This window comes from Paeniglutamicibacter sp. MACA_103, assembly GCF_045798555.1.
Classification (GTDB): domain Bacteria; phylum Actinomycetota; class Actinomycetes; order Actinomycetales; family Micrococcaceae; genus Paeniglutamicibacter.
On record NZ_JBIXLN010000042.1, the window covers coordinates 1 to 45,805 of the forward strand.

The 45,805-nt window shown below is 68.2% G+C and carries 35 protein-coding genes, 1 tRNA gene and 1 pseudogene; 14 read left to right on the plus strand and 23 right to left on the minus strand.

What is annotated here, in order from left to right:
• Positions 1–1,186: hypothetical protein (locus ACIPVK_RS17300; RefSeq protein WP_407613224.1), on the plus strand; the 1,186-nt coding region annotated here is incomplete at its 5' end.
• A 23-nt stretch (positions 1,187–1,209) separates the two neighbouring features.
• On the opposite strand, the gene ACIPVK_RS17305 is transcribed toward ACIPVK_RS17300, so the two are convergent.
• Entirely contained in the window at positions 1,210–1,653 is a 444-nt protein-coding gene (locus tag ACIPVK_RS17305; RefSeq protein ID WP_407613225.1) for a hypothetical protein, read from the minus strand.
• A 327-nt stretch (positions 1,654–1,980) separates the two neighbouring features.
• Here ACIPVK_RS17305 and ACIPVK_RS17310 point away from each other — a divergent pair, with 327 nt between their 5' ends.
• Together ACIPVK_RS17310 and ACIPVK_RS17315 are read left to right on the plus strand one after the other, a co-directional pair.
• Positions 1,981–2,229, plus strand: a complete 249-nt coding sequence (locus ACIPVK_RS17310) for a WhiB family transcriptional regulator (RefSeq protein WP_007271814.1) — start codon at positions 1,981–1,983, stop codon at positions 2,227–2,229.
• 124 nt (positions 2,230–2,353) lie between these two features.
• Positions 2,354–4,531 carry a protein kinase domain-containing protein gene (locus ACIPVK_RS17315; protein WP_407613226.1) on the plus strand — a complete coding sequence of 726 codons (2,178 nt, stop codon included), beginning with the start codon at positions 2,354–2,356 and terminating at the stop codon, positions 4,529–4,531.
• A 130-nt stretch (positions 4,532–4,661) separates the two neighbouring features.
• On the opposite strand, the gene ACIPVK_RS17320 is transcribed toward ACIPVK_RS17315, so the two are convergent.
• Complete coding sequence (locus tag ACIPVK_RS17320) at positions 4,662–6,032, minus strand: class II 3-deoxy-7-phosphoheptulonate synthase (protein WP_407613227.1); 1,371 nt, start codon at positions 6,030–6,032, stop codon at positions 4,662–4,664.
• A gap of 124 nt (positions 6,033–6,156) precedes the next feature.
• Positions 6,157–6,864: a lysophospholipid acyltransferase family protein gene (locus ACIPVK_RS17325; RefSeq protein WP_407613228.1), complete on the minus strand. Its 708-nt coding sequence runs from the start codon at positions 6,862–6,864 to the stop codon at positions 6,157–6,159.
• A 222-nt stretch (positions 6,865–7,086) separates the two neighbouring features.
• Here ACIPVK_RS17325 and ACIPVK_RS17330 point away from each other — a divergent pair, with 222 nt between their 5' ends.
• From ACIPVK_RS17330 to ACIPVK_RS17340, 3 genes are all read left to right on the plus strand, one after another.
• Positions 7,087–7,854, plus strand: coding sequence for an alpha/beta hydrolase (locus ACIPVK_RS17330; protein ID WP_407613229.1), 768 nt, complete (start codon positions 7,087–7,089; stop codon positions 7,852–7,854).
• Entirely contained in the window at positions 7,851–8,318 is a 468-nt protein-coding gene (locus ACIPVK_RS17335) for a hypothetical protein (RefSeq protein WP_407613230.1), read from the plus strand. The genes ACIPVK_RS17330 and ACIPVK_RS17335 overlap by 4 nt, the downstream gene beginning before the upstream one ends.
• Positions 8,319–8,469: 151 nt before the next feature.
• Positions 8,470–10,284 (plus strand): AMP-dependent synthetase/ligase, encoded by a 1,815-nt coding sequence (locus tag ACIPVK_RS17340; protein ID WP_407613231.1) that lies wholly within the window; start codon positions 8,470–8,472, stop codon positions 10,282–10,284.
• A gap of 63 nt (positions 10,285–10,347) precedes the next feature.
• Here the strand turns inward: ACIPVK_RS17340 and ACIPVK_RS17345 are convergent.
• From ACIPVK_RS17345 to ACIPVK_RS17355, 3 genes and pseudogenes are all read right to left on the minus strand, one after another.
• Positions 10,348–11,706, minus strand: a pseudogene (locus ACIPVK_RS17345) (mycothione reductase); the annotation flags it as partial.
• 7 nt (positions 11,707–11,713) lie between these two features.
• Positions 11,714–12,712 carry a hypothetical protein gene (locus ACIPVK_RS17350; protein ID WP_407613232.1) on the minus strand — a complete coding sequence of 333 codons (999 nt, stop codon included), beginning with the start codon at positions 12,710–12,712 and terminating at the stop codon, positions 11,714–11,716.
• Positions 12,713–12,922: 210 nt separating this feature from the next.
• Positions 12,923–16,372: a pyruvate carboxylase gene (locus tag ACIPVK_RS17355; RefSeq protein WP_407613233.1), complete on the minus strand. Its 3,450-nt coding sequence runs from the start codon at positions 16,370–16,372 to the stop codon at positions 12,923–12,925.
• A gap of 280 nt (positions 16,373–16,652) precedes the next feature.
• On the opposite strand from ACIPVK_RS17355, the gene ACIPVK_RS17360 reads away from it, so the two are divergent.
• Positions 16,653–17,471, plus strand: coding sequence for a ParA family protein (locus tag ACIPVK_RS17360; protein ID WP_407613256.1), 819 nt, complete (start codon positions 16,653–16,655; stop codon positions 17,469–17,471).
• A gap of 222 nt (positions 17,472–17,693) precedes the next feature.
• Here ACIPVK_RS17360 and ACIPVK_RS17365 read toward each other — a convergent pair whose 3' ends face one another.
• The 4 genes from ACIPVK_RS17365 to ACIPVK_RS17380 all read right to left on the minus strand — a co-directional run bounded on the left by ACIPVK_RS17365 (position 17,694) and on the right by ACIPVK_RS17380 (position 20,226).
• The gene (locus ACIPVK_RS17365) at positions 17,694–18,275 is read right to left on the minus strand and encodes a MerR family transcriptional regulator (protein WP_407613234.1); all 582 of its coding nucleotides are present in this window, start codon (positions 18,273–18,275) and stop codon (positions 17,694–17,696) included.
• 188 nt (positions 18,276–18,463) lie between these two features.
• Positions 18,464–18,946 carry a bifunctional nuclease family protein gene (locus tag ACIPVK_RS17370; protein ID WP_407613235.1) on the minus strand — a complete coding sequence of 161 codons (483 nt, stop codon included), beginning with the start codon at positions 18,944–18,946 and terminating at the stop codon, positions 18,464–18,466.
• A 52-nt stretch (positions 18,947–18,998) separates the two neighbouring features.
• A complete protein-coding gene (locus tag ACIPVK_RS17375; protein WP_407613257.1) occupies positions 18,999–19,721 on the minus strand; it encodes a MerR family transcriptional regulator in 723 nt (240 codons plus the stop codon).
• A 40-nt stretch (positions 19,722–19,761) separates the two neighbouring features.
• Positions 19,762–20,226, minus strand: a complete 465-nt coding sequence (locus tag ACIPVK_RS17380; RefSeq protein WP_407613236.1) for an FHA domain-containing protein — start codon at positions 20,224–20,226, stop codon at positions 19,762–19,764.
• A 168-nt stretch (positions 20,227–20,394) separates the two neighbouring features.
• On the opposite strand from ACIPVK_RS17380, the gene ACIPVK_RS17385 reads away from it, so the two are divergent.
• Positions 20,395–21,039: a hypothetical protein gene (locus ACIPVK_RS17385; protein WP_407613237.1), complete on the plus strand. Its 645-nt coding sequence runs from the start codon at positions 20,395–20,397 to the stop codon at positions 21,037–21,039.
• Positions 21,040–21,578: 539 nt separating this feature from the next.
• Here ACIPVK_RS17385 and ACIPVK_RS17390 read toward each other — a convergent pair.
• From ACIPVK_RS17390 to ACIPVK_RS17440, 11 genes are all read right to left on the minus strand, one after another.
• Positions 21,579–21,652: transfer RNA gene (locus ACIPVK_RS17390), tRNA-Pro, on the minus strand.
• Positions 21,653–21,736: 84 nt separating this feature from the next.
• On the minus strand, positions 21,737–23,275 hold the full coding sequence (der, locus tag ACIPVK_RS17395; RefSeq protein WP_407613238.1) for a ribosome biogenesis GTPase Der: 1,539 nt from the start codon (positions 23,273–23,275) through the stop codon (positions 21,737–21,739).
• 142 nt (positions 23,276–23,417) lie between these two features.
• Positions 23,418–24,080: a (d)CMP kinase gene (cmk, locus tag ACIPVK_RS17400; RefSeq protein ID WP_407613239.1), complete on the minus strand. Its 663-nt coding sequence runs from the start codon at positions 24,078–24,080 to the stop codon at positions 23,418–23,420.
• Positions 24,080–25,183 carry a prephenate dehydrogenase gene (locus tag ACIPVK_RS17405; protein WP_407613240.1) on the minus strand — a complete coding sequence of 368 codons (1,104 nt, stop codon included), beginning with the start codon at positions 25,181–25,183 and terminating at the stop codon, positions 24,080–24,082. Before ACIPVK_RS17405 ends, cmk begins: the two co-directional genes overlap by 1 nt.
• A 4-nt stretch (positions 25,184–25,187) precedes the next feature.
• Positions 25,188–26,261 (minus strand): pseudouridine synthase, encoded by a 1,074-nt coding sequence (locus tag ACIPVK_RS17410; RefSeq protein ID WP_407613241.1) that lies wholly within the window; start codon positions 26,259–26,261, stop codon positions 25,188–25,190.
• A gap of 30 nt (positions 26,262–26,291) precedes the next feature.
• Entirely contained in the window at positions 26,292–26,921 is a 630-nt protein-coding gene (gene scpB, locus ACIPVK_RS17415) for an SMC-Scp complex subunit ScpB (protein ID WP_407613242.1), read from the minus strand.
• On the minus strand, positions 26,918–27,832 hold the full coding sequence (locus ACIPVK_RS17420) for a segregation and condensation protein A (protein WP_407613243.1): 915 nt from the start codon (positions 27,830–27,832) through the stop codon (positions 26,918–26,920). Before ACIPVK_RS17420 ends, scpB begins: the two co-directional genes overlap by 4 nt.
• The gene (locus tag ACIPVK_RS17425; protein WP_407613244.1) at positions 27,832–28,728 is read right to left on the minus strand and encodes a ParA family protein; all 897 of its coding nucleotides are present in this window, start codon (positions 28,726–28,728) and stop codon (positions 27,832–27,834) included. Before ACIPVK_RS17425 ends, ACIPVK_RS17420 begins: the two co-directional genes overlap by 1 nt.
• A gap of 252 nt (positions 28,729–28,980) precedes the next feature.
• Positions 28,981–31,698, minus strand: a complete 2,718-nt coding sequence (locus tag ACIPVK_RS17430; protein ID WP_407613245.1) for a glycosyltransferase — start codon at positions 31,696–31,698, stop codon at positions 28,981–28,983.
• Positions 31,695–34,265: a CDP-glycerol glycerophosphotransferase family protein gene (locus ACIPVK_RS17435; protein WP_407613246.1), complete on the minus strand. Its 2,571-nt coding sequence runs from the start codon at positions 34,263–34,265 to the stop codon at positions 31,695–31,697. The genes ACIPVK_RS17430 and ACIPVK_RS17435 overlap by 4 nt, the downstream gene beginning before the upstream one ends.
• 554 nt (positions 34,266–34,819) lie before the next feature.
• Positions 34,820–36,136: a cation:dicarboxylate symporter family transporter gene (locus ACIPVK_RS17440; RefSeq protein ID WP_407613247.1), complete on the minus strand. Its 1,317-nt coding sequence runs from the start codon at positions 36,134–36,136 to the stop codon at positions 34,820–34,822.
• Between the two features lie 200 nt (positions 36,137–36,336).
• On the opposite strand from ACIPVK_RS17440, the gene ACIPVK_RS17445 reads away from it, so the two are divergent.
• Positions 36,337–38,028: an ATP-binding protein gene (locus ACIPVK_RS17445; protein ID WP_407613248.1), complete on the plus strand. Its 1,692-nt coding sequence runs from the start codon at positions 36,337–36,339 to the stop codon at positions 38,026–38,028.
• Between the two features lie 62 nt (positions 38,029–38,090).
• A complete protein-coding gene (locus tag ACIPVK_RS17450; protein WP_407613249.1) occupies positions 38,091–38,801 on the plus strand; it encodes a response regulator in 711 nt (236 codons plus the stop codon).
• 42 nt (positions 38,802–38,843) lie between these two features.
• Here the strand turns inward: ACIPVK_RS17450 and ACIPVK_RS17455 are convergent, their stop codons facing one another.
• The gene (locus ACIPVK_RS17455) at positions 38,844–40,745 is read right to left on the minus strand and encodes an AMP-binding protein (RefSeq protein WP_407613250.1); all 1,902 of its coding nucleotides are present in this window, start codon (positions 40,743–40,745) and stop codon (positions 38,844–38,846) included.
• Between the two features lie 162 nt (positions 40,746–40,907).
• On the opposite strand from ACIPVK_RS17455, the gene ACIPVK_RS17460 reads away from it, so the two are divergent.
• The 4 genes from ACIPVK_RS17460 to ACIPVK_RS17475 are packed head-to-tail and all read left to right on the plus strand — an operon-like array spanning position 40,908 to position 45,157.
• Entirely contained in the window at positions 40,908–41,552 is a 645-nt protein-coding gene (locus ACIPVK_RS17460) for a GntR family transcriptional regulator (protein ID WP_407613251.1), read from the plus strand.
• Entirely contained in the window at positions 41,553–43,070 is a 1,518-nt protein-coding gene (locus tag ACIPVK_RS17465; protein WP_407613252.1) for an MmgE/PrpD family protein, read from the plus strand.
• A 3-nt stretch (positions 43,071–43,073) separates the two neighbouring features.
• Positions 43,074–44,003, plus strand: coding sequence for a methylisocitrate lyase (gene prpB / locus ACIPVK_RS17470; RefSeq protein ID WP_407613253.1), 930 nt, complete (start codon positions 43,074–43,076; stop codon positions 44,001–44,003).
• Positions 44,004–44,020: 17 nt separating this feature from the next.
• Positions 44,021–45,157: a bifunctional 2-methylcitrate synthase/citrate synthase gene (locus ACIPVK_RS17475; RefSeq protein ID WP_407613254.1), complete on the plus strand. Its 1,137-nt coding sequence runs from the start codon at positions 44,021–44,023 to the stop codon at positions 45,155–45,157.
• 282 nt (positions 45,158–45,439) lie between these two features.
• On the opposite strand, the gene ACIPVK_RS17480 is transcribed toward ACIPVK_RS17475, so the two are convergent.
• Positions 45,440–45,568 (minus strand): hypothetical protein, encoded by a 129-nt coding sequence (locus ACIPVK_RS17480; RefSeq protein WP_407613255.1) that lies wholly within the window; start codon positions 45,566–45,568, stop codon positions 45,440–45,442.
• Positions 45,569–45,805: the final 237 nt, after the last annotated feature.

The following is a 45,805-nucleotide window of genomic DNA, read 5'->3' on the forward strand; positions in this document are numbered from 1 at the left end:
CTGCGGGCTGCCGGGTTCCGGCATCGAACAGGTGCCCGAGCTGCTGGTCCACGCCGTGAACCGCGGGGCCTTCCGGATGCCGGCCATGTTGCTGGACGGCAACGGCACCTTGGGTGCCCTGCGCGGCAATCCGGCGGTGTCCGGATACTTCGGGCCCGGCGACTCGTGGCGCGTCACCGAGCTGGTGCTGCAGCTCGGGGATCCCGGGTGCGTCCAGCCGCTTCTTCTGGTGGCGTGCGGGCTCGGCGGCTGGGCCCAGGTCCTCGAGGGGAATGCGTTCCTGGGCCTTGAGGCGCTGCTGGCCGGATTTGCGCGCACCGCACCCGCGCTGGGACGCGCCCTGGTGGTGTGCGGTGACCGGGACCTGACAAGTTCGCGGGCGGCATCGTTGTGCGAGACCCGATGGTATTTTCCACGCGGCGCCGGCCCTGAGGTGCTCATGGGGTGGCCACAGCTGCGCAAGGTCGCCTCCCACGTGGGCCGAGGCGTGCTCCTGGCGCCCGACGGGCCCCCGCGCGGCTCGGAGTTCCAGCTGCTCGACGGGCCCGCGGCCATGCCGCTGCCTCCGGGGCCGACGCCGGTGGGCTGGCTGCGTTCACTGCCTCTGCCCGAGGACCTGTCGTCGGCGGGCGTGCCAACGGACGCCGGGACGCCGCCGGCGCTGGCCGTCGGGCTCTGCGGTCCGGACAACCGTCCCTTCCTGTGGTCCCCCGGCCCCTGCGGGTTGGTCATTGGGCACGAAGGTTCCGGCAAAACGACGCTTCTGGAGCACCTCGCCGCGCTGGGCGGATCGGGGGCGGGACACACCGTGCACCTGGGTCTGGACGACGAGTTGCCGACGCAGGCCGAGGAGTTTCTCCGGCTCCACCCGCAGGCGGCGCGTGTGTTGGTGGATCGTGCCGATCTGCGTGCGGCACAGGCGTCCCGGGCCGCCGAGGCGTTGCTGGGCGCCCGCATCCAGGTGATCCTCAGCGCCGAGCCGTCCGCTCGCCTGCTCTTTGAACTGGGGCTCTCGGCGGTGGTGCGGGACCAGCGCTCGTTCCTGGTGCTCGACCCCCAATTCGGTGCGGATGCCGATCCCAGCGGGTTCAGGCTGCCTGCCGCCACCACGAGCGTCCGCGGACGTGCCGTGGCCATTGATCGCGGAACGATCCGCCAGATCCAGTGCGTGAACCGCAGGGCGTGACCGGGGCTGGCTCCCGCCTCGGGTCAGCTACCCGGTTTGGCGTCAGGCGACGGGCGGTCACCCAGGAAGGCGGTGGTTCTCGGGTCGAAGAGCAGCACCACGATGAGCGCCGCGGGAACTAGCCACAGCCACGCCATCAGCGCATCACCGCTTTGGAAATAGGGGATGGCCAAAATGATCTGGAAGACCTGCCACATCAGGGCCGCCGCACGTGTCCATGCCCTGGCCCTGAAGAAGTGGTGGGCGACCAGCAGTTGCCAGGCACCCGCGGCGGTGATCAACAGGAGCATGAAGATGCGCGCCCCCATGCCCAGGTCTCCATCCTTGCCGAGGGCCATGGCGTAGGTCAGCGCGTAGAACAGGACCGCCAGGCCTTCGAGAACCAGAAGCGCGGAAATGAGCAGCACCGAGACCGGGCGGCGTTGGATCGCGGGGCGGACGGGCTTTGGCGCTGGCTGGTTCATCACGCCTCAAATCTAGTACGAGCACCATCCCCGAAGCGAAAGGCGGGGCCTGGAGGGTGTGACAAAAGACCACACAATGAGCCAAAAAATACCCTTGTCACGGCGGGGGAAACCTGTTAGCCGGACGCCCAAAATAGGCGCTTGTGACCAAGCACTCAAGGATGCGGACGTATTTGCAACACAGGACCCTTGTTTACGTGAACGTAACATGAAAACCTTGTTAGGCAGTCGTTCGGGTATGGCAATTTTCCCGCCGGACTGCTTTTGCCCCGGCTTTTCACGCTGGGCAATCCCCCTCACTTTTCCTAGATTCAAGGAGCATCATCAAGCATGGATTGGCGTAGCCGCGCGGCCTGTCTGGACAAGGACCCGGAACTCTTCTTCCCGGTAGGAAACACCGGACCGGCCCTGCTCCAGATTGAAGAAGCCAAGAGTGTCTGCCGACGGTGCCCCGTAGTGGACACCTGCCTGGCCTGGGCCATCGAATCCGGCCAAGATGCTGGCGTTTGGGGCGGCATGAGCGAAGACGAGCGTCGCGCGCTCAAGCGCCGAGCAGCACGGGCCCGTCGGGCCTCCTAGTTCGATCGGTGTTCAACAGCACCTGCATTCGGCTCCATGCCGAGCAACACTCGCGGCGCAGCAACCTTGCGGTCCCCGTGTTGCGAACCCTACCCATTTCCCTACCACTGGTTACGATCGATAAGTGACAGAGCCACACACCGACCCCCGCATAGGCACGACGCTCGATGAACGCTATCGGCTCGATGCCCGCATCGCCGACGGCGGCATGTCCACCGTCTACCGCGCCATGGACGTGAGGCTTCACCGCACCGTCGCCGTGAAGATCCTGCACGCGCACCTGGCCTCCGATCCCGATGTCCTGGAGCGATTCGCCTCCGAGGCGATCATTGCCGCAGGACTCACCCACGACAACATCGTGGGGATCCGCGACCACCACGTCTCGGGCACCACCGCCTACCTGGTGATGGAATTCGTGCGCGGGCTGAACCTGCGCGAGTCCCTCGCGGACCGCGGCCGCTACACCCCGCGCCAGGCCCTCGTGGTGCTGCAGGCCATCTGCACCGGGCTGTCGGTCGCGCACGAGGAAGGCATCGTGCACCGAGACATGAAGCCCGCCAACGTGCTGATTTCCGACGAGGGTCGCATCAAGGTCGCCGACTTCGGGCTGGCCCGCGCCGCCTCGGCCCACACCAACGCCACCAACTTCTTCGGCACCGCCGCGTACATCTCCCCCGAGCTGGCCAAGGGCGAACCGTCCGATGAGCGCAGCGACATCTATGCCGTGGGGATCATCGCCTACGAACTGCTCACCGGGCGCCAGCCCTTCACCGCCGAAAGCGCCTACGGGCTGGCCTTCAAGCACATCAACGACGATGTCCCGCCGCCGTCCGCACTCGTGCCGGGGCTTTCCCCGGAGCTGGACGAGCTGGTGGCCTATTGCACCAACAAGGACCCGGAGGACCGGCCGCAGAACGCGACCTTCCTGCTCAGCGACCTGAAGCAAATCCACGATTCGCTGGCCAGGGAGCAACTCGACCTGGGCTCCGAAACCCTGGGAGGGCTCAAGGACCTGATTCCGCCGGCGACTTCCGCCCACACCACCGTGCACGACCGCTTGGCCCTGGCACAGGAGTACCGCGATTCGGCGGCTGCCGGACGAGCCTCGGGCGACAGCACCGTGGCCCTGCCTGCACGGTCCGGAGACGAGGGTCCCGCCCCGACCGAGGACCCCACCCGTGCCCTTGGCCCCGATGCGCAAAACACGACTGTCCTGGCGGCCGGTCCGCAAAACACCCAGGTGCTCTCGGGTTCGGTCGACGCCTCCGCGCAGGAGGACCAGGGCCACACCCGGGCGCTGCAGGTGCAGCCCCAGCGGCCGGTCTCCGCTCGGCAGGCCAAGAAGAACGCCAAGGCGGCCGAGCTTGCCTGGCGCAGGGATGCACAAATACCGACCCGCCAACTGGCCCCCAAGTCCCCGGCCCGGCGCAAGTGGCTGATCGGGACCCTGTTGACCCTGCTGGCAGCACTCGTTGCGGCCGTCAGCTTCTTCTTCGGCATGGGCCCCGGAGCGCCCTTCACGATCCCCACGCTGACCGGGCTCGCCGGCACCGAGGCCGTGCAGCGGCTGGCTGACACCGGCGTGCAGGCCGGTACCCGTGAGGTATTCGACGACAAGCTTGAGCGCGGCCTCGTGGTTGGAAGTGAACCCGCCGCAGGGGAATCGATCCGCCGATTTCAAGGACTCCAGCTCCTGGTCTCCAAGGGTCCCGAACTCTTCTCCGTCCCGAACCTGACCGGCCGCACGCAGTCCGCGGCCGAGAAGGACCTGAAGGCCGCGAACCTTGCCGCGGGCAAGGTCACGAAGAAGTACTCCGAGGAAGTCGACAAGGGCGTGGTCCTCGGCCATGACCCGGAACCCGGGAAAAAACTCCGTCGCGGCAGCAAGATCGCACTTGTCATCTCCCGTGGACCCGCCCCCGTGGACGTTCCATCCCTTGCCGGGATGACCCCCAAGCAGGCCGATGACGAATTGAAGCAGGCCGGGCTGAAGGGCAAGTCGTCCGGCAAGGAATACAACACCGAGGTGCGGGCCGGAGACATCATTTCGCAGAAGCCGGCCGGCGGGCAGGTCGAGCGCGGCACGACGGTGGAATACGTGGTTTCGCGCGGTCCGCGGATGATCGAGGTGCCCAACATGCAGGGCAAACAGATCGGCGAGGCACGCCGGGAGCTGGAATCCCTGGGCTTCGAGGTCCAGGTCGAGGAGTTGCTGGGCGGCTTCTTCGGAACCGTGCGTTCACAGGACCCCTCCGGCGGCAAGGCTCCGCAGGGTTCGACGGTTCGCCTGGTCGTGGTCTAGCGCCTGGCGCCTCCGACGCCAACGCGCCGGCCATCAACGCGATTCACTGCCCCGCAAACGGCAATGGCCGGGTTCCTTCCCTGTGTAACAGGTGAAGGAACCCGGCCATCGTCGTTCCGGCGGGATGTGGCTAGCCGCGGACCCCGCGCTTGGCCAGGGCCCCGGAGACCAGGAAGGCCATTTCCAGGGACTGCTTGTGGTTCAGGCGCGGGTCGCAGACCGACTCGTACAGGTCGTCGAACTGTTCCTGGCGGATCGGGTCGGCGCCTCCGAGGCACTCGGCCACGTCGTCGCCGGTCATTTCCACGTGCAGGCCGCCCGGGTAGGTGCCCAGCGAGTCGTGAACCTCGAAGAAGCCGCGGACCTCGTCCATGACGTCGTCGAACTTGCGGGTCTTGTAGCCGTTTTCACTGGTGACGGTGTTCCCGTGCATCGGGTCGGTGACCCAGAGGACCTGGGCGCCGGAGGCGGTGACCTTCTCGACCAGGTTCGGCAGCTTCTCGCGGATGTTCTTCGCGCCCATGCGCGTGATGAAGGTCAGGCGGCCCGGCTCGCGGTTCGGGTCCAGCTTCTCGATGAGCGCCAGGGCGTCCTCGGGAGTGGTGGTCGGGCCGAGCTTGACACCGATCGGGTTGCGCACGCGGGAGAGGAAGTCGACGTGCGCGCCGTCGAGCTGGCGGGTGCGCTCACCGATCCACAGGAAGTGGCCGGAGGTGTCGTAGGGCAGCTCGGTGCGCGAGTCGGTGCGGGTCAGCGCGCGCTCGTAGTCGAGCAGCAGGGCCTCGTGGGAGGCGAAGAACTCGGTGCGCTTGAGCGCCTCGAAGTCGGCGCCGCAGGCGTCCATGAAGCGCACGGCGCGGTCGATCTCGCCGGCCAGCTGCTCGTAGGCGGTGTGCGCCGGGTTCGCCATGAAGCCGGCGTTCCACGAGTGCACGGAGCGCAGGTCCGCGAAGCCGCCCTGGGTGAAGGCGCGGATCAGGTTCAGCGTGGCCGAGGAGGTGTTGTAGGCCTGGACCATGCGGCGCGGGTCGTGGGCGCGGGATTCGGGGGTGAACTCGTAGCCGTTGACGATGTCGCCGCGGAATGCCGGCAGGGTGACCCCCTCGCGGGTCTCGTCGTTGGAGGAACGCGGCTTGGCGAACTGCCCGGCCATGCGCCCCATCTTGATGACCGGCATCGAGGCGCCGTAGGTCAGCACGACGGCCATCTGCAGGATGGTCTTCACGCGTGCGGAGATCTTGTCGGCGGTGGCGCCGTCAAAGGTCTCGGCGCAGTCGCCGCCCTGCAGCAGGAAGGCCCGTCCCTGTGCGGCCTCGGCCAGGCGCTCGCGCAGCACGTCGACCTCGCCGGCAAAGACCAGCGGCGGGCGGGAGCCGAGCTCGGACACGGACTCGGCATAGTGCGGGTGCTCGCTCCACGTCGGCTGCTGGGCGATGGGCAGGGTGCGCCAGATGTCCAGTGCGGGGTCGGCAGCGGGACCGGCCGGTGAACGTCCGGGCATTGAGGAAGTCGAAGATAGCTGAGTCACTCTCCAAGGGTAAACCGCTGCGGGGCCCGCCGGGGCATTCATGGCGTAACCGATGGACGCATCGGGTTCACAGTCCCGGCCGCGGAGGCCGATCCGGCTACTTCTTCTTGCCTGCCTCGCGGCGTTCGGCATCCAGCTGCGCCTTGACGGTGGCGGCATAGGTGTCGGCGTATTCCTGGCCGGAGAGGCGCATGATCGCGTACATGATCTCGTCGACCACCGAGCGCTGCACGAAGCGGTCCTCGCTCATCCCCGCATAGCGGGAGAAGTCCAGGGGCTCGCCGATGATCATGCCCACGCGGCGGATGTTCGGGACGCGCTTGCCGATGGGCTGGACCTTGTCGGTGCCGATCATGGCGATCGGGATGACCGGGACCCCCGCCTCCAGGGCCAGCTTGGCGACCCCGAGCTTGCCGCGGTACAGCCGCCCGTCGGGACTGCGCGTGCCCTCGGGGTAGATGCCCAGCAGGGATCCGTCGAGCAGCGCCTGGGCTCCGGCGCCCAGCGAGTGCGCGCTGGCCGCCCCGCCGGAGCGGTCCATCGGTATCTGGTTGATCATCCGGAAGAACCAGGCGGTGATCCGGCCCTTGGGGCCCTTGCCGGTGAAGTAGTCCATCTTCGCCAGGAAGATCACCGGGCGGCTCACGGCCACGGGCAGGAAGATCGAGTCGGAGACGGAGAGGTGGTTGCTGGCCAGGATCGCGCCACCGGACTCCGGAATGTTCTCCAGCCCCTTGACCCAGGGGCGGAAGAACACGTTCACGAGCGGCCCGACGATGAACCGCTTCATAAATTGGTAGAACATGTTGGACGTGCCTTCCGGGCCGAGGGTGCTACGGGCTTCCACCGGGGCGGGTGCGTGCGGTGCCCGGGTGTGTGCCCGGAGACCTGGTGTTGATCACGCCGTTCTCGGTTAGGCTCTAACTGTAGGCAAAACTACGCCATCGGTCACACTCGGCGCGACGCGGTGCCGGTGGGACCCGGTGCCCGTTCCCCCTTACGATCCATGCAGGAGCACGCACCCGCCATGCCTCAGACACCAACGGCCGCCGGCCCCAACGCACCCTTCCACCATGCCGGGACCAACGGCGCCGCGGTCATGGTGCTCCACGGCTTCACCGCCGGCCCGGCGGGGCTGCTGCCCTGGGCCCGGGCCTTTGCCGAGGCCGGATACACCGTGAGCCTGCCGCTATTGCCCGGGCACGGCACCCGCTGGCAGGACCTGGCGGCCACGAAGTACACCGCAATCCTCGACGCCGTGCGCCGGGAACATGCGGCCCTGGCGGCCACCCACGCACGCGTCTACGTCGCCGGGCTGTCCATGGGCGGCGCCCTGGCGCTGAACCTGGCCTCGACCCATGCCGTGGCGGGGCTCGCGCTGGTCAACCCGGGACTGACCCTGTCCTCCCCGCTGGCGCCCTTCACCGGGGTGCTGCGCCACCTGTCCCCGACCGTCGCGGCGATCGCCAACGACATCGCCAAGCCCGGCGGCGACGAGCACGCCTATGACCGCACCCCGGTGGGCGGGGTGCACGAGTTGCGCAAGCTCTTCAGGGACACCATCAAGCGGCTGCCGCAGGTGGAAGCCCCTGTGGTGGTGTTCCGCTCGGACACCGACCACGTGGTGCCCGAGTCCAGCCTCGAGGTGCTGCGCGCGGGGCTCGGTGCGGGTGTCCACCTTGAGGTGAACCGGTTGACGCGCAGCCTCCACGTGGCCACGCTTGACTATGAGGCGGAAGAGATTTTCGCCCGTTCCATCGAGTTCTTCCAGGAAGTTGACGGCAGCAGGCCATGACCAACCCCATGCACGAGCCGGCAGGATCCGGCGACTCCGACGATTCGGTGTGGGAGGACCTGGTCCGCCGGCTGGAGGCGACGCCCGGCGACACCGCAGCACACGCTTCCGGCGACTCCCCCGCGGCGCCCGGCGACAACGCCCCGAGGGGCGTGGACCCGGAGCTCTTCCGGATGCACCCGGCGTTGGGCGGACCGCGTGACCACGAGCTGGCGGAGCAGGACGAGGGCGCGTTCATCCCCGAGGATCCCCCGGCCCTGGGTTCGGGAAACCCGCTGCTGACCCTGGCCTGGTCGTGTGCCGCCGGTGCCCCGATCGCCCTGCTGCTGTTGGCCATCTTCTGGCGCCGGGCGCCGATTCCGCTGTGGATCGGCCTGGTCGTGGTGGCGGTCGCCGCCGCGGTGTTCCTCTTCGCCCGGCTGCCGCGCCACCGCCAGGAAGGCGACGACGGGGCGCGCGTGTAGCCGCGCCCCGGGGATTGTTGCGTATCGGGGAAAATGCCCGTAAGTTACTTGTCAGTAAGCAATGTGTGACCCGAACCACTAGGATGGGTGACATGGGGGAAAAGGGTTGGCGGGCACGCGCAACACCGCCCCGGAACCGAAGGAGCTCCAAATGCAGGAATTAACAGTCCCCCCGCTGGTGGAGAACCCGCCGCAGACCAACATCACCGACCTGCTCCTGCGCCATGCCCGGTCCGCCGCCGACCCGGCGCTGCTCTCCAAGCCGGGCCCGAACGGGACCTGGATCGACATGCCGGCCTCGGAATTCGCGGCGGAGGCCTCCGCCCTGGCCAAGGGGTTCATCGCCTCCGGCATCGCACCGGGGGCACGGATCGGCCTGATGGCCCGCACCCGCTACGAGTGGACGCTCGTCGACTTCGCCATCTGGTTCGCCGGCTGCGTCACGGTTCCGGTCTACGAGACTTCCTCCCCCAGCCAGGTCGCCTGGATCCTGGGCGACTCCCACGCGGTTGCCGCCGTCGTGGAGGCCCCGCGCCATGAAACCGTCGTGCGCCAGGCCGCCCACCAGGAGGGCCTGGAGAAGCTGGAACACGTGTGGCAGATGGACGGCAACGGGCTCGACGCGCTGCGCGAGGCGGGCAAGGACGTCGAGGACGCGGTCTTGGAGGAGCGTCGCTCGGCAGCCGGCCTGGACTCGCTGGCCACCATCATCTACACCTCCGGCACCACCGGGCGGCCCAAGGGCTGCGAGCTGACCCACTCGAACTTCGTCGAGCTCAGCGACAACGCCGCCGCCGAGCTTCCCGAGGTCGTCTACCCGGGCGCGGCAACCATCATGTTCCTGCCGCTGGCCCACGTCTTTGCCCGCTACATCTCGGTGCTCGCGGTGGCCGGCGGGGTCAAGGTGGCCCACACCGCCGACGTGAAGAACCTGCTGCCGGACCTGCAGTCCTTCCAGCCGAACTTCATCCTCGCGGTGCCCCGGGTCTTCGAGAAGGTGTACAACTCCTCGATGCTCAAGGCCGAGGACGCCGGCAAGGGCAAGATCTTCCACGCCGGCGCCGACACCGCCATCGCGTTCTCCCGCGCCGAACAGGACGGCAAGGTCCCGCTGGGCCTCAAGCTCAAGCACAAGCTCTTCGACGTGCTGCTCTACGGCAAGATCCGTGCCGCGATGGGCGGGAAGGTCGTGCACGCGGTCTCCGGCGGCGCGCCGCTGGGCGAGCGGCTGGGGCACTTCTTCCACGGCATCGGCCTGACGGTGCTGGAGGGCTACGGCCTGACCGAGACCACCGCCCCGATCACGGTGAACACTCCCAAGAACCTGAAGATCGGCACCGTGGGGCGCCCGCTGCCGGGCAACGCCGTGCGGATCGCGGAGGACGGCGAGATCCTGGCCAAGGGCTTCTGCGTGATGCGCGGCTACTACAACCGCCCGGACCTCGAGGCGGAGACCTTCGCCGACGGCTGGTTCCGCACCGGGGACATCGGCGAGCTGGATGCCGAGGGCTTCCTGCGCATCACCGGGCGCAAGAAGGAAATCATCGTCACCGCCAGCGGCAAGAACGTGATCCCGGCACTGCTGGAGGACCAGATCCGCGCCGACGCCCTGGTCTCCCAGTGCGTCGTGGTCGGCGATGCCCGCCCGTTCATCGCCGCGCTGGTCACCCTGGACGCGGAGGCGCTTCCGGGCTGGCTGCAGCGCCACCAGCTGCCCGCCGGTACCACCGTCGCCCAGGCCGCGGAACTTCCGCAGGTCCGCGACGCGATCGCCGCGTTGGTGGAAAAGGCCAACGCCGCGGTCTCGCGGGCCGAGGCCATCAAGGAGTTCCGCATCGTGCCCGAGGATTTCACCGAGGGCTCCGGACACCTGACCCCGTCGCTGAAGATCAAGCGCGCCCAGGTGCTCAAGGACTACGAGTCGGTGCTCGAGGAGATCTACTCGGGGTCCAAGCCGCGCGCCTAGCGCCGGATCCGCACCACCGCACGCGCGGGCCGGCACACCCAGGCCCAGCAGCGCGTTTTCCACGACCTCGCTCAGCGCCGGGTGGATCCAGAACTGCCCGCGGGCCATGGTGGCCACGTCCAGGCCGGTCGCCATCGCCTGGATGAGCGGCTGGATCAGCAGCGAGGCCTCGTGTCCCATGACGTGGGCGCCCAGCAGCAGGCCGGTGTCCCGGTGCGCCAGCAGCTTCACGATGCCTTCCTCGTCCTCCATGGCCCAGCCATAGGCGGTGGACCCGTAGGGCTGGAGCACGGAGAGCACGGCGTCGTCCCCGTGCTCGGCGCGCGCCTGCTCCTCCGTGGCGCCGACGTAGGCGATCTGCGGGTTGCTGAACACCGCCGCCGGCACGAAGCGGCGGTCCATGGGCCGCATCGCGTCGGGGTTCTCCAGGTTGTGGATGACCACGCGGGCCTCGCGGTTTGCCACGTGCTTGAGCTGATCGGTGTTTGCCGCATCTCCCAGCCCGAAGAGCCCGGGCACAGGGATTCCCGCGGCCAGGACACGCTGGTACTCGTCAACCACCAACGAGCCGTCCTGGCGCAGGTCGAACCCGACCTCCGCGGCCCCGAGCCTGTCGGTGTTGGGCGTCCGCCCGGTGGCCACCAGCACCACGTCGGCCTCAAGCTCCAGGGGCTGCCCGTCGCGCTCCAGGCGGACCTTCAGCATGTCCCCCTGCTTGTCGATGCCCTGCAGCGCCGCGTTGAGTTCGAGCCCCCAGCGCTTGGAGGCGGCCCGGGTGAAGGCCGCGGAAATGTCGGCGTCCTGCCGGCGCATCAGGGCGCCGGAGCGGTTGACCTGAACGACCTCGCTGCCCAGGGCGGAGAAGACGGCGGCGAATTCGCTGGCGATGTAGCCGCCGCCGAGGATCACCAGGCGCTTGGGCAGCTCGGCCAGGCGCATGATGGTGTCCGAGGTGTGCACCCCGGGCAGTTCGATGCCCGGCACCTGCGGCAGCACGGCGCTCGAGCCGGTGGCGATGACGAAGTTGTCTGCGGTGATGCTCTCCCCGCTTTCCGTGCGCAGTTCGTTGCGCGAGACGAACCTGACGTGCTCGGTGTAGAGCGTGACGTTCTCAAGTTCCTTGGCGCGGTAGTTCTTGCCGGCCTCGGAAATGGCGTCGATGCGCCCGAAGATGCGGTCCCGCATGGATGCCCAGTCGGCCCCGTCGAAGCTCATCGAAACGCCCAGGCGCTTGGCCTCGGCGACGGATGCGGCCAGCTGCGCCGGGTAGACGAACATCTTGGTGGGGATGCAGCCGACGTTCAGGCAGGTGCCGCCGAAGGTGCCGGCATCGATGATTGCCACCTTCCGCCCGTTCCAGTGCTCGGTGATCAGCGAGTTCCCGGATCCGGATCCGATGATTGCCAGGTCGTAATGTGCCATGGGGTGCTTAGTTCTCCTCAAGGATGGTGGAAAGTTCGTCGACAAGTTGGTCAAGGGCGCGCCGGGTGGCTCTCCGAGGGGCCCGCGCAGGGGTCGCGGGGATGCCGAGTGATGGGTCGTGGGGCAGCAGGACCAGTGGCCGGTCCAGGTCCGCCGGGAGCTGCAATGCCGCCCCGTCCGCGGCACCGAGGTTAACAACAACCAGTGTGCGTGCCGGCATTCCCTTCCTGTTGTTGGCCTCCAGCCAGCGCAGCTTTTCGCCCAGGACCGTGGTCACCTCGGGGTCCGCCGGGGAAACGAGCACCAGGGCGTCGGTGTCGCCCAGCATTCCGGCGAATGCGGCGCGGGCGAGGCCGGGACCGGCCGTCCGGAACCGCCAGCCCTTGCCTTCGGTCCGGCGCCCGAGGGCGGCGGCCAGGGTCTTGGCGCCCGCATGTTCCGCCAGGGAAACCAGCGTGATGACCTTGTGGTCCCGCGGCGTGGGTGCGGGACCGGCTGAAGGCGCCGGGGCGTCCGCGGACGAGGGAGCGGAGTCCTCCGGCAAGATATCTGCTGCTTCCGCGCCTGCGTCGGCATCGGCATCCGGCTCGGGCTCGGACTCGGGACGGGATTCGGGATCGGCGTGGCCTGCGGCCGCATCCCCCGGGGCATCAGCTTCCGGTTCGGTAGGCCCGGCGGATTCGGCTTCCACTGCATCGGCTACGGCGGTTTCGGATAGCGTGGCCTCGGCTTCGGCTGCCGTGGCTTCGGCTGCCGTGGCTTCGGCTGCCGTGGCTTCGGCTGCCGGGGCTTCGTGTTCCGGGATATCCCCCGCGGCGGCGGGCCGGGCAGCTGCGGGCGTTGGTTCATCGGCCGGTGCCGGCGGCGGATTCTCGGTGGCGGTCCGGGGCTCGGCGTGCGGCGCCTCGGCCACGGCCGCCTCGTCGGCACCTGCGGCTTCCGGTGGCGCCGGGCGTGCCCGCCGCGCGAACCACCGTGCAATGAAACCTGCCCGATTGACGGCCATGGGACCCCACTCCTTCCAACGGCGGTCCGCTCTCGGTCCGCCGCCTGCTCTTTGCCCCTGGTGCATCCACTGGCAATTGGCACCCTAACACGCAAGCGAGGATGGACCGCGCCCCGGTCCCCGGATCCGGGGCGGGCGCGGTCCATCCTCGCGCACATTGCATTGGTTGTTGCGGTGCCGGCCCTCCAGGGGACGGCCGGCACCGTGTGGCTATGCCGGGTCGATGACCACCAGCAGGTCCCCGCCCTGCACCTGGGCGGTGCCGGCGATCGCCAGGCGGGCCACGGTGCCGGCGACCGTGGAGGTGATCCCGGCCTCCATCTTCATGGCCTCGATGGTGGCGACGGTGCCGCCGACCTCGATGCGGTCGCCCACGGCCACCTGGGCGGTGACGGCGCCGGCGAACGGGGCCGCAACGTGCCCGGGGTTCGCCGAGTCGGCCTTCTCCGCGGCAACCACCGTGGATTCCACCGACGCGTCGCGCACCAGGAGCTGGCGGGACTGGCCGTTGAGCGTCACCGTCACGGTGCGCATGCCCTTCTCGTCGGCATCGGAGATCGACTGCAGGATCACCAGCAGGCGCACTCCCTTGCCCAGGGACACCACATGCTCGCGGCCCTTGACCAGGCCGTAGAGGTAGTCGCGGGTGTGCAGGACCGACAGGTCCCCGTAGTTCTCCACGCTGGCCGCGAAGTCACGCGTCGGGCCGGCAAAGAGCAGGCGGTTCAGCGTGGCGCGGCGGGTGTCCGAGTCGGCAGCCAATGCGGCGGAGTCCTCGGCCGAGAGTTCCTCGACGTGCGGGCGCACGACGCGCCCCTCCAGGGCCTTGGAGCGGAACGGCTCGGGCCAGCCTCCCGGAGGATCGCCGAGTTCCCCGGAGAGGAACTGGATGACCGAGTCCGGGATGTCGAAGGACTTCGGGTCCTTCTCGAATTCGGCCGGGTCCACGCCCATGCCCACCAGCTGCAGGGCGAGGTCGCCGACGACCTTGGAGGACGGGGTGACCTTGACCAGGCGGCCCAGGATGGCGTTGGCCGCGGTGTACATGTCTTCGATGGCCTCGAAGCGCTCCCCCAGGCCCAGCGCGATGGCCTGCTGGCGCAGGTTGGAGAGCTGGCCCCCGGGGATCTCGTGGCGGTAGACGCGGCCGGTCGGGGCGGCGAGCCCGGACTCGAACGGCGAGTACATGGTGCGCACCGATTCCCAGTAGGGTTCCAGCGACGCGGCGGCCTCCAGGGAGATGCCGGTGTCGCGCTCGGTGTTCTCCAGCGCCGCGATCAGCGCGGAGGCCGATGGCTGGGAGGTGGTCCCGGACATCGATGCGGCCGCGACGTCCACGGCGTCGACCCCGGCGTCGATGGCTGCCATCAACGTGGCGGACTGGCCGCCGGCGGTGTCGTGGGTGTGCAGGTGCACCGGCAGGTCGAAGCGCTCGCGCAGGGCGGTGACCAGCTTCGCGGCCGCGGCCGGACGCAGCAGCCCGGCCATGTCCTTGATCGCCAGGATGTGCGCCCCGGCGTCGACGATCTGCTGCGCCAGGTTCAGGTAGTAGTCCAGCGTGTACAGGTCCTCGGCCGGGTCCAGTAGGTTGCCGGTGTAGCACAGCGCCACCTCGGCGACCGCGGTGCCGGTCTCCCGGACCGCCTTGATGGCCGGGGCCATCTGCGAGACGTCGTTGAGCGCGTCGAAGATGCGGAAGATGTCGATGCCGGTGGCGGCGGCTTCCTTCACGAACGCGTCGGTGACCTCGGTCGGGTACGGGGTGTACCCCACGGTGTTGCGTCCGCGCAGCAGCATCTGCAGCGGGATGTTCGGCAGCTCGGCACGCAGCAGCGCCAGGCGCGCCCACGGGTCCTCGCCCAGGAAGCGCAGCGAGACGTCGTACGTCGCCCCGCCCCAGACCTCCATGGAGAACAGCTGCGGCATCACGTGCGCGTACGCCGGGGCCGCGGCCAGCAGGTCGCGGGTGCGCACGCGGGTGGCCAGCAGCGACTGGTGGGCGTCGCGGAAGGTGGTGTCGGTGACCGCCACGGCCTTCTCGGCGCGCAGCGCCCTGGCGAAGCCCTCCGGGCCCAGTTCCAGCAGGCGCTGGCGCCACCCGGCGGGCGGGGTCTGGTCCGAGGGGCCGTCAAACGGGCTGCGCTCCGGCTCGGAGGCCTTGTCCCCGGGGAATGCCGGGAGCTTCTTGCGCGGGTCGATGCCCTCGATGCGCTCACCGTTGGGCTGGTTCACCGTGACGTCGGCCAGGAACGCGAGCGCCTTGGTGCCGCGGTCCTGGGACTTCTTCCCGGCCAGCAGCTCCGGGTGCTTGTCGATGAAGTCGGTGGCGGCCTCGCCGGCCAGGAAGGCCGGGTCGTCGAGCACGTTCATGAGGAACGGGATGTTGGTGGTCACGCCGCGGACGCGGAACTCGGCCAGCGCCCGGCGGGCGCGGGCCACCGCGGTGGCGAAGTCGCGGCCGCGGCAGGTGAGCTTGACCAGCATCGAGTCGAAGTGCGGGGAGACCTCGGCGCCGGTGTAGATGGTGCCGCCGTCCAGGCGCACGCCGGAGCCGCCGGCGGAGCGGTAGACCGTAATGGTCCCCACGTCCGGGCGGAAGCCGTTGGCCGGGTCCTCGGTGGTGATGCGCGACTGCAGGGCGACGCCGCGGATCTGCAGGTCCTCCTGGCGGATGCCCAGGTCTTCCAGGGTCTCGCCGGCTGCAATGCGCATCTGCGCCTGTACCAGGTCGACGTCGGTGATTTCCTCGGTGACGGTGTGCTCGACCTGGATGCGCGGGTTCATCTCGATGAACACGTGCTGTCCGGCGCGCTCGCCCACGGTGTCGACCAGGAACTCCACGGTTCCGGCGTTCTGGTAGTTCAGCGCCTTGGCGAACTTCACGGCGTCGGCGTAGAGCGCCTGGCGGATGTTCTCGTCCAGGTTCGGGGCCGGGGCGATCTCGATGACCTTCTGGTGGCGGCGCTGCAGCGAGCAGTCGCGCTCGAAGAGGTGCACGACGTTGCCGTGCTCGTCGGCCAGGATCTGGACCTCGATGTGGCGCGGACGCAGGACTGCCTGCTCCAGGAACACCGTCGGGTCGCCGAAGGCGCTTCCGGCCTCGCGCATGGCCGCAGAGAGCGACTCGGCAAGCTGGTCGCGGGTGTCGACACGGCGCATGCCGCGGCCGCCGCCGCCGGCAACTGCCTTGACGAAGATCGGGAAACCGATCTTGTCGGCCTCGGCGGTGAGGTACTCAAGGTCGTCGCTGGGGTCCGAGGACTGCAGCACCGGAATGCCGGCCGCCCGTGCGGCACGCAGCGCGGCAACCTTGTTGCCGGCCAGTTCCAGCACCTCCGCGGCGGGGCCAATGAACTTGATGCCCGCTTCCGCCGCGGCACGCGACAGGTCCGGGTTCTCGGACAGGAATCCGTAGCCCGGGTAGATGGCATCCGCGCCGGCTTCCTTGGCGACGCGGATCACCTCGTCCACGTCCAGGTAGGCGCGGACCGGGTGGCCCTCCTCGCCGATCCGGTAGGCCTCGTCGGACTTCTGGCGGTGGATCGAGTTGCGATCCTCGTAGGGGTAAACGGCGACAGTCTTCGCGCCCAGCTCATAGCCGGCACGGAAGGCGCGAATTGCGATCTCGCCGCGATTGGCTACCAAGATCTTCTTAAACATGGCGCTCCTGCGAAATGACATAGTGATGAATGACGCGCACGAATTTCAGGGTTTGAACTCGTGTTTTCGGTGCCGGTCGTGTGTGGTCCGGCATCCAACGACACACACTACCGTGACGGGGCACACCCATGGCAAAAGATTGCGGCGGTCACGAAACACTGGTGTCAGCCGGTCGTTGGGACAGGTGGCGGCAAAGGATCCAGAAGCCGATTATGATGTTGAGGGAACCAACTCGTTAAGTCGCGAGCAACTAACAGTAGAAAAGGGCGTGGTCCGTTCCGTGCAGGTAGTGAGCATTAGCAGCCTTAAAGGTGGCGTAGGGAAGACCTCCGTTACATTGGGGCTCGCTTCGGCCGCCCTCGCCGCTGGTATCCCCACACTCGTGATCGACCTGGACCCGCACGCCGATGCCAGCACCGGCCTGGGCGTGCGCGCCGACGGCAAGATGACCATCGGGCGGATGCTCAAGGCCTCGCGCAAGGCGAGCCTTTCCGACAACATCGTCTCCAGCTCCTGGCAGGCCAAGGCCGTTTCCAAGCGTTCGCTGACCCGGGTCCCGGTGCTCGATGTGGCCGTGGGCGATGCCTACACCGGCGTCTACGACCGCCCCGACCTGCGTGCCCGCGACTTGCGCCGGCTGACCCAGCTGCTCTCCAAGACCTCCGGTTACGCGCTGGTGCTCATCGACTGCCCGCCATCGCTCAACGGACTGACCCGGATGGCATGGAGCGCCAGCGACCGCATCCTGCTGGTTGCCGAGCCGTCGCTGTTCTCCGTGGCCGGCACCGAACGCACGCAGCGTGCCCTGGAAATGTTCCGCAAGGAATACGCTCCGGATCTCGGGCGCATCGATGTGGTCGCCAACCGGGTGCGCAAGGATTCGGACGAGCACCGCTTCCGCCTGACCGAAATGCGTTCCATGTTCGGCACCTCGGTGCTGAGCCCCGAGCTTCCCGAGTTCGCGGACTGGCAGCAGATCCAGGGCGCGGCATACTCCGTGCACCAGTGGCCGGGCAGGCCCGCGCAAAAGACTGCCGGGCTGTTCGACGAGTTGCTGCGCAACATCACGGACACGGCCGGGAAGCCTTCTAGCAGCTAGCCGGCGCCCCGCCGCGCCACGGTCCCGAAACGCAAAACCGCCCCAACACTCGCCCGCGCAATGCCCGGGCAACGAAGGGGCGGTTTTTTGCTGGTTGAACTCCACCTTGCGGGCACCGGCATCGTCGCGGGCATGAAAAAGGACGAGGCCGGAAGCCACCTGCGCGTTGGCGCATCGGCGGCATCCGGCCCCGTCCACAAGAATTCGTGTGCGGGCCAGAACCTAGCTGGCGGACCGCTTTGCTGCGCGACGCAGGGCCAACTCATCCCCCGGGAAGTCGGTGGCACGTTCGCTGGGAAGCTGCGACAGAGATCCCTCAACCTCACGCCACACTCGCCCAACGGCGATGCCGAAGACGCCCTGGCCGCCCTGGACCAGGTCGATGACCTCGTCCGCGGAGGTGCACTCGTACACCGAGGCACCGTCACTCATCAACGTGATCTGGGCAAGGTCTTCCACCCCGCGCTCGCGAAGGTGTCCGACCGCGGTCCGGATCTGCTGCAGGGACACCCCGGTGTCCAGCAGCCGCTTGACGACCTTGAGCACCAGGATGTCGCGGAAACCGTAGAGGCGCTGCGATCCCGAGCCCTTGGCACCGCGGACGGCAGGTTCGACCAAGCCGGTACGTGCCCAGTAGTCGAGCTGGCGGTAGGTGATGCCAGCCGCCTTGCAGACGATCGGGCCCCGGTATCCGGCGTCTTCATCGAGAACCGGCAGGTCCTCGGTGAAGAGGAGTCCTTGGGTATTGCGAAGGGACGCGGCATGCGTAGGTAAGGCCGCGTGTTGGTCGTCCGTGGGATTCATTGGAATCTCCTTGCTCAAGCATCCCCGTGAGGGAAAGAGGGCTGCCGGGCGTGGAACGACTCCGTTGCGAGTGAAACCGAAATCCGCGGATGGCAATCCTTGGGAAACTTATGCTTCGACGGTACGACTACATTGGGGCCGCGTCAAAGACCTTCAAGCTTAACTTGAGGCGTGTCGCGGACGGTCGTCTATTTATCGAAGTCTTCGGGCTCGACCTCGTTGAGGAATTCCCGGAACTCGCGCACCTGGTCTTCCTCCCCCTCGGCGACCTCGGCGTCCTCCGAGACCATCACCGAGGCTTCGTCGAGCACCTGGTCGTCACACAGGATCGGGCATTGCGCCCGGAGCGCCAGGGCGATGGCGTCGGAGGACCGGGCATCGACCCGAACGTCGTCGGCAAAGACCAGTTCCGCGGTGAAGACCGCGTTGAGAACCGAGACGATCTCCACACGCACCAAAGTCGCGTGCAAGGCCTGGAGGGTCGAAATCATCAGGTCGTGGGTCAACGGGCGCGGCGGGACAATGCCCTGCTGGAACATGGCGATGGCCGAAGCCTCGGGGGCGCCGATCCAAATCGGCAGGTGGCGTTGGGTGTTGGCTTCCTTGAGCAGGACAAGCGGCTGGTTGGAGGGAAGTTCGATGCGAACTCCGACAACTTCAAGTTCTTGCATGGTTCGCTCCTTAACTCGGGTCGCTGCAACTTGCAGCCACCGTGTGTCCGGCCTAGTGATCCAACTTGGCGATGGCGCCGTTGACCAACGCACCATGCAATGCCATGCAGGCATCGCTGATTTCGCGGGCGGTCTCCGCTGCCCTGGCACGCGAGGCGACATCCCCGCGGCTCATGTGGGGGGCCACGACGCGTTCAACCAGTCCCACTTCGCGGTCGGCCGCCGCGCGGAAGGCCCGCAAGTGCCGCGGCTCGATGCCGTGCGCGGCAAGCGCTGCGGAGGCCGCGGCAATCTTTTGTGCGTGCTCGTCGAAGCGATCGTTTTCCGGCGCGATCATGCCGAAGGCCAGCAGGTCGTTGACCAGCTCCGGGCTGGCGCCGCACAGTCCCTGTAACTCGGCCTTGGTCACCGGGCGGGTGCGGGCAACCAGGTCCTGGGTCATCTGTTCGCTGATGCTCCGCGGGGCCAAGGTATGGCCGCCGGGCAGTTGCTCGGGCCGGTCACCGGCGTCGACGGCGTCAAGGTAGTCCTTGATGACCTTCAGCGGCAGGTACTGGTCCCGTTGCAGGCCCAGGATGAAGCGCAACCGGCCGACGTCGTCGGGCAGGTACTTGCGGTAACCGGCTGACGTGCGTTGCGGGGTCAGCAGCCCCTTTTCCTCGAGGAAGCGAATCTTGGAGGCCGTGACCTGCGGGAATTCATCATGAAGCTCCGAAAGGACCTCGCCGATATTGAGCGCAACGGCGCGCTGGGTATCGCCGGCAACTACTGCCAGTCGCGGGTTTCGGGCTGCCTGATTCACTACGTTGTCCTGCTTAGTCGCGGGTGTTGGCCGGGTTGTTGGGCAGCGCGTTGTAGAAGGTCAGCCGGAATTTTCCGATCTGAACTTCCGAGCCGTTGGCCAGTCGCACAGAGTCCACGCGGTCGTTGTTGACGTACGTTCCGTTCAGTGAACCGCTGTCCAAGACGCTGAAACCTTCGGCATCACGAATGAACTTGGCGTGCTTGCGCGAGACCGTGACGTCGTCGAGGAAGACCGCCGCATCCGGGTGGCGTCCCGCCTGGGTCACGTCCTGGTCCAGGAGGAAGCGTGCGCCCTGGTTCGGTCCGGAGTGGGCAATCAACAACGCGGAACCTTGCGGCAGGGCGGAGACTGCTGCGCGTTCTTCAACGCTCAGGCCATAGAAGACAACAGGTTCACGCGTCACCGGTGGCAATGCAATTCCCGTTGTTTCGGTAGACGACTCGTGCTGCTGGTTAGGCACCTGAGCTTCAGCCATTTCCGGTCCTCCAAAAATCTTTCTCATAATTCCCTTTGGACGTTGTCCAACCCCAAATTGAGGCAATCGTCCTATCACCAGATTAGCCTACTAGCCACCAGTTGGTTTTCGTGAATAACGGAGCAGTTAATCTCCCCGGTTGGCCTCTCGGCATGGCAGGATGCAAATATGCCTGATTTCGAAAACACAGACCAGTCATCCACGGACGAGTCCCGCAGGTCCGATTCGAAGCCCCGCTGGGGCCTGCGCATTGGGCTGGGTGCCGCCGCGCTCATCCTACTGGCAATCCTCTACCTTGTCGTACGCCTATTCCTGCCCGTTTGGTGGGCAACTAATATCGGAAACCAAACGCAGGGTTCGGTCACCAGCGGAATCATCCTTGGCCTCATATATGGCTTTGTATTCACCTTCGTTCCGCTGCTCGTGGCCTGGCAGGCCCGGTTCAAGAAGGTGTCATGGCCATGGAAGGCCGTCATTGTCATGGTTGCCGTCTTGTTGGCGACCCCGAACCTGCTGACCCTCAGCATCTACGCAAACTCGTCCGGTGCCGCCGCCAAGGCCAGGTCCATGATGGACGTCAGCGCCACGTGGTTCCCGTCCTGGTCCGTCGGTGGCGCGGCCGCCGCCTTGGTGCTCTTCTTGGGCATGGCCGCGTTCTGGCACCTGTGGCGTGCGCGGGGCAAGAAGATGAAGGCCTTGAAAACAGAAATGAAGGGCCAATCCGAGCTGAAGGAAGCGGCTGGGCAGATGCGGGACGATCGATCGACCCCGAACACGGAATCAGGCCGGCACAACCCCCAGACCCCGGCCTGAGCACCTCGGGAAAACCCTGGGGACCCATGTCCTCCGGCTGACCGAAGATACTGCCAACCATCACCCAAGGGCGCCTCGCCAAGCCGTCCCCGCCATTCAGGGGATGACGCTTGGCGGGGCGCCCTTGGTGTCTGCCGCCCAATGGTCGCCGATCGGCATGCAGGTTCCAGCCTCGGGAGGGACGTGCAGCGCCCCCACGCGCCCAGGACCCGGGGACGGAACCTCCCGCGCCCGCGACCCCGCCCGGCCGCTGGCCGGCTTTCCAGGCGCCGCTGCAGCGTGAATGGTCTTGGAGTGGCGAAAGGTAACCACTGTCACAGGTCCAAGGAATTGTTCGCTGGTCCCGGGAGAACGATTACGCGCGGTGGCTTTCGACTGGCCGGCGCAATACCCGGGGTGGCCGGGTGGTGGCAGTCCACGTGGAGAATGAGAAACCAGCAGAAGCACGCAGAAGCGGGAAAGCCCGGAAAGACCCCGTGACATGGAAAAACCCCGGCAGTTCAACGCTACTTCGTTGATCTGCCGGGGTTTTTAACCGGTCGGGCTAGCGGGATTCGAACCCACGGCCTCCTGACCCCCAGTCAGGCGCGCTACCAAGCTGCGCCATAGCCCGGTTGCTTTCGCAGCCGTTCTCCCTCACTCTCGTGAAGGTGCCGTCTGCGAAAAGCTCCGTGATTACCCTACCCTATTTTTTCGACTACTTCGAACGCTGACGCTTTTCGCGCACTCGCATCGACACTTCGATGGGCGTTCCCTCGAAGCCAAAGGTCTCACGAAGCCTGCGGGTAATGAATCGGCGGTACCCGGGATCCAGGAAACCTGTGGTGAACAGCACAAATCGCGGCGGACGCGAGGAGGCCTGGGTACCGAAGAGAATACGCGGCTGCTTGCCTCCGCGCAGGGGGTGCGGGTGCGCCGCCACAAGCTCGCCCAGGAAGGTGTTGAGCTTGCCGGTGGAGATGCGCTTGTCCCACGATTCCAGGGCCGTGTGCAGGGCGGGGACGAGCTTGTCCTTGTGCCAGCCGGTCTTGGCCGAGATGTTCACGCGCGGTGCCCACTCCACGTGCGCCAGGTCGGTTTCGATCTCGCGCTCCAGGTAGCGGCGGCGGTCGTCGTCCATCAGGTCCCACTTGTTGAACGCGAGCACCAGGGCGCGGCCCGAGTCGATGGTCATCTGCAGGATGCGGACGTCCCGCTCGGAGAGGACCTCGTCGACGGCCAGCAGCACGACGGCGACCTCGGCCTTTTCCAGGGCGGCCTGGGTGCGCAGCGAGGCGTAGTAGTCCGAGCCCTGTGCCATGTGCTGGCGGCGGCGGATGCCGGCGGTGTCGACGAAGCGCCAGACCTCGTCGCCGAGCTCGACGAGTTCGTCGACCGGGTCGCGGGTGGTTCCGGCGAGGGTGTCAACGACCACGCGCTCGGAGCCGGCCATCTTGTTCAGCAGCGAGGACTTGCCCACGTTCGGGCGGCCGACCAGCGCGATGCGGCGCGGGCCGCCGCGCGGGATGATCCCGCCGAAGGCGGAGTACTCGGGGAGCTTGGCGACCACGGCGTCCAGCAGGTCGGCCGCGCCGCGGCCGTGCAGGGCCGAGACCGGCCAGGGCTGGCCGAAGCCCAGGCCCCAGAGGAACGACGCGTCGGCTTCCTGGTTGGCGTCGTCAACCTTGTTGGCGACCAGCAGCACCGGCTTCTTCTTCCGGCGCAGCATCTTCACGACTGCCTCGTCGGTGGCGGTCGCGCCGACGCGCGAGTCCACGACGAAGAGGATGACGTCGGCGATGTCGGCGGCGACCTCTGCCTGCTCGGCGACGCGGGCGTGGATGCCCTTGGCGTCGTGCTCCCAGCCGCCGGTGTCGACGACGGTGAAGTTCTTCCCGAGCCACTCGGCCTGGTAGGAGACGCGGTCGCGGGTCACGCCCGGGACGTCTTCCACGACGGCCTCGCGGCGGCCCAGGATGCGGTTGACCAGGGTGGACTTGCCCACGTTGGGGCGCCCGATGATGGCGAGGACCGGTGGGATGACCTCGTCGGCGTCGTCGTCGAAGTCATCGCCCAGGTGCGCCAGCAGTTCGGCGTCCTCGGGGTCCAGGTCGTAGTCGTCGAGGCCGGCCAGCAGCGCGGTGGCGCGTGCGTCGGCATCCTCGTCGCTGATTTCGGCCAGGCGGTCGGCGATGTGGTCCTCGTTGTTGAACGGGACGTACTCGGCGCCGTCGTCCGGAAGCAGGCTCTCACTCATGGTGTGGTTCCTTTGCGTTGCGTGCCTCCACCAAACGCGGAAGCCGGTATCAATTCAAGCATGTACCCCGCCCCGGCGCGCGGCTTTCGCTGCGCACCGGGGCGGGGCCGGTGATCCGCCGGCGGCGGATCGGGAGGTTCAGTTAGTCGGCCTGGGCCTTGATGGCCTCGAGCACGGCGGTTACCGTTTGCTCGAAATCCATTTCCGAGGAATCCACGGTGGCCACCCCGTCGGCGGCGACGTGGAAGTTCACCACGGTCGAGTCCTTGGCGTCGCGGGCGAGCACCTGGGCCTCGAGCTGGGCATCGGACTGGGTTCCGCCCAGCTGCAGGCCGCGGCGGCGCAGGCGCGCCTCCTCGGAGGCGGTGAGCAGGATGCGGGCGTCGGCGTCGGGGGCCACCACGGTGGTGATGTCCCGGCCCTCGGCCACGATGCGCGGGTGCGCGGCGATGATGGCCCGCTGCCGGGCCACCAGTTCCTCGCGTGCTGCCAGGTTGGTGGCGACCGCGGAGACGGCCTCGGAGACGAACGGCTCGCGGATCGCCTCGGTGACGTCGGTGCCGTGGATGGTGACGCGTTCCACGTCGGGATCCGTGGAGATGAACAGGTCCGCGGCCTTGACCGCGGCGGCTACCGCCTCGGCGTCGGTCAGGTCCGTTCCGGCATCCAGCGCATGCCAGGTCACCGCGCGGTACATCGCGCCGGTGTCGAGGTACGCGGCGTCCAGGCGGCGGGCGGTCTCCTTGGAGACCGAGGACTTTCCGCTGCCCGAGGGGCCGTCGACGGCCACCGTGATTTTCTGCATTACTGCACAACCTTCCATCCAAGTGCGCTCAGCACCGTGATCAATTCTTCCCGGCGTCCGGGGATGACGGAGATGTCGACCAGCCCGACCTGGTGCCCGGCGGAGTGTTCCATCCGCAGGTCTTCCATGTTGATGCCGGCGTTCCCGACGTCGGCCAGCAGCCTGGCGACCTGGCCGGGCTTGTCCTTGACCACGACGGTGACCAGGGCGAAGGCTTGCGGCGGGGCGCCGTGCTTGCCCGGGATCCGGGCCTGCCCGGCGTTGCCCTCCCCCATCAGCTCGGCGAGGTCAAGCAGCGCGCCGGGTGCCGAGGGCGCCTCGAGCGTGCCGATGAGCCGGTCCAGGTCCTCGCGCATGCCGCGCAGGATCGGCACCAGGGCCCCGGCATTGTGGCTGAGGATCTGGATCCACAGCTTCGGGTCCGACGCGGCGATCCGGGTGGTGTCGCGCAGCCCGTTGCCCGCCAGCGCCAGCGAGTGCCCCGGTGCGTTCAGCAGCCGGGAGGCAATCAGCGAGGAGGCGACCTGCGGGAAGTGCGAGATCAGCGCGACCGCGGCGTCGTGGTCCTCGGCCTTCAGGCGCGCGACCGTGGCGCCCAGGTCGATGGCCAGCGCCTCGGCGGTCTTCACCGAGTCCCCGCGCGATCCGGCATGGGCGCAGATGACCCACGGCATGGAGGTGAACAGCTCGCCGCGGGCCGATGCCGGGCCGGAGCGCTCGCGCCCGGCCATCGGATGGGTGCCCACGTACCGGCCCAGGTGCTCGGCGGTGATGCGCTCATCGGCCCGCACGGCATCGAGGATCGAGCCCTTGACCGAGGCGATGTCCACCACGGTGGACATCGGGAAGTCGACCAGGGCCTGGGCCACGACGGCGGCCGTGACATCCGGCGGGGCGCCGACGACGACCAGCTCGGGCGCCAGCGGGCGCCCGGGAACGAAGATGGTGCCCGCGCCGATGTCCTGCGCGACGATTTGCGCGCTGGGCGAGGGGTCGGAAAGCCAGACGTTCAGTCCGCGCTGGCTCAACCCCAGCCCGACGCTGGTGCCCAGCAGCCCGGTGCCGATGACCAGAATCGGTCCGGCCAGGTGCGTGGTGGGCATGTGGCTACATCCCCACCATTGCCAGCAGGTGCCCGACTTCCTGGTTGCCCAGCGGGCGGATGGTGCCCTGCTTCTGGTCGCCCAGGCGGATCGGACCGACCTGGACACGGACCAGGCGGGTCACCGGGAAGCCGACCTCCTCGAAGAGGCGGCGGACGATGCGGTTGCGGCCCGAGTGCAGGATGACCTCCACGAGCACGTAGCCCGGGGTGGAGTCGATGAGGCGGAAGGAGTCGACCGACTGCCAGCCGTCCTCCAGCTTGATGCCCTTCTTCATCTGCGCGCCGATGCCCGAGGGCAAGGGGCCGCGGACCTGCACCAGGTAGGTCTTGGGGACCTCGTAGGACGGGTGGGCGAGCCGGTTGGCGGCCTCGCCGTCGTTGGTGAGGATCAGCAGGCCCTCGGTCTGGTAGTCGAGGCGCCCGACGTGGAAGAGCCGCGACTGGCCCTGCTTGCGGATGAAGTCGGAGATGCACTTGCGGCCCTCGGGGTCCTCCATGGTGGAGACGACGTTGCGCGGCTTGTTGAAGACGAAGTACTTCATGTCGGCGTTCAGCTGCAGTCGCATGCCGTCCACGTGCACGGTGTCGCGCTCGGGATCGATGCGGATGCCCGGCTCGGTGATGAGCACGCCGTTGACCTCGACGCGGCCGCCGGCGATCATTTCCTCGCAGACGCGGCGCGAGGCCACCCCGGCGTTGGCCATGACCTTCTGCAGGCGCACGCCCTCGAGGTCCGAGTGCGCGGCGGCAGCCTGTGCCCGCTGGGTCGGCTTGGTGCGCTCGGCGTTGACCGGGCCCAGGTTCTTGCCGAAGCGTTCCTTGCCGAAGGCCTGGGGGCCGGTGTACTTCTTCTTGCCCGGAGCCCCGGCCTTCTTGCCCTGCTTGGGTCCGCCGTGTGCCTTGGACCAGGAACCGGTCGAAGACTCGGAACCGGACTCGGAGCCCGAACGCGGGTTTGACGAGCGTGGATTTTGGTTGGAACGGCCAGCACCGGTTGCTCCTCGGCCGCGGCCGTTGCCGGAGCCGGAGCCTTGTGGGCGCTGGTTGCCGCGGCCTGGGCGGGATCCCTGGTTCATGATCTGTCCTTATGTTGTTTCGTGGTTCGCCTATTGCCAGGGCGAATCAACGTCGTAGTCGTCGATGTCACCCACTCCGGGAAGATGCGGGGAGAGCCTGGGCAGCTCGGAAACGCTGCCCAATCCCAATCTTTCCAGAAAGTACGAGGTGGTCTGATACAACGTGGCACCACTTTCACCGTCGTCGGGTGCTTCGTGGATCAGCCCGCGCGTCAGGAGAGTGCGCACCACCGAATCGACGTTGACCCCGCGAATCGCCGCGATCCTGCCGCGGGAGACCGGTTGCCGGTAGGCGATCACTGCCAAAGTTTCCAGCGCTGCCTGGGTAAGTCTTGCCGTTTGGCCGTCGATGACGAAGCGTGAAACGAAGGGAGCAAAATCACGTCGGGAGAAGATGCGCCAGCCGCCGGCCAATTCACGCAGCTCAAAACCGCGTGGTGTATCCCCACCATCATACTGTGCCCGCAGCTTTTCAAGGGCCGCTGTGACGCGTTCCTCACCGACCTCGAGCACCTGCGCCAGGTGGCCGGCGGAGATGGGCTCGTCGATGACCATCAGCACGGCCTCGATGCCGGCCTCCAGCCCCCCGGGCAGTGCGTCGACGGCCGCCTCGGCGGCCTCCGGCACCCGTCCCGTGACTGGCTCGGCTACGTGGTTCATGCTTTTTCCCCCTGGGAGGCTTGCGCCGAAGTGGTGGATGTCTCTAACGGTTCGGCGGCCGCGGGTTCGTATTCCTCGCGCAGCGCGGCCGGGTCCCAGTCGGCATCGGGTGCCAGCCAGCGCACGTTGAGTGCATCCAGCGGCGCGTCCTGGGAAAAGGCGATGACCTGTTCGCGGTACATCTCCAGCAGCGCGAGGAAACGGGCGACGACCTCCAGGTGGCTGGCGGCGTCCGCAACGAGGGCCGTGAAGCTCAGCGAGCGGTGTTCCTTGAGCAGGGCGGCCAGGATCCCCGCCTGTTCGCGCACCGAGACGGTGCCGCCGTGCAGGTGCCCGATCCCCACCTCGGTGGGTGCCGGGGCCTTCGGCGCCAGGGCCGCGGCGGCCAGTTGCGCCAGCGCCTTGGGGCTGGTCTTGAAGACCAGTTCGGGCAGCAGGGCGGCGAAGTGCGCCTCCAGGCCCGCCTGGCGCGGGAAGCTGGCGGCCTCCTCGTGCAGCTTGTCGGAGATCCAGCCGGCGGCGTGCTTGAACGCCTTGTACTGCAGCAGCCGGGCGAAGAGCAGGTCGCGGGCCTCGAGCAGGGCCATGTCCTCGTCGTTTTCGATCTCGCTGCCCGGCAGCAGGCGCGACGCCTTGAGGTCCAGCAGCGTGGAGGCGATGACCAGGAACTCGGTGGTCTCGTCCAGCGCCTTGGATCCGGCGCGCCCCTGGAGCAGCTTCAGGTAGGCGATGAATTCGTCGGTGACCTCGGCCATGGCGATCTGCGTGATGTCCATCTCCCGCTTGGCGATCAGCGAGAGCAACAGGTCGAAGGGGCCGGAAAAGTTTTCCAGGGAAACCCGAAAGCCACCGGCCGGATCGTCGGGGACGATCCTGCCGGTGGCGGTGTCTTCGGCGGCGGGTGCCGTCATTACGGGGCGCCGCCGCGGGAGATCAGTTCCCTCGCGAGCTGGCGGTAGGCCTCGGCGCCCGGGTGCGCGGCCGCGTAGGTGGTGATGGGTTCGGCCGCCACGTTGGCGTCGGCGAACTTGATGGTGCGGCGGATCACGGTCTCGAAGACGGTGTCGCCGAAGGCCTCGACCAGCCGTCCGACGACCTCGCGGCCGTGCAGCGTGCGCGGGTCGTACATGGTGGCCAGCACGCCGTCGATGGCCAGGGCGGGGTTCAGCCGGTCCTGGACCTTCTCGATGGTCTCCACCAGCAGGGCGACGGCGCGCAGTGCGAAGAACTCGGCGGTCAGCGGGATGATGACGCCGTGGGCGGCGGTCAGCGCGTTGACGGTGAGCAGGCCCAGCGAGGGCTGGCAGTCGATGAGCACGATGTCGTAGTCGTCGGTGACCGAGCGCAGCGCGCGCTCGAGGACCTGTTCGCGGGCGACCTCGTTGACCAGCTGCACCTCGGCGGCAGAGAGGTCGATGTTGGCCGGCAGCAGGTCCACGTTCTCGACGTCGGTGGACAGGATGGCGTCGCGGATCTCGGTCTTGCGGTCCATCAGCACGTTGTAGACGGTGACGTCGAGCTCGTGCGGGTTGGTCCCGAAGCCGGCGGACAGGGCGCCCTGCGGGTCGAAGTCGACCAGCAGCACCTTGCGGCCGTATTCGGCCAGGGCCGCGGCCAGGTTGATGGTGGAGGTCGTCTTGCCGACCCCGCCCTTTTGGTTGACCATGGCGATCACGCGGGCCGGGCCGTGGGATTCCAGTGGCATGGGCTCGGGGAAAATCGTCATCGGGCGACCCGTGGGTCCCAAGGGGGTTGGCTCCTTGAGCAAACCCGCGCCTCGCGACTTGCTGCCCTGTTCCTCGCTCACGGTATGAACCACGCTTCCGTTCGTTGTGCGATCTGGTTGACTACTTCAATCAAGGGTATAGGTTGCGCACCGGCCTTTGCCGAATCGGGCCCACGGCGAGCCTTTACCTTGAAGTAGAGGTGGAATGTTAGGTGCGGCGTCCCGCAGCGACGCGACCGCGCCACCGGGCCTCCCGGGCCGGGGAGGTCCGGCGCCGATTCACCCTCCGCGGCGCCGGACCGTCGCACGGCCCGGCGCCGCGGAGGGCGATGGTCAGGGAAGCCGCGGGAAGGCGGCCTCGAGGGCGTCGAGATCCGCGGCCAGCGTCGGGAGCACGGCCTCGCGTTCGAGGCGGTCCCAGTCCAGGGCGGCAGCCCCCTCGGCCGGAAGCTCGACGGACATCACGCGCTCCGGATCCGCGAAGGTGCTGAAGAAGTCCCGGAACTTGAACTCCCCGCCCACGAGCGAACCGGCCGGAGGCCTGATCCACACCCACGGCACGCCATAGGCCTGGGCGACGATCAGGCCGTGCAGCGAGGTCGAGAAGCACACGGAGGCCCCCGCGATCGCATCCGCGACGCGGTCCGGCGTCTGGGCGACATCCACGGTCCGCACGTTTGCGGGCAGGGCACCGCCCATCTTGGAGACGTGGGCGTAGTGCAGGCACAGGGCGATCCCTCCCGGCTCGGGGGCCGGCCGGGGCGTGTAGTGCCTGCCCAGCAGCAGTGCCGGGTCCCCGAAGACCTCCGGGACCTCCCACCCGAGCTTGGTGCGCAGCTCGGCGGCGGTCAGCCGTCCGCGCACCGCGTGGACGGCCCGGGGCTTCCGGTCCGCCAGGCGGGACGCGGTGGCATCGTCCAACGGCTCGATCAAGCCGCTGCCCCACACGTCCAGGCCGGGGCGGTCCAGGTGGTTCAGCAGCGACCCGACGCCCACGACGCCGCGCCGTCCCGCCTTCTCGCGCTTGATGTTGTCGACGGGGCGGCCGGTCATCAGCTCGGCCAGCCAGGGGCCCACGGCATCGCCGAAGTTCACCCGGCCCTCCCACCAGTAGTAGGGAACGGCCCCGTCTCCGGTTCGGTCGGCGAGCCGCCCCGACGCGTTGGAGGCCCAGGCCAGGGCGAGTTCGACCGTGCCGCCCTTGAGCATGCGCACGTTCAGGTGGTGGCCCTGGGCGCCCCGAAGCGGCTCGAACGACACGGCGTAAACCAGCTTGCCGACCTTGACCTTGGGCGCGAGCGGGACATGGCCCGATTCGGGCACCGCGATCCAGCAGGTGGCTCCCTCCGGGCCCGTCGGCACCGCCGTGCCCAGCCCCGTGCCGTCCGGGCGCTGCAACTGCGCCCGCTGCCCCGGGCCGAGGCCCGAAAGCTGGATCCCGGCGTAGGTGACCCCGTCCTGGACCACGACGTCCATTCCGGCCACGCGCGGGGCCGAGGGGTCCCGGTGGACCGTCCCCCCGACGTCGAACGTGAGGTTCTTGTAGTTTGCGTTGAAGTAGGCGACGGCCCGCGGCGGCATGTCCGTGGCCGGCCAGTCCGCGCTCCACTTGGCGTCGGGAATGTTGCCCGGCTTCTTGCCAAAGCGCACTTCCTCCGACGCGTCGCCGGTGGTCACACGCAGGAACGGACCCCACGCACCACGCCCCATCCCGGTCGCCGGCCCGACGGTCGCGCTGAACCAGGCCCATGCCGTGGCACCGCGGGTCTCCCGGCGCGTGATCCGCGCCTCGACGGGATGCTCCTCGCCGGTGGCGCGTTCCACCACGCGCAGGCTCAGGTCCCCGACGGGCGCGTCGACGCCCAGCAGCGCGGCGCGGCCGGTCAGGGTGAACCCGTCCGGGCCGCCCGCGATGCCCAGCAACTCGGTCTTGGGCCTGATGGCCCCTGCACCGGTGAGGAGATGAGCGGGCAGGTGGCGTTCGATCTCTGCCGGAAGGCACAGCGCCAGCCGCCCGTCCCGGACGGCGTAGAGGGCGGTGCCGGAATCGGCGACAAGCCGGTTGAAGTCCAGCAGCATCCGGGCCGGGGCGTTGAGCAGCAGGTGGTAGCGCACCTGCAGGTCGTGGGCACAGTATGCGGCCACGCCCGGGGAGTAGGCGTCCGCCAGCGATTGGCGGGCACCGGCGGCGAACCGTTCGATTCCCTCCGCGTCGGCCGTGTTCACGAGCCGCTGGACCGCGGAGGGAAGCGTGGAGGTGAAGACGCGGCGCATGAGCCGGTCACGGCGGGCGCCGGGACCGGTGTACTCCAGGATCACCGCGGCCAGGCGGGATGCGGTCTTGAGCTTGTCGTCGAGCGTCTGCTTTCGCGACGTGAGGTTCTGTCCGTCGTCACGTTGGCGGACCATGACGTAGTCGCGGTCGGCGAGAATCGCGAGGTGCCGCGCGTTGAGGTAGGCCGCCGCGGTGAACGGCTGGTCCTCCCCGATCCATTGGTCCTCCGCGAAGCGCGCACCGAGCTTTTCGAGCAGGCTGCGCCGGAACATCTTGACGGGTCCGAGGCTGTCCCACGCGTTGGAGTCGATGAGGTCCGCGTCCAGGGTCGTCTCCCGGAACATCTGGCTGGGGACATGGCGCCCGTTGATCGAGCCGAAACGCCCCAGGGCGACGTCGCCGCCGCCCCGCTCGAGCGCGTCCGCCATGCCCTCCATGGCTCCGGGGGTGAGGACGTCGTCGGCGTCGAGGAAGAACACGAACTCGCCCCGGGCCATTGACAGGCCCGTGTTGCGGGGCCGGCTCGGCCCGCCGGAGGGTTCCTGGTGGAGCACCCGGAGCACGGCGTGGAGCTCGGCGAGCCGGTCCAGGGCCTCGCCGGTGCCGTCGTTGGAGCCGTCATCGACCACGATGACCTCGAGGCCGCCGGACTCGAGCTCCTGGACCACCGCCGACTCGACGGTCTCGGTGATGTAGTCGACGCAGTTGTAGGCGGGGATGACGATCGAGACGCGAACGGCCCCGGGACGTGCGCGGCGCAGGCGGGACAGGATCACTTGGACACCGCCATATCGGCCGCGTGGGCGCCAATGGCCCGGTAGAACTGGTCCATCGCGTCCTGGTTGTATTCGTCGGGGTCGAAGGCCTGCACCTTGATGCCGTCCCGCAGGTAGGCCTCCATGCCGGAGGCGAGGGCGTCGACATCACGGTCGACGACGAGGCCGACCCCGGGCGGCACGGAACTGCCGACGGATCCGAACGCCGTCGTGATGATGGGCAGGCCGAGCGTGCGGGCCTCGAGGATGACCATCGGCTGTCCCTCGTAGTCGCTGGAGAGCACGAAGCAGTCCGCGTTCTTCATCAGGATGTACGGGTTGTCCTGCTGGCCGGCGAAAACGACGTTTCGCTGGACCCCGAGGCTCGCTGCCACGGAGCGCAGGTTGGGCTGCAGGGGACCACTGCCGATCAGCAGCAGGCGCGTGTCCGGGTAGCTGGCGTGGACCTTGGCGAAGGCCCGGATCAGGCGCTCCTGGTTCTTCTCCGGCGACATGCGGCCGACGGTGACAAAAGTCGTCTTGTGGGCGTCTTCCGCGGGGAAGTGCTTCGCGAGCGTCGTCGCGCGCCGGACCTGGTCCTGCAGGACCTCCGGGCCGAATTGCACCGCGAGGCGCTTCAGGGCGTCGGCCAGGTGGGGGCTGTCCAGCACGACCGAGTCGTCACCGGCGGGTTCCGCGGTCATCCGCTCCACGCGGCCCTCGTCGATCGTGTTCACGGCCGAGTCGAACTTGCCCTCCGCAGCGAAGGCGGCCAGGTGCTCCCGGTTCACGTCCGCGAGGTCCGCCGAGACGGAGACGAGGCGGTCGAAGTCCTTGTACGTCGTGAAGACGGCTTCGAGGTGCTTCTTCATCGTCAGCTTGCCGTTGACGTTGCGTCGGGAATCGGACATCAGGTCGTTGTGGAGCCAGATCGTGTGCATTTTCGCCTTGCCGCGCAACAGGATGAAGTCCCAGAACGGCCCATAGCCGCTGAAGTCGACGATGTAGTCGAACCGGCTGTCGCCGAAGCAGCGGCTCCACTCCCGGTCCCAGACGGGGTCCGGGGACGCGCGGTGGTCCCGGCCCGGCTCGAGGCCGGCCTCCAGCTGCTTCTTGTAGCGCGTGCGTTCGGCGAACGTGACGTTGAGCCCGCCTTGGCGCGGGAACTGGCGGGCGCGGGGGTCGATCAGTCCGGCGTTCTTCTTCCGGTCGGCGTTGCGGCTGTAGGAGTAGAGCACGGAGACGTCGTAGCGCTCGTAGTCGATGTTGTTCAGCAGGTTCAGCGCCGAGGTCGTGATGCCGTTGGAGGACATGCCGCCAAGATAGAGCAGGATCGACTCGCGCCCGTCGGCGTGGTCCCGCACGGTTCCGCGCTGTTCGATCCCGTGGAAGACCTGGTCCACCACGCGGCGTGACGATTCACCGTCCTCGAGGGCGACGAACTCCCGCCGGGCGGACTCGTAGCGCTCGCACCACGGGCCGTCCTCTCCGGCGGCGAAGCCAAGGATACGCGCCGCAAGCTCGTCGGTGGTGCGGCTGACCGGTCCCGGCAGGGCCTCGGGCCCGTCGTATGTTCCACGCGTCTCCTCGTAGTCCTCGAGGTCCGGGATGTGGAAGGCGACCGGCCGTCCGGTGGCCAGGAAGTCGTAGAACAGACTCGAGTAGTCGGTGACCAGCACGTCGGTGAGTCCGAGCAGCACGTTCGTCGGCAGGGCGTTGGGGACCAGGCGGCCCGCCGCTTCCGGCGTTCCCGCGGCGGCCCGGTACACCGTCTGATGGACCTTCAGAAGCACCTGGTAGCCGGGACCGAGGCGGTTCTCCAGCTCCTCGACGGCGCCGAGGAGCATTGTGGCGTCGTTGGCCGGGGAGTAGAAGGAGGCGCCTTTCCACGTGGGCGCGTAGACCACGGTCTTTCGCCCGTCGAGGGCGATCCCCGCGTCCGCCAGTTCCGCGCTTGCCCGGGCCCGGTCGGTGTCGGTGACCCGCTGCCGGTCGATCCGCGGGTAGCCGCACTGCAGCAGCGCACCCTCGAAGATGTTCGTCATCCGGTACCCGCGCAGGTACATGTCCCGCATGCGCTCGTTTCCGGCCACGAGATAGTCGGCCTGGACAAAGTTGCGCACGATGTTTCGCGTGTCCGGGGCACCGTTCTCGACGTCGTACCCCATCTTCTTCAGCGGGGTCCCGTGCCACGCGTTGATGTAGGTCTGGCCGGGGCGCTTCATGAACTCCCAGGGGAACGTGGCGTTGTTGATCAGGTACTCGCTTGTCGCGAGCGCCGCGAAGTAGGCCGGTGAGCGGTACTTCACGAAGCGGACACTGCGGTCGCCACGGTATCGCGCGACGGTTTCCGCGTAGTCCTCGAGCGACGAGAGCACCCAGATGTGCTTCAGGTGAGCGGTGTCCGGGCGCGACTTCAGCTCGTGGAAGAGGGCCTCCGGGTTGCACAACATCCCGTTTCCGGAAAAGGACTCGTACAGGACGGTCCCCCGGCGGATCGGGAGCTTCAGGGCGGTCGCGTAGGCCTCGGATGCGGCGGCCTTCCGCGCCTTCTTGGCGAGCTTCTTGAGCGCTTCCTTGGTGTTCAAATCGGTGTGTCCTTCGTGGTGGGGGGCTTCTGGCGGCGGCGGCGCTCGGCCGGGTTCGCGGAGGAACCGGCTGAGGCTATCCGGCGTGCGCATAGTCTCCCCGACGTGGGGTTCGTCGAGGGCGCTGGGCACTGGCTTCTCCTCTGTGGTCGTCATGCCCATGGTCCTTGGCAGGCAGGAAGGGGGCCTCGATGTGGACCCCTATTCGTCGACCTTGCCCTACCGATTCTACTGAATGCCGGTTACGTGAACGCCGCATTTCTCGGCGTCGGCGCGGTCCGGGGCACCGTGCAGGCCCCGGTGCCGGCCTCCTTCGCGGGCCTGTTTGGCCTGGCCCCGGGGGCTGCCCGGGGGTTGCCCGAGGGCAGGTCGGGCGGCCTGCGCGAAGCCGACACGACAGCTCGGGAACGGCCGCCAACGCCCCCACCCCGGGGGGCGACCAGCGGGCCAAAAAGCGAGCGCAGGCCAACCGCCCGGGACCCAAACGACGGCGCCGCCGCACCCGTGCCTCGGGTGGGGCGGGTGCGGCGGCGCGGCCGGTGGAGCAGCTGGTGCTAGTGCTCGTTGGCGGTCAGCGAGAGCTCGTCGAAGGGACGGTCCCCGGCAAGCACCGAGCGGGCCTGCTCCATGTCGATCTCCTTGGTCCACTTGCCGATCAGCAGCGTGGCCACCGCGTTGCCGGTGAAGTTGGTCAGCGCGCGGGCCTCGGACATGAACTTGTCGATGCCCACGATTACGCCCATGCCGTCAAGCAGTTCCGGGCGGTGCGACTGCAGGCCGGCGGCCAGCGTGGCCAGGCCGGCGCCGGTGACCCCGGCGGCGCCCTTGGAGGCGACGATCATGAAGACCAGCAGGGAGATCTGCTCGCCGATGTTCATCGGCATGCCCATGGCGGTGGAAACGAACAGTGCGCTCATGGTCAAGTAGATCGCGGTGCCGTCGAGGTTGAAGGAGTAGCCGGTGGGAACCGTGATGCCCACGACCGGCTTGGAGACCCCGGCGTGTTCCATCTTGGCGATCAGGCGCGGCAGGGCGGACTCGGAGGAGGAGGTGGAGAAGATCAGCAGGTACTCGCGGGCCAGGTACTTCATCAGGGCGAAGATGTTCAGGCCGGTCACGGCGCGCAGCAGCGAGCCCAGGACCACGATGATGAACAGGGCGCAGGTGACGTAGAAGGCGCCCATGAGGATGGCCATGGAGCCGATGGCTGCCCAGCCGGTGGCGCCGACGACCGCGGCGATGGCGCCGAAGGCACCGATCGGGGCTGCCCACATGATCATCATCATCAGGCGGAAGACCACGGCCTGGATGTTCTTGATGGCACCGAGCACCGGCTCGCCGCTCTTGCCCATGGACTGCAGGGCGAAGCCGACGAAGAGCGCCAGGACCAGGGTCGGCAGCACCGGGATGTCGCCCGGGATCAGCTCGAGCAGGAACTTGACGGTGGCGTTTTCGGCGCCGCCGGCGGCGCCCTCGTAGGGCTGCAGCTTCAGGCCGGAGCCCGGGTGGACCAGGTTGCCGACGAACAGGCCGATGGCCAGGGCGAAGGTCGACATGGTGATGAAGTAGAGCAGTGCGAGCCCGCCGACCTTGCCGACCGTGGCGGCCTTGGCGATCGAGCCGATGCCCAGCACGATGGTGCAGAAAATGACCGGTGCGATGATCATCTTGATCAGGGCGACGAAGCCGGTGCCCAGCGGCTTGAGCGCCTTGCCGAGGTCCGGGGCCACCAGGCCGATGGTGGCGCCGGCGACCACGGCAACGATCACCATGATGTACAGCCAGTGGGTGCGGTCCTTCTTGACGGGTGGTTCCTGGTTCCCGATCGGGTCCTTCTCCAGGACTCCGCTCGATGCCGGCGTCGTTGCCATGATGGCTCCTTCTAGGAATGGTGCTGCGGTGTGGGTGTGCGGGCGCCCTGGGGCGCCGTGGGCTCTTCATCCATGGTGGGGCCCGAAGTGATGGAGATCTCTCTTGTGTTCATAATGGTCATGGCGCGTTTGTTGACGTGCCACCCTTGAGGAGCGCGATGTGCGCCGCCGACGGACCACCAGAAGGGGGAAGGCCGCCCATGCCACCAGCCGAGAGCCGATCCCCCGCCGCGCATCCGCGCGGCCGCGGCCCGTATTCGCTGGCCGCGCGCATCTTCGTCGCCCAGCTGGCCCTGGTGGCCCTGGTGGTGTCGGTGGTCAGCGCCGCCGGGTACCTCAACGCCCGCGCCCAGGCGCACGAGTTCGCCGCCAAGCGCGTGCTCTCGGTCGCCGAGACCCTGTCCCACGATCCGTTCGTGATCCAGGCGGTGCAGCGGCCCGACCCCTCGGGGGTGCTGCAGCCCTTCGCGGCGCAAATCCTGGAACACGCCCAGGTGGATTTCGTGACCATCATGGACACCGACCGCACCCGCTACACCCACCCCACCGCCAGCGAGATCGGGCGCAAGTACGTGGGCAGCGTCGAACGCGCCCTGGCCGGTGCCAGCGAGGTGGAGGACTACCCCGGCACGCTGGGGCCCTCGGTGCGCGCCATCGCCCCGATCCGGGACGCGGGCGGCACCGTGGTCGCCATGGTCTCGGTCGGCGTCACGCTGCAGTCGCTCAGTGTCACCCAGGCCGCGTTGATCCCGGCAACGCTGCTGGTGGGCCTGCTGGCGGTGGGGCTCGGCGGCGCGTTCACCTACGCGCTGAGCCGCTACCTGCGCCGCGCCACCCTGGGCTACGGCCCGGAGGAGCTGCGCCGGCTCTACGCCTACTACTTCTCCGCGCTGCATTCGCTGCGCGAGGGCCTGGTGCTGGTCGATGCCAAGGGCCGCCTGGTTCTCTACAACGACCAGGCCGCCCAGTTGCTGGGCCTGCCGCCGGCCGGGTCGCTGCGCCCGCTGCCGGTGGTGCAGGTGGGCCTGCCGGAGACCGTCGCCGAGCTCTTTGCCTCGGGCCGGCGCGCCACCGACGAGATCCACCTGACGCAGAACCGGGTGCTGGTGATTTCCCAGCAGAACGCCGAGCAGCCGGATTCGGAGCCCGGCGCGCGCGTGCGCTGGACGCTGCGCCGCAAGGCGGTGGAAAGCTCACTGGGCACCGTGGCGACGCTGCGCGACCACACCGAGGTCCAGGCGCTGACCGGGCAGCTCGAATCCATGCGCACGCTCACCGAGGCGCTGCGCGCCCAGACCCACGAGCACGCCAACCGGCTGCACTCCGTGGCGACGCTGATCGAGCTCGGCCGCGAGCGCGAGGCCCTGGAGTTCGCGGTGGCGGACCGGCAGGAGTCCCAGCGGCTCACCGACGAGTTCGTGCAGGCCGTCGACGAGCCTTACCTGACCTCGCTGCTGGTGGGCAAGGCCGCGCAGGCCCACGAGCGCGGCATCACGCTGACCATGTCCGCCTCCGGGCACCTGCCCACCGGCGCCCTGGACGCCAGGGACCTGGTGACAATCACCGGGAACCTTTTGGACAACGCCTTCGATGCCGCGGCCGGGTCCGAGCAGCGCCGGGTCTGGGCCGATTTTGCCGCCGACGGGGACTCCGTGGTGGTCTCGGTCGCCGATTCCGGGCCCGGCGTGGACCCCGACCTGCTGGACGAGTACTTCCGCCTGGGCGTCTCCTCCAAGCCGGTGGTCCCGGGCAGCGGATCTCGCGGGCTGGGCCTGGCGCTGGTGCGCCAGGCGGTCGCGCGCCTGGGCGGGTCCCTGGAAGTGGATAATGATGCCGGGGCCATCTTCACCGTGACGATTCCGCTGGCCCCCGGCGCACGCCCCTCGCCCTGAGCCGCGGGACGCCCCGCAGGCCCGATGACCCCGCACCACCAAGCCCCAGGAAGCACCGGTACATGGATCCGCACAGAGACCTTCGCGTTCTCGTGGTTGACGACGAGGCCACCACCGCCGCCGCACACGCCAAGTTCACCGCCCGAGTCCCCGGCTTCACGGTGCACGCCGTCGCGCACAGCGGCGCCGAGGCCTTCGCCGCCCTCGATGCCGCGCAGGAGGCGGGCACGCCCATCGACCTGGTGCTGCTGGACATGAACCTGCCCGACCTGCACGGCCTGGACGTCGCCCGGCGGGTCCGCGGGCGCGGCAACACCGTGGATATCATCGCGATCACCGCGATCCGGGACCTGAACGTGGTGCGCACCGCCATCTCCGCGGGCGTGACCCAGTACCTGATCAAGCCCTTCGGCTTCGCCGCGTTTTCCGAGAAGCTGGAAAACTACCGCAACTTCCGCCTGAACCTCCGCACCGCGGGCTCCTCCGCCTCGCAGGAGTCGATCGACAACGCGTTTGCCGCGCTGCGCTCGGCGGGGCCCGCCCCGCTGCCCAAGGGGCTGATCACCGAGACCCTCGGCGCCATTGCCGAGACGCTGCGCTCGGCGAGCGCGGCGCTCTCGGCCACCGAGGTTTCCGAGCTGCTGGATCTCTCCCGCGTCACCGCGCGGCGCTACCTGGAGCACCTGGCCGAGCGCGGGCAGGCGGACAAGGCCCCGCGGCACGGGACCCGGGGCCGCCCGGAGTACGAGTACCGCTGGCGCCGGACGGGCTGAGGCTCCCGGGACGGTCCCCCGGGAGCCCCGGTCCAGGTTCGCCTAGCCGGCGGGCCGCAGGAACGGGAGCAGGTCCTCGATGACCGCCGGGTCCTCGATGGTGGAGGGCACCGCGTAGGCCTTGCCGTCGGCGATCTGCCGCATGGTCTTGCGCAGGATCTTGCCCGAGCGGGTCTTGGGCAGCGCCGCCACGATGCGCACCTCGCGGAAGTCCGCGACCGGTCCGATGTGTGCCCGCACCATGGCGACCAGTTCGCTGCCCAGCTCGTCCTCGGAGATCCCGGCCCCGCTCTTGAGCACCACGTACCCGCTGGGGCGCTGTCCCTTGAGCTCGTCCGCGACCCCGATCACGGCGCATTCGGCCACCGCGGGGTGGGAGCCCAGCACCTGTTCCATGGCACCGGTGGAGAGCCGGTGACCCGAGACGTTGATGACGTCGTCGGTGCGGCCCATGACGAAGAGGTAGCCGTCCCGATCCAGGTAGCCGGAGTCCCCCGTGGCGTAGTGGCCCGGGAACTGCTCCAGGTAGGTTTCGATGAAGCGCCGGTCGTTGCCCCACAGCGTGGCCAGGGTGCCCGGGGGCAGCGGGAGCTTGATGGCGATGTTCCCCTCCTCGCCCGCCGGCACCTCGGCGCCGAGCCCGTCCAGGATCCGCACGTCGTAGCCGGGCACCGGGACAGTGGGCGATCCGGCCTTCAGCTCCAGGACTTCGAGCCCCACGGGGTTGGCGGCGATGGGCCATCCGGTCTCGGTCTGCCACCAGTTGTCGATTACCGGCACCCCGAGCTTTTCCCCGGCCCAGGCGTAGGTGTCGGGGTCCAGCCGCTCGCCGGCCACGAAGAAGTTCTTCAGGCTGGAGATGTCGCGCTCGGCCAGCAGCTCGGCGTTTGGGTCCGCCTTGCGGATGGCGCGCAGCGCGGTGGGCGCGGTGAAGAAGGTGTCGACCCGGTGGTCCTCGATGAGCCGCCAGAAGGCCCCGGCATCCGGGGTGCCCACGGGCTTGCCCTCGTAGAGCACGGTGGTGGCCCCGGCGATCAGCGGACCGTAGACGATGTAGGAGTGCCCGACCACCCAGCCGACATCGGAGGCCGTGAGCATGGTGGATCCCGGTCCCACGCCGTAGACGTGGCGCATCGAGAAGTCCATCGCCACCGCGTAGCCGCCGGAATCGCGCACCACGCCCTTGGGCGAGCCAGTGGTTCCGGAGGTGTAGAGGATGTAGAGGGGGTGGGTGGCCGGCACCGGGACCGCTGCGGCGGGTGCGGCCGCCGCGGCCAGTTCGTCCCAGTCGTGCCAGGTGGTGTCGGTGCCCGCGTATTCGCTGCGCTGGTGCGCGAAGCCGTCACGGTGGGTGACGATGACGGTGGAGATCTTGTGGCTTGCCGTCTCAATGGCCTCGGCGACGGCGGGAAGGTATTCGATGCGGCGCGAGGGTTCGATGCCGCCGGTCGCGGTGACGATGGCCGTCGGGGTGGCGTCGTCGATGCGTGCGGCCAGTTCCTTGGGCGCGAAGCCGCCGAAGACCACCGAGTGCACGGCGCCGATGCGCGCGCAGGCCAGCATGGCGATGTGCGCCTGCGGGATCATCGGAAGGTAGATCAACACGCGGTCTCCCACGCCGATCCCCTGGTCCCTCAGGACACCGGCGAATGTCTCGACCTTGGCCAGCAGCCGGGCGTAGCTGAAGCGTTCCTGGATGCCGAGCACCGCGGAGTCGTAGACCAGTGCCGTGTTTTCCCCGCGGCCGGCCGCCACGTGGCGGTCCAGGGCGTTGTGGCAAACGTTGAGGACCCCATCGGGGTACCACGCGTAAATCGGTGCGCGGCTCTCATCCAGCCCGGTCGCGGGCGGGTGCTCCCAGTCGATTGATGCGGCCGCATCGAGCCAAAAGGCTGCGGGGTCGCTCTTGGCTTCGGCAAATTTCTGCGCGTAGGTCGGTGCCATGCGAACCGTCCATCCATTCGTGTCGCTTGCTTATTCGGGTCCCACCGAGCATATGACTGCCGCCACACATTTTCAAGATCGATGTATACACAAAACCAATATTTCCGGATCAAATTCCATCGATCGCGTGACTTTGCGGGTTTTCTGTATACAATTGATGGCATGAGGGCAAGCGACAAGGCCTACGAGGCACTGCGAACGGACATCGTCGAATGGCGGCTGCGTCCCGGTGCCGTGCTGGGCGAGGTGGAACAGGCCGAACGCCTGGGTGTTTCACGCACCCCGTTGCGCGAGGCCCTGGCCAGACTGGTCGCCGACGGGCTGGCCGTGCAGCAGCGCGGCCGCGGCGCGGTCGTCTCGGACGTCTCGCTTGAGCACGTCGATGACCTCTTTGCCTTGCGCCGGGCCCTTGAGGTCGAATCGGCCCGGATTGCGGCGCGAAACGCGGAGCCCGCCACCTTTGCGGCGCTGCGTTCCCGCTTCCTGGAGGCCGGACGCTCCACCGACCCGGAAACCCGGGAGGCCTACTACCGGTTGGCCGGCGAACTTGACCACAGCATCGACACCGCGGTGGACAACCCCTACATCGAGCAGGCGCTGCGCTCCCTGCGGGTGCACCTGGCCCGGGTCCGCCGCCTGGCCCAGGACGACCCCGAACGCCTGGCCACCTCGGCCCTCGAACACGCCGCCATCGCCGAGGCCATCGCGGCCCGAAACCCGGAGGTCGCCGCGGCGGCCACCCATTTGCACCTGCACCACAGCCTTGAACACATCAAAACCCATGCCGGTTCCAGAGAGGACACCTAAATGATCAACCACCCAGTACGCGTCTACCGCAGCGAAGAAAACCTTGCCCGCGAGGACCAGCTCGCACACAAGATCGCCACCGTCGCCGCCGACCCCGTAGAGGTCACCGCCGAGGTCACCGAGATGATCATCAACCGCATCATCGACAACGCCTCCGTTGCCATTGCCTCGCTGAACCGCGGCCCCATCGTCGCCGCCCGCGCCCAGGCGCTGACCCACGCCCCGTCCACCGGCGGCAAGGGTGCCTCGGTCTTCGGCATCCCGGAGAAGGTCTCCCCCGAATGGGCGGCCTGGGCCAACGGCGTGGCGGTGCGCGAGCTCGACTACCACGACACCTTCCTCTCCGCCGAGTACTCCCACCCGGGCGACAACATCCCGCCGATCCTCGCGGTCGCCCAGCACACCGGCGCCAGCGGCAAGGACCTGATCCGCGGCATTGCCACCGGCTACGAGATCCAGGTCGACCTGGTCAAGGCCATCTGCCTGCACAAGCACAAGATCGACCACGTGGCGCACCTGGGCCCCTCGGCCTCCGCCGGCATCGGCACCTTGCTGGGCCTGGACGTCGAAACCATCTTCCAGGCCGTGGGCCAGGGACTGCACACCACCACCGCCACCCGCCAGTCGCGCAAGGGCGAGATCTCCACCTGGAAGGCCCACGCCCCGGCGTTCGCCGGCAAGATGGCCGTCGAGGCGGCCGACCGCGCCATGCGCGGCCAGACCTCCCCGGTGCCGATCTACGAGGGCGAGGACGGCGTCATCGCCTGGATGCTCGACGGGCCGGACGCCGCCTACGAGGTCCCGCTTCCGGAGGCCGGCGAGGCCAAGCGCGCCATCCTGGACACCTACACCAAGGAGCACTCGGCCGAGTACCAGGCGCAGGCCTGGATCGACCTGGCGCGCAAGCTCAACCGCGAGCACCCGGAAGCCGCCGACGCGAAGAACGTCGCCTCCGTGCTGATCAAGACCAGCCACCACACCCACTATGTGATCGGCTCCGGCGCGAACGACCCGCAGAAGTACGACCCGACGGCCTCGCGCGAAACCCTGGACCACTCGATCCCGTACATCTTCACCGTCGCCCTGCAGGACGGGTCCTGGCACCACGTGGACTCCTACTCCCCGGAGCGCGCCGGCCGCCCCGACACCGTGGAGCTGTGGAACAAGGTCACCACCGAGGAAGACAAGGAGTGGACCCGCCGCTACCACTCGCTGGACATCAACGAGAAGGCCTTCGGCGGCTCGGTGGAAATCACCCTGAATGACGGCACCGTGATCACCGATGAGATCGCCGTGGCCGACGCCCACCCGCTCGGTGCCCGCCCGTTCGCCCGCGAGCAGTACATCAACAAGTTCCGCACCCTGGCCGCCGGCCTGGTCGCGGACGACGAGATCGACCGCTTCATCGCCGCGGCCGAGAACCTGGAGAAGCTGGGCGCCGGCGAGCTGGACGCGCTGAACATCGTGGCCGCGCCGGGCGTCATCGACCTTGCGGCCGCACCGAAGGGACTGTTCTAGGCCATGTTGTATTCAACTGTCACCCCCGAGCAGAAGCGACTCGCCCTGCGCGAGATGCTCGTGCCGGGAACCGCGCGCCAGTTCCCCGGGGCATTCAACCCGCTCTCGGCGAGGCTGATCGAGGAAAAGGGCTTCGACGGCGTCTACGTCTCCGGCGCCGTGCTGGCCAACGACCTCGGCCTGCCGGACATCGGGCTGACCACGCTGACCGAGGTCGCCACCCGCGCCGGGCAGATCGCCCGGATGACCGACCTGCCGACCCTGGTCGATGCCGACACCGGATTCGGCGAGCCAATGAACGTGGCCCGCAGCATCCAGGAACTCGAGCACGCCGGCCTGGCCGGCTGCCACATCGAGGACCAGTTCAACCCCAAGCGCTGCGGCCACCTGGACGGCAAGAACGTCGTCGACCTGGACACCATGGTCAAGCGCATCGCCGCCGCGGCCGACGCGCGGCGGGATCCGAACTTCCTGATCATGGCACGCACCGACGTGCGCGCCGTCGAGGGCCTGGATGCGGCGATCAACCGGGCCAAGGCCCTGGTGGATGCCGGCGCCGACGCCATCTTCCCCGAGGCCATGAAGGACATCTCCGAGTTCGAAGCCGTCTGCAAGGCCGTGGATGTCCCGGTGCTGGCGAACATGACGGAGTTCGGCAAGTCCGCGCTCTTCACCCGCCAGCAGCTGGCCGATGTCGGCGTGGCCATGGTCATCTACCCGGTCACGCTGCTGCGCAGCGCCATGGGCGAGGCCGAGCGCGTGCTCGATGCCATTGCAGCCGACGGAACGCAGGAGTCTCGGGTAGATTCAATGTTGACTCGTGCTCGCCTGTACGAGCTGGTTGACTATGAGGCGTATAACCGCTTTGACACCGGGATCTTCAATTTCCAGGTTCCGGATCTGGATATCCACTCAAACAACGCGAATCTGTAGGAATCAGGAGCCAAGTGATGACTGAAACTGAGATCAAGAAGGGCCTCGCCGGGGTCGTTGTCGACTACACGGCCGTTTCCAAGGTGAACTCGGAAACGAATTCGCTGCTTTACCGTGGATACCCGGTCCAGGACTTGGCCGCCAGGAAGAGCTTCGAGGAAGTGGCGCTGCTGCTGTGGAGCGGCGAGCTGCCCAGTGAAATCGAGCTCACCGACTTCGTGGCCGCAGAGCGCGCCGGACGCCTTCTGGCCTCCAACGTCAAGGCCGCCATCGACCTGCTGCCGCTGGATTGCCACCCGATGGACGTGGGCCGCACCGCGGTCTCGGTCATCGGGGCAAACCATGCACTGGCCGAGGACTCGTCCCCGGAGGCCGAGCTGATCAAGGCCAAGGAACTCTTTGCCGCGTTCCCGGCCGTGGTCGCCTACGACCAGCGCCGCCGCCGCGGGCTGGGCGTCGTCGAGCCTCGCGAGGACCTGGACTATTCGCAGAACTTCCTGTGGATGACATTCGGCGAGGAGGCCGCCCCCGAGGTGGTCGACGCGTTCCGCGTATCCATGGTGCTCTACGCGGAGCACTCGTTCAACGCCTCCACGTTCACCGCACGCGTGGTGACCTCCACGCTCTCGGACCTGCATTCGGCGGTCACCGCCGCCATCGGCGCGCTGAAGGGCCCGCTGCACGGCGGGGCCAACGAGGCCGTGATGCACACCTTCCAGGAGATCGGGATCGACAAGAACGAGTCCCGGGAGGATGCCGCGGCACGCGCCAAGGCCTGGATGGAAGACGCCCTGGCGGCGAAGAAGAAAGTCATGGGCTTCGGCCACCGCGTCTACAAGCACGGCGACTCGCGTGTCCCGACCATGAAGGCCGCGCTGGACAAGATGATCGCGCACTACGGCCGCAGCGAGATGCTGGGGCTCTACGACGGCCTGGAGACGGCCATGGACGAGGCCAAGGGCATCAAGCCCAACCTCGACTACCCGGCCGGACCGACGTACCACCTGATGGGCTTCGACACCGACATGTTCACGCCGATCTTCATCGCGGCGCGCATCACCGGGTGGACCGCCCACATCATGGAACAGCGTGCCAGCAACGCGTTGATCCGCCCGCTGTCCGAATACAACGGCCCGGAGCAGCGCGCGCTGTAGCCGCGGGAAATGGCCGCTTGGCGGGAGGCAACTTGCCCCCGCCGGGCGGCCATTGCCGTGCCCGGCATTGCCAGAAGATGATCGCACTCTCCCCGTTTCTGCCTGCCCGGTAGCGGCGCAGCCGGGCGTTGAGCCCGGTGCCGGAGTCGTCGTCCCCGCCCGGAACGACGACTCCGGCACCGCGGTTCCCACCCGTCCACCGTGGTGGTGCCCCAGCGTAGGCGTGCACCCATGACCGGGAAATTACGTGCACGGGATTTCCCGCACGTCTCCGGCGATGCCCTAGTTTTCACCCACGAGCCCGCCGTGGGCCCAGAAGAGCAGCGGCACGTCGCGGCCGCCGTTGGCGGCGACGAATTCGGGCAGGTGGCGTGCGAAGGTCACCTGGATGTCCTGAGGGGTAGTGCGCATTTGTCCGCCGCTGGAAAAACGGCTGTCCGAGAGGTTGACCAGGTGGGGCTTGTGCGCCTGCGGGTCGCTTCCCGCCGGAAGGGCGGCTGGCGCCGCGCAATCCCCTCGGGGCCCGTTCCCCGGGCCGTCAGCAAAACCATTGATCCGCTCCTGTCAGGTGCCGTGCGATGGATACCTCAGCACCAGCATGGACCGCCGGACATTACCGGACCGTTTCCGATCAGCACGGCGTGGGGG

Excerpts from the sequence above, each read along its gene's own strand:
- ACIPVK_RS17310 (WP_007271814.1), top strand. The coding sequence starts at position 1,981 with ATGGATTGGCGTAGCCGCGCGGCCTGTCTGGACAAGGACCCGGAACTC.
- ACIPVK_RS17320 (WP_407613227.1), bottom strand. The coding sequence starts at position 6,032 with ATGCCCGGACGTTCACCGGCCGGTCCCGCTGCCGACCCCGCACTGGAC.
- ACIPVK_RS17325 (WP_407613228.1), bottom strand. The coding sequence starts at position 6,864 with ATGTTCTACCAATTTATGAAGCGGTTCATCGTCGGGCCGCTCGTGAAC.
- ACIPVK_RS17330 (WP_407613229.1), top strand. The coding sequence starts at position 7,087 with ATGCCTCAGACACCAACGGCCGCCGGCCCCAACGCACCCTTCCACCAT.
- ACIPVK_RS17335 (WP_407613230.1), top strand. The coding sequence starts at position 7,851 with ATGACCAACCCCATGCACGAGCCGGCAGGATCCGGCGACTCCGACGAT.
- ACIPVK_RS17340 (WP_407613231.1), top strand. The coding sequence starts at position 8,470 with ATGCAGGAATTAACAGTCCCCCCGCTGGTGGAGAACCCGCCGCAGACC.
- ACIPVK_RS17350 (WP_407613232.1), bottom strand. The coding sequence starts at position 12,712 with ATGGCCGTCAATCGGGCAGGTTTCATTGCACGGTGGTTCGCGCGGCGG.
- ACIPVK_RS17355 (WP_407613233.1), bottom strand. The coding sequence starts at position 16,372 with ATGTTTAAGAAGATCTTGGTAGCCAATCGCGGCGAGATCGCAATTCGC.
- ACIPVK_RS17365 (WP_407613234.1), bottom strand. The coding sequence starts at position 18,275 with ATGAATCCCACGGACGACCAACACGCGGCCTTACCTACGCATGCCGCG.
- ACIPVK_RS17370 (WP_407613235.1), bottom strand. The coding sequence starts at position 18,946 with ATGCAAGAACTTGAAGTTGTCGGAGTTCGCATCGAACTTCCCTCCAAC.
- ACIPVK_RS17380 (WP_407613236.1), bottom strand. The coding sequence starts at position 20,226 with ATGGCTGAAGCTCAGGTGCCTAACCAGCAGCACGAGTCGTCTACCGAA.
- ACIPVK_RS17385 (WP_407613237.1), top strand. The coding sequence starts at position 20,395 with ATGCCTGATTTCGAAAACACAGACCAGTCATCCACGGACGAGTCCCGC.
- der (WP_407613238.1), bottom strand. The coding sequence starts at position 23,275 with ATGAGTGAGAGCCTGCTTCCGGACGACGGCGCCGAGTACGTCCCGTTC.
- cmk (WP_407613239.1), bottom strand. The coding sequence starts at position 24,080 with ATGCAGAAAATCACGGTGGCCGTCGACGGCCCCTCGGGCAGCGGAAAG.
- ACIPVK_RS17405 (WP_407613240.1), bottom strand. The coding sequence starts at position 25,183 with ATGCCCACCACGCACCTGGCCGGACCGATTCTGGTCATCGGCACCGGG.
- ACIPVK_RS17410 (WP_407613241.1), bottom strand. The coding sequence starts at position 26,261 with ATGAACCAGGGATCCCGCCCAGGCCGCGGCAACCAGCGCCCACAAGGC.
- scpB (WP_407613242.1), bottom strand. The coding sequence starts at position 26,921 with ATGAACCACGTAGCCGAGCCAGTCACGGGACGGGTGCCGGAGGCCGCC.
- ACIPVK_RS17420 (WP_407613243.1), bottom strand. The coding sequence starts at position 27,832 with ATGACGGCACCCGCCGCCGAAGACACCGCCACCGGCAGGATCGTCCCC.
- ACIPVK_RS17440 (WP_407613247.1), bottom strand. The coding sequence starts at position 36,136 with ATGGCAACGACGCCGGCATCGAGCGGAGTCCTGGAGAAGGACCCGATC.
- ACIPVK_RS17445 (WP_407613248.1), top strand. The coding sequence starts at position 36,337 with ATGCCACCAGCCGAGAGCCGATCCCCCGCCGCGCATCCGCGCGGCCGC.
- ACIPVK_RS17450 (WP_407613249.1), top strand. The coding sequence starts at position 38,091 with ATGGATCCGCACAGAGACCTTCGCGTTCTCGTGGTTGACGACGAGGCC.
- ACIPVK_RS17455 (WP_407613250.1), bottom strand. The coding sequence starts at position 40,745 with ATGGCACCGACCTACGCGCAGAAATTTGCCGAAGCCAAGAGCGACCCC.
- ACIPVK_RS17460 (WP_407613251.1), top strand. The coding sequence starts at position 40,908 with ATGAGGGCAAGCGACAAGGCCTACGAGGCACTGCGAACGGACATCGTC.
- ACIPVK_RS17465 (WP_407613252.1), top strand. The coding sequence starts at position 41,553 with ATGATCAACCACCCAGTACGCGTCTACCGCAGCGAAGAAAACCTTGCC.
- prpB (WP_407613253.1), top strand. The coding sequence starts at position 43,074 with ATGTTGTATTCAACTGTCACCCCCGAGCAGAAGCGACTCGCCCTGCGC.
- ACIPVK_RS17475 (WP_407613254.1), top strand. The coding sequence starts at position 44,021 with ATGACTGAAACTGAGATCAAGAAGGGCCTCGCCGGGGTCGTTGTCGAC.
- ACIPVK_RS17480 (WP_407613255.1), bottom strand. The coding sequence starts at position 45,568 with ATGCGCACTACCCCTCAGGACATCCAGGTGACCTTCGCACGCCACCTG.